The organism is Paenibacillus herberti, from assembly GCF_002233675.1.
In the GTDB taxonomy this organism is placed as follows: domain Bacteria; phylum Bacillota; class Bacilli; order Paenibacillales; family Paenibacillaceae; genus Paenibacillus_O; species Paenibacillus_O herberti.
Genome location: NZ_NMUQ01000001.1, coordinates 174,670 through 232,340, shown reverse-complemented (window position 1 = coordinate 232,340; position 57,671 = coordinate 174,670). Strand labels below are relative to the sequence as shown.

Genomic DNA, 57,671 nt, shown 5'->3' with positions numbered 1-57,671 from the left:
GCTACTGCAGCGGGTCACTATCAAGCCGGCGAGCAGTCCGTAACTACTGCAGACAGCAGACAGCCTGGCGAACACTCCACTGCTGCTGCGGCAGACAGCAGACTGCCTGGCGAACACTCCACTGCTGCTGCAGACAGCAGGCAGCCTAGCGAGCAGTCCGTAGCAGGAGCGGGCCTGTGCCGCTGCCCGGATGCCAGCTGGCTGCAGGGAGAGGTGGAGTTCGATACGGCAGACTATGCCGCCGGATTGATTCTTTCACTGGTTCCCGGCGCCATCGTGCTGGAGCCGCAAGAGCTGCGGCAGCGCGTCCGTGAGCTGGCGCTGGAAGCTGCCTTGCAACACGCGCCTTAAGAGCCGTCCCGCACAGGCAGCGGCAGCAATGCAATGAAAAAGAAGCCTGCAACCCCAAGATGGGGCGGCAGGCTTCTTAAAACGAAAGGAATGTATCGTGAAAGGCGTACCTTCCAGGAAACATTCCTTATCCTAAACAGTGATTAAAGTGTGCCTTCTGGCTCAACTTTGTCGCTTTTCTCTTCTTTTACAGAAGCGGCTTTAACCTCGCTCGGAGCTGGCGCACTATGAAGAATCGTGTTGATGGCGCTGCGCTCAAACGTAATGCGGGTCGTATCGTTGACACGCAGAACAGCCGTATCATCGGTCAGCTCTGTAATCGTGCCATGCATGCCGCCAATCGTGGAGATTCTGTCACCCTTCTTGAGAGAGCCTAGCAGAGCGTTGCGGGCTTTCTGTTTTTTCTGCTGTGGACGAATCAACAGGAAATAGAACACCACGAACATAAGCACGAATGGAAGAATCATCCCCCAAGGACTTCCACTTCCACCGCCAGTTGCTAAAAACATAACAATAACCCCTTTCGTATACTCTACGGATTAAAACCCTTTGTCATTGTCGTGCAGGCCGTACATCGTGAAGAACTCATCCCGGAAATCCAGAAGTCGATCCTCCATAATCGCCTGGCGTACGCCACGCATCATCTCCAGCAGGAAATGCAGGTTATGGTAGCTCGTCAGTCGGATGCCGAATGTCTCGTCCGCTTTAATAAGATGGCGGAGATAGGCTCGGGAATAGTTAACACATGTATAACAAGAGCACTTCGGATCAAGCGGACCAAAGTCCTCTGCATACTTGGCGTTGCGGATGTTCACGCGGCCCTCGCTCGTCATCGTCGTGCCGTTGCGCGCGATACGGGTAGGCAGCACGCAGTCGAACATGTCGATGCCGCGGATCGAGCCTTCCAAAAGAGCATCCGGCGAACCAACTCCCATTAAATAGCGGGGTTTATTATCCGGCAGCAACGGAACCGTCTCTTCTAGAACTTCGTACATCAGATGTTTAGGCTCTCCAACACTCAGACCACCAATAGCATACCCCGGAAAATCTAGGGAAGTCAAATCAGCCGCGCTCTGGCGGCGCAGATCAGCATGCATGCCGCCTTGCACGATCGCGAACAGCCCTTGGTCCTCTGGACGGGCATGCGCCTTCAAGCAACGCTCCGCCCAGCGGGTCGTGCGCTCCAGCGAATTCTTGATGTATTCGTACTCGGCCGGATACGGAGGGCACTCATCAAATGCCATCATAATGTCGGAGCCAAGTGCATTCTGAATCTCCATTGCTTTTTCAGGAGAAAGGAATAGCCGGTCGCCGTTCAGATGGGAGCGGAATTCCACTCCCTCCTCTTTGATTTTGCGCATATTGCTGAGCGAGAACACTTGGAAACCGCCGCTGTCCGTCAAAATCGGGCGATCCCAATTCATGAACTTGTGCAGGCCGCCGGCTTTTTGGATCAGCTCATGGCCGGGACGCAGCCACAGATGGTAGGTGTTGCTTAAAATAATATGGGCATCCATCCCCTTGAGCTCTTCCGGGCTCATCGTCTTAACGGTAGCCTGCGTACCAACTGGCATGAATGCCGGCGTCTCAATGACGCCATGCGGGGTATGAACACGGCCTAGCCGCGCTCCGGATTGCTTGCATACTTTAATTAGTTCGTAAGTTACAGCCACAGTTCACTCTTCCATTCCTCGAAAATAATTCTAATAGATAAACATTGCATCGCCAAAGCTGAAGAACCGGTATTCCTCCCGGACTGCATGCTTATAGGCGTTTAATACAGCATCGCGGCCGGCCAGCGCACTGACCAGCATGACGAGGGTTGACTTAGGTAGATGAAAATTGGTCAGCAACGCATCCACGGCTCGGAACTGGTATCCCGGATAGATGAAAATATCGGTCCAGCCGCTGCAAGCCTGCAGCCCGTCCGGGAAACGATTGGCCACGGTTTCGAGCGTACGAGCCGAGGTTGTGCCGACTGCCACGATGCGGCCGCCGCGCTCACGAGTCTGCTGCAGCTTTGCCGCTGTCGCCTCACTCAGCTCGTAATATTCGGAATGCATCACATGCTCCTCGATTGTATCCGCCGAAATCGGCCGGAACGTGCCGAGGCCGACATGCAGCGTGAGCGGCGCTACTTCGACGCCCATCTCTTGCAGCTCCTGCAAGAACTCTTCGGTAAAATGTAGTCCCGCAGTCGGAGCAGCAGCCGAACCGGACTGACGGGAGTAAACCGTTTGGTATCGCTCGCGGTCATCCAGGCGCTCTTTAATATAAGGGGGGAGCGGCATTTCGCCAAGACGATCGAGCAGCTCCTGGAAAATACCGTCGTATTGGAAGCGAATCGTGCGTCCGCCCATCTCTCCCTCGTCCTCGACAACTGCACGCAGCAATGGCTCGCCGTCCTCACCGCTGCCAAAAACGATAACTGCGCCGACTTTCAGCTTTTTGGCTGGCTTGGCCAGCGTCTCCCAGGTGTCGCCATGCAGCTGCTTCAACAGCAGCAGCTCGGCCTTAGCGCCGGTATCTTCCTTAAGTCCGAGCAGTCGGGCCGGGATGACACGTGTATCATTAACTACTAGCGTATCCCCTGCTTGCAAATACTGCTTGAGATCGCGGAAAGCATGATCGCGAATCTCACCTGTAGCCTTGTCCAGAGTCAGCAGGCGTGAAGCCGTGCGATCAGCAAGGGGAGTTTGGGCAATAAGCTTGTCTGGTAAATTGAAATCGTACTGTTCTACATTCATGGAATCAGTATCCGTCCTTAACGAGTTCTATCTCTTTGTAATAGTATTTCAGAATCTTTTGGTAATCATACCCTTGCTCCGCAAGAGCTTTGGCGCCGTACTGCGACAGGCCAAGACCATGGCCATTGCCCGTACCGCGAATCATCCATGATGCGGATGCAGCAACTGGCCGGATGACACCGCCGGCGCTCATGACGTTCAGCGATGCACCGCCAGAGGACGTGGACCGGGCGCCGTTCGCTCCTAACACTCCAACGGCTGCACCGGACTCTTTGGAACCGACGCTTCCGGACGCTCCGAGCAATGACATCCCCCCGGCTGGCTCAATCCAGAATCGCGTACTCGGCAAGCCGCCGAGCGCTCCGCGCAAGCTATCCGGTGTTTTGACCGGAAGTGCTTTGCCATTGACCAATACCTGCTTGACGCGTCCGGAAGGACCACGCTGCCCAACCTCCAGGCTAGTCACAGGGCCCGAAACGGCACTCGTTGTTTTGCCCTTCATCCCATCTAGCAGCTGTTGAGAGGTAAACGGTCCGCGCATCCAGTTCATCTCGTTGGACTGAATAACCGTATCGAGAACCGTCACCTTTGCTCCTGTGCCTAGCTTCTCTACCGAATTCACGCCGGATTGAACCAGCGGTAAGAGGCGAACATTCGTATCATCAGACTTTATGACTGCGAAAGCGGCTCCAGCCGCATTGTTCTCACCATTTAGCGTAACCGTATCCGATCGAACGAAGCCGGTTTTGCCGGATGAGGTCAGCACACGATGCCACTCCAGCAAACCTTTTTCCGATGATTCATCCGGGCTGCTGACGCTGGTCAAATAAGGTACAGCGTTACCCCACACCTCGGAAGGATCAGCCGTCTGTCCGCCTGAGCTGGAGGAAAATACCGCCTCGACCGGCTTGCCGCCTGACAGCATGACCATTCCCTCTGTTGCGTCCACGGCTTGAATCGTCGTCGCTTTTTCCGAACTTGTCCCATTATAGACTTGGCTCAGCGTTGTATCAACTACCTGTGCGATGCCAAAAGAGGTTCCCTGCGAAAGGGCGTACGAACGGGCCGCCACCGCCTGCGCCTTAAGCGCCTCCGCATGCCAGGAACCCGGCATTTCCCCACCGACGACCGAATAGAGATATTCCTCAAAGCTGACTTCATTAATGACGGACAGAGCGCCGTTATAACTGCCGATTTCAAAATAACCTCTATATGTACGTCCATACCTCTCGGCAAGTTTCACGGGTTCGCTGCCTGCAGGCTGAACGACAGCGAATGAGCTTGTAGGAGCCTGGTAGAGTGCCGAAGATGAGCCTTCTTTCTGGCTGACGGACAGCTCCTGGCGCTTTAAAAGATACCCTCCAGCAAGGGCTGGCTTCAGTGCAGCCGCTTCTGCCACTCCGGCCAGCTTAAGCCGGATTGCATCCAAAGCAGCGTTGTCCGCAGCGGCTCCTACCATAACGGAGTAGGAAGCTCCGCTGCCTCCCGGACGAAGCGCGAGAAACGTATCCACTCCCGCAGCACTGAACACGGTGGCAACTGCCAGCGCCTCCGGTTCGGACGCGTACGGGCCTGTTTCCAGATGAAGCGGTCCGCGCAATTGAAGTGCCGTTCCCCCGAACGCCATGACCGTTGCGTTCTGGGACCATTTGGTCAGTGCAGATGTTGCCGCGGAAGCCGTAGCATAAGCTCCCTCCGCCACTTGATAAACCTTGCCGGAGCTACGGTTCATGGGCTCTAGCACCGGATTGCCGCCAGCTGCCTTGACAGCCTTGAACACGGCCAGCGCAGATGCGAAGTCGGCGCTTTCGCCTAACAGCACCGAATAACCTTCCGCCATCGATCTAATCTCAGCGCCTGCGGTTACAGAATCAAGCAGGCCTGTTGACTCGTTCTGCTTGATGCCGACGCGCAATCCGCCGGCTGAGCTCAGCGTTGCCGCTGGCGTCGATAGGGTGTACTTGTTCGGGACCGTGATGAAAATACCAACCCGAATCTGCTGGTCCTTTGTACTGCCGTCTGCCGCCGCACTCGGCGGTAGATACAGACAACCCGCCAACATAGCCGTGCCAAGTCCTGCCGCCATCGCTGCCTTGAAACCTCTCGCTCTTGTCATCATCGTCTCCTTCCGTTTGGACAAAGGTGGCGTCGCGTCAATGCTGCATATTACAAAGCCTCTTCCGTGGCGGTCCGGCCTGTTCCAACCTGCACGGATCGGCCGTTCATCCCTTGCCGCCATTCGGTGGAGCTCCGCTGCCGGAACTGTCATCCGGCTTGGCGAAAGGTCCAGCGTCGCAATGATCCGGTTGGCATCCTTGACCGGCGGAACCGAACCAATCATAACGCCGCGCCGCTACATAACGGTACAGCGCGTCGGCCAGTCGGCTCATGCCCGGCAGTCGGTACAACAGCGCGGCAGGCCCGAATCCCCGCACGCTGCGCATCGCCCGGATAATGGCATCGCTGCCGCTATGAACACGGCCTTGACGATCTACAACATGAATAAGTTCCATTAACTTGAGCACATCCGGCGGCTCGCCGCGAAACAGCGAGTTCAGTTCTTCAGCTGTTGTCTGCTGTACAGCGGTGTAACGCAATTGTTCTCGCGGATTGAGCCGCTGCAAGCTGTCTACCGCAGCCAGACAGAGCCGGCATTGGCCGTCGTAGAGGACGGTCAGCTCCGGCTCGAGTTCCGGCTTGACCACTCCATGTTCCGCCTCGTCATCTCCATCTCGGTTAAATCGATCGCCGGAATCCCACTTGCGCCTGCCTACCATAACGGTTACTCCGGTATCGGCAGCCCGAGATGCCGATACGCTAGCGGCGTGGCCACTCGTCCACGTGACGTCCGCTGCAGGAAGCCGATCTGCATCAGATACGGCTCATACACATCCTCAATCGTCTGGCTTTCCTCGCCGATCGTCGCCGCGATCGTGTCCAGACCGACCGGTCCTCCGCGATAATTCGTGATCATCGTCTGCAGCATTTTGTGGTCGATCCGGTCGAGCCCGAGAGGATCAACTGCGATGAGCGAAAGAGCAAGCTCCGCGAGCTCACTCGTAATGATTCCGTCGCCGCGTACTTGGGCAAAGTCTCTTACCCTTTTCAGCAATCGGTTGGCAATACGCGGTGTTCCCCTGGACCGAAGCGCGATCTCTTGCGCCGCCTCGCCAACCATTTGCACATCCAAAATTTCGGACGAGCGCGAAATGATGAATGCCAGCTCATCCGTACCGTAATATTCCAAGCGACTGACAACGCCAAAGCGGTCGCGCAGCGGTGCGCTGAGCAGTCCCGCACGCGTCGTCGCTCCAATCAGCGTAAACGGCGGCAGATCCAGCCGCACCGAGCGGGCGCTCGGTCCCTTGCCGATCATTATATCCAGGCAAAAATCCTCCATCGCAGGATAAAGCACCTCTTCGACAGCGCGATTAAGCCGGTGAATCTCGTCAATGAACAGCACATCGCCCTCTTGCAAATTCGTCAGTAGAGCAGCGAGATCGCCTGGGCGCTCGATAGCCGGCCCCGACGTTACGCGCAGATTGACGCCAAGCTCATTGGCGATGATGTTCGATAATGTTGTCTTGCCGAGGCCCGGGGGCCCGTACAGCAGTACATGGTCAAGAGCTTCCTTGCGAAGCTTGGCTGCCTCGATAAATACTTTGAGGTTTTCCTTGACCTGCGACTGCCCGATATATTCCGATAAATAACGGGGACGCAAGCTGTACTCCGCTGCCTGGTCCTCCATCATCAAATTGGCGGATATGATGCGTTCGTCCTCCATAGGTGTCCTCCTTCTCCGCTCAGCCCTTGAATAGCTGCTGCAGCGCGCGCTTCATCAGCGCGTCCACGGTCTCGCCCGGCAGCTGGGCTCCGCCCAGGCCGGCCCAGGCGCGGTCAAGCTCCGCTGCCGTATATCCAAGCGCGGCAAGCGCCTCGCGCGCCTCGCTCCATTGCTCTGTGCCAGCACTCGGAACGGCTACGCCTCCGGCAGCCTCCGCTTCCCATTGCAGTTCTACCGCCGCCGCAGACAGCTGGAGCTTGTCTTTCAGATCCAGAATCATGCGCTGCGCGGTTTTTTTGCCGATGCCCGGCAGACGGATCAGGAAGCTCAGATCCTCGCGGTGAATCGCGGCGATGACCGCTTCTGGGCGGCCGCCGGCAAGAATGCCAACCGCCACGCGAGGCCCGATACCGGATACATCCAGCAGCTTACGGAACAGCGCCTGCTCCTCGCGCGTCTGAAATCCGAACAGTTGCACCGCATCCTCGCGCACATGATGATGACAGTACACCGTCACCATCTCGTCGCTGCGTGCGAATCCATACGGATTCGGCGTGAAAATCTGGTAGCCAATATCGCGAACGTCGATAATAACGCAATCTGCTTCAATATGGGCGACATAACCCTTTACATAGTCGATCATTTTCGGCGCACCTCGTTCAATTTGGTCTGCAACACAGAAAAATGCGCATGGCAGACCGCTACCGCAAGCGCATCGGCCACGTCATCGGGCTTAGGAATCTTAGCCAGCTTAAGGAACATGCGGACCATCTCCTGCACCTGCCGTTTCTCTGCCTTGCCGTATCCGACAACCGCCTGCTTCACTTGCATAGGCGTGTACTCGCTAACGGGCAGGTCGCGCTGCGCCGCTGCTAAAATAATAACGCCCCGTGCTTCGCCGACCGTAAAAGCCGTCGTCACGTTGCGGTTGAAAAAAAGCTTCTCTACCGCTACGCAATCCGGCTTGTACTTGTCCATGAGCGCCGAGGCGGAATCGTAGACCTGCTTGAGCCGCGTCTCATGAGGAGTGCCGGCCTTCGTCTCGATTGAGCCGTACTGGACGGGTGTCAAGCGACTGCCGTCCTTATCGATGAATCCGAACCCGACAATGGCAATGCCCGGGTCAATCCCTAAAATACGCACCCGCGCCACCCCTTGCAGTTTAAACTAGCATAAAAGCAAAATAACCCCAGTTGCCCGGGGTACAGACTCTAATAGTATAACAGGATAACCCCCGCATGAGAACAAGCGTTTCGGACAAGGTACGCCGAGCTTCCAGCGTCGGCTTGCCAATTCGGCCGCCTTTACCGCTTAAGCGGATAGCCTTATAAAGCCAAAAGCCCCCGCTCCGTAAGGAGACGAGGGGCTAAAAAGTTTTCGTATAGAGTTCAGTAAGTTCGCTGCATCGCGCCTTCACTGGTCCTTAGCGCATAATCGTCATAACTCGATAGGATGCTGTTGAATTCATCCTTGTCTTGTACGCGGATGCCGCTCATCAGGCGGTCCAGCTCCTCTTTGGGCAATGAGCTTTCCATATACCGTAGATCAAGCTGGTAGAACGTCTTCATTACCTTCTCTTCTTTGGGCGGGCCTTCAAAAAGAGTAAGGCTACCGCCGCTATCCACACCAAACGTCGCGCTGCGGCGGCAGGCGTCGGACAGATCATTGATCTGCTCCGATAAAACTACTGAATCTCCCTCGACGGATGCTGTCAAACGTGGCTGTTCTAGCAGCAAACGATGCACGTCCTCGGGAGAGAGTGTGCCAAGCGGCTGGGTTTCCTCTCCGCACAGATAGCTGCGCCTCAGAATAACCGGTGCAGCCTTGCCCTCGCGCAGAAACGCAGCAGCTCCTCCGCCATTGCTCGACGGATTGACAGTGGCGGACGTCAGAACCGGTGCGGCCTCGGTGGTTGCAGCATAAACCGGTAAACCGTAAGTCAGCAGCGCAACTGCTGCCGTAAGCGAGCAAGCGAGACGGAGCGGTTTCCGCAGCATCTTCCGCTTCAGTAGGTTCCACAGACTGAACAACAAGAGCATCCGGCTATCACCCTTCCCATCGCTTTTGTCGATAGTATGGCTGAGCACTGGATGAATTATGCATGCATAACGTTCTAAAAGGAAGATGGAGCAGTAAAGCCGCCCTGCGGCCCCGCTGCTCCATCTTGTATTCTTTATATCTTGACCGTTTAGTTCTGGTTAATCCAGGGATAGCTGCCTTTCGACTGACGTACGGTTGGCCTTGCGACGGAGCGGATAACCGCCTTTTTAGGTGGCTTCCGCTGCTTGGGAGCTTTGCCCGTTTTGGCTGACTTCGCTGGCCCTTGGACGGTCAGTCCAGCTATTGGAGCAGCCGCCTCATCGCCTGTTTGCGTATCTTTATCCCCCTTCTCGCGGTCCCCGCAGCCGCATGGCTGAGCCTGAACGGGACTCAGTTGTCCCGAATAACCGCCGCCCGCCTGATTGCCATAACCGTCCATTCCGGCGCCCGCAGCATGAAGCGTGGCGTTTTGTCCCGGCCAACCAGGCTGGCCATATGCTTGAGTAGCGGCCCCACCTACTGGAGCCCAGGCAGGATAGCCTTGTGCCTGCATTCCGCCAGGGTAACCCTGTGTCGGCATTCCGCCAGGATAACCTTGTGCCTGCATTCCGCCAGGATAACCTTGTGCCTGCATTCCGCCAGGATAACCTTGTGCCTGCATTCCGCCAGGATAACCTTGTGCCTGCATTGCAGCAGGGTAACCCTGTGTCGGCATTGCAGCAGGGTAGCCCATTGTCGGCATCGCGGTAGGATAACCCTGCATCGGCATTCCAGCCGGATTGGCCTGCATCGACATTCCGGCAACAGAAGATGGCAGCGCTGCTTCTGGCTGCCAAGTTCCCCCTCCTCCGTAACTGTAAGAGCCACTGAAGCCAGGGCTGATCTCAGCGGCTTGAACCGAGCCGTAAGACTGCTGTACCGGCAGCGTTTGTGCAAAGCTTGGAGCCTGAGCCGCGACCGGCGAACCATAAGCGCCGTACCCGCCTGCGTCGGCAACGTTTCCGGCCATGTAACCTCCGGAGGCGTATCCCATGCCGCCATAACCATCCTGCGCTCCGGCGTAAGGATTAGCCTGCGCACCTGCCTCCCAAGGGTAGCAGTCTGCCGCTGCGTTATTTGCCGGCCATGCTACCGGAGCCCCGTAATAATCGCCGACTCCTGCCACAGCTGGATTTACCATGCCGTACTGTTGCATTCCTCCATAACCCCCGCTGCCTCCGACACCTGAGCCGTAACCTCCGATTCCGCCAACATTCCCGGTGCCATAACCGCCTGCTGCGACTGGCATGGCATAATTGGAATAAACACCAGCCCCGCCTACTAAAGGCTGGCTGCCATAGCCGGCCGAAGCGGCACTTGGCGCAACCGAGCCATACATGTATGAACCTGCATTGGCTCCGCCAAGTCCGGGAATATCCTGCGAATATCCCGTGCTATAGCCATGTTGCGGCGGCCAAGCTGATGCGGTCTCGGGCATTTTCGGCAACTGGAACAATGGTGACAGTGCCTCAACAGCTGGAATCTTCTCCTGTTTGAACGGGTGCACAGCCTCACCGAGCGGCTTGCCATAGCTTTTTTTCATCATCGGCTGTGGTTGTTGAGCTCCATAAGACGGTTTGATAACCACCTTCGTTTCCTCGGGCAGCACCGGGGGCGGTGGAAGCACAGGCTCAGCTATCACTTCTGGTTTGACCACCACTTCGGGTTCAACTACCACTTCTACTTCCACTTCCACCTCAACTGGTGGCTCCGGCTTAATTTCCACTTTCGTCTCTGTGCTCGGTTTAGGCGCCGTATTCTTTTTGCCGCCTTGCAGCATATGCGGCTCCGCCTTGTGCTGAGCGGTCAACGGAGCGACCGTCGAAGGCTTCGGAATATGGACCGTATCCCCTTCCTTTAACACCGCAGGATCAGAAATTTGTGGATTAGCTTTGATGAGCTCTTGAAGCGATACACCCCAAGCCTTAGAAAGCTTCCAAAGCGTATCTCCAAGCTTGACCTTATACTTGTGGATCAGCTCCACTGCTCCTGGCTTGCTTACCGGAGAAGGAACTTTCACCTTCGTGCCGATAAGCAGGTTATGGGGATTTGTAAGGGTAGGATTGAGCTTCTGCAGCTCCTCCACCGTCATCCCATATTTCTGGCCAATCAGGTAAAGGGTATCTCCCTTTTTGACAATATGGATTTTCACTTGCCGACTCCCTCCTCTTCGCATGCTGCTAAAGCGGTGGAATCCCGCCTTCTGCCCGTTGTTAGATCGTATGCAGCGAATAGGCGTCTGTCTCCTTTTTCTGCAAAATAAACCAAGCTCCCGACTTGTACACCCGCGTCGATTAAGCCTCTGCAACCCTCCACTATTCAGCGAAATAATGCGGCTGAAAGCAAAAAAGGGCCGTCCCTAAGTCATCTAATGAGTGACTTTGGAACAGCCCCTTTGTGAAAGTTCCTATCGTTTCGCTTCCACACTAGGGAAAATCAAATCACCGCTGCTCAGCTTGTCCACTCACATCCTTACGGAACTGAGAAGCGTTATATGAGCCAAAATGATGATTTTTCCGAGAAGTACCCTCAATTAGCGTCTCTCAGTTCCGTTACGCCTCGAAAACCCGCCATTCTGTTGAAATAAGGCTTCTCAGTTCCGTTACGCATGAGGGGGTGTTTAAATCAATGGACGAGTGAAAAGTGAAACTCAGAGCGCGCTTAGCGCAAACGTCAGCGCCCCCTTTTTCCTATTTTCGAGAGGTTAAATGAAAAAGAGATTGCCCGGCGTCTTTCTCTCCGGTGCAATCTCTTGGTGAACGTTCTTATATAGATCCAGCCAAACTCAGGCTCACTCGCTCTCGCTTGTGCCCGTCAATTCCGGCGCCGTGCTGCCGAAGCTTGGGTACGATCCCAACACGCGAACCTGGCAGCCGATCGCTTCGATCTCTTGCAGGGCGGCTGGTAGCAGAACTGTATCAAGTGCCATCTCAATATCGATGACAAAATGATACGTCCCGAGCCGTTTCTTGGTCGGCCGCGACTCGATGCGGGCCAGGTTGATCCGCCGCCAAGCAAAAGCGGACAGCACCTGATGCAGCGCTCCAGGAAAGTCCTCTGGAAGCGTCACGAGAATCGAAGTTTTACGAACCGGGGATTCACGCAACGTGAACGGCTCCTTGCCAACGAGCAGGAAGCGAGTGTAGTTGTTGTCGTGATCCGTTACACCAGGGCGCAGCACGTCGAGGCCGTAATGACCTGCGGCCAAAGTGAGCCCGATGGCCGCCCAGCCGCGGCCAGGATTTTCGCTGACGATTTTGACCGCCTCAGCGGTGCTGCTCACATGCTCCCACTCGGCATGTTGCAAATGGGCGCGCAGAAAAGTATGGCATTGAGCCATCGCAACTGGATGGCTCAACACCCGGACAATCCGGCTGTAATCTGGACTGCCGTCCTCGCCGGCAAGCTCTGCCTTATGTCCGATCAGTTGTTGGCGAGACGGGTAGATCCATTCCGCCTGAATCGGAAGATCCACCTCGTGCAGCAGCCAGTCCATGTGCAAGTTAACGGAACCCTCAATCGTATTCTCGATCGGAATGACGCTGTAGTCCGTTTTACCATCCACCGTCGACAGAAATACATCCGATATCATCGGGTAATAAACTCTTTCGGCCCCATTCTCGCCGCATAAGCTGCGCGCAGCCTCATCAGATGTGGAAACAACGGGGAGCAATGCCACTTTCGTCATGCCTGCAGATCTCCTTTGCGATTGCCTTGCGGCGCCAGCCAAGGCGCCTCGTTCTCGTCAAGTATAACAGGGCCATACAGATCCGGCTTCAGCCGCAGCAGATCCGCATCTGTACCGGCAGCCCCCAGCGTCTCAGTCAAAAAGGCCTCAAGTTCCGCAAGCCGCGGGCTGTCCTTTTCCACCACTGCCAGTAGTGTCGGACCCGCCCCACTCAGCGCAGCCCCGAGCGCTCCATGATCCGCTGCTCCAGCCAGCACTTCGGCCATGCCGGGAATAAGCGGCGCCCGGTAAGGCTGATGCAGCCTATCCTGCATGGCGCGAGAGATAAGATCCAGCCTGCCGGATGCTAAAGCAGCCACTAACAAAGAAGTGCGCCCGATGTTGAACACAGCGTCCGCCATCGGCAGCTCGGTCGGCAACGCGTGACGCGCCTTCTCCGTTTCGAGCTGAAAACGAGGAATGGCCACAATCGCTTGCAGTTGCTCCGGTGGTTCCAGCCGGATGAGATCTGCGCGGCTGCCGTCCCAAGCGGCAACGATCAGGCCGCCGAACAGCGAGGCTCCAACATTGTCGGGATGCCCCTCAAGACGGGTCGCCAACTGCAGCAGGCCCTCCCGATCCAGAGGGCACCCTGCCAGCTCATTCGCGGCGACAAGTGCGCCGACGATAGCGCTAGCGCTGCTTCCCAGCCCACGGGCCAGCGGGATTTCACTGTACATATTGATCTCAAGCTCCGGCATATCCAGCCCAGCTTCCTCATAAAGGAGCCCAGCTACCTTGTAGAGCAAATTGCTCTTGTCGGTCGGGATACCATCTAGCCCGTCCCCGTGCAGACGAATGACCGTGCTGCTGCTGGGGCGCATATCCACCCATGCATATAGGGAGAGAGCCATGCCCAGGCTGTCGAAGCCCGGTCCAAGATTGGCCGTGCTGGCCGGGACTCTTACCAGCACGCTTGTCATGCCCATTAGCCTTCCACCCGGTAGACGCTCTTGACGTTCTGGATGACATCCAGCGTCTGGAACGCATCTACCACTTTGTTCATCGCCGCCTTGCTTGCATTATGCGTAACCACGATGATTTCGGCTTCCGGCAGCTCTGAATTCGGCTGTTGGATGACGGATTCGAGGCTTACCTCATACTCTGCAAAAACTTGCGTAATACGTGCAAGCACCCCGGCGCGATCGGCTACATGCAGGCGCAAGAAATATTTCGAGTTGATCTGCTCGTCAGTTTTCAGCACGCGCTCTTTATAAGCACCCGCTCCATGCAGACCATTGACGCCAATCTTGAGGTTTTTGACAACAGCGACAAGGTCCGCAACGATTGAGGTCGCCGTCGGCAGCTCACCGGCTCCAGCGCCATAGAACATCGTTTCGCCGACTGCTTCTCCGTGCACGTACACCGCGTTGAATACGCCGTTCACCGAGGCAATCGGATGAGTCGCCTTCACCATCGTCGGCTGCACGCTGACGCTGATGGATTCATCCTGGCGCTCGGCGATACCGAGCAGCTTCACCACGTAGCCGAGCCGCTTGGCATAGGCGATGTCCTCTTTGCTCACTCCGGAAATCCCCTTAACGGAGACATCCTCCAGTCCTACCTCGGAACGGAAACCGAGACGAGAGAGGATTGTCATTTTGCGAGCGGCGTCCAGTCCTTCCACATCGGAGGTTGGGTCAGCTTCAGCATAACCGAGCTGTTGTGCTTCCTTGAGCACATCGCCGTAGGATGCTCCCTCCTGACTCATCTTCGTCAAAATAAAGTTCGTCGTGCCGTTCACGATGCCCATGATCTTAGTGATGCGATCCGAGGAAAAACCCTCGATCAGCGTACGGATAATCGGAATTCCGCCCGCTACGCTCGCCTCATAAAAAACATCACAACGGTTCTCGGTCGCTTTGGCCAAAATCTCGCGTCCATGCAGCGCCATCAGATCCTTGTTAGCGGTAACGACATGTTTGCCGCGGGAGAGCGCCTCAAGTAAATATTCCTTCGTTGTCTCGATGCCGCCCATAACTTCAACGATAACGTCAATTTCCGGATGACGGATAATTTCCCATGGATCGGTCGTAAGCTTCGAAGAGTCGATATCAATATTCCGCAGCTTCTCAACGTTCTGTACCAGTATCTTCTCGATGACGATCGGCGATCCGACCTGACCCATCAGATCCTCCTGATGCCCCTCTACAATGCGCACAACACCTGTTCCTACCGTTCCAAGGCCAAGCAGGCCGACTTTCACTGGTTTCACTGTACTCTCATCCCCTATGTTCAACTATTTCTACTCAGCCCTGTCCAACAACAGCGGCGCGCTTTACACCTTGCTGCAACCGCAGCTCGTCAAGAAAAGCAAAGCGGTCACCCTTCATCGGAGCCGTATCAACCGATATAACCACATTAGCGTAGCCTTGCAGCGGGATACTCTGATGGATCGTCAGCACGTTGCCGCCTCTTGCCGCCACAAGTCCCAATACATGGGACAAGATGCCCGAGCGATGCTCCAGATCCATCGATATCGTAATAATCGAACCCCGCTCCAGCTCCCCTAGCGTCATAACACCATCCCTGTACTTATAAAAAGCGCTGCGAGAAAGCCCGACACGCTCTACCGCCTCGTGGATCGTCGCCGACTCGCCCCGGGTCAGCATCTCCTTAACCGCAATCGTTTTGACGATTGCCTCAGGCAACAGATCCTCGCGAACGACATAGTATCGCTCCGTCAAGGTTACGTCCTCCTACGGTAGACAATTGTATTCCTATAGTGGACATTATACCGGAAGGCGGCTTCGGCCAGCAAGCCTTTTTCTTTCTCTCATAACCTCACATCGCGCAGAACACGGTGAACTCTCGGAATTTATATACACAATCGGCATGGCTGAAGCCAGCTTCCCGCATCCACTTCAACTGCTCCGACGCCTTGGCATTAATGTCTTCCGCTCGTCGCCTGACGGATGCGTCGGCGGCCTCTTTGCTCACACGGCCATCGTAAATTTCCTTCAGCCACTGCTGCCGGTATAACTCGTCGAACAACGGCGATTCGGCAGCCGCCTGATCGGCATTGACGAACCTGCCCCCGGCAGCCAAGTTTTGCCGAATACGCCGGAACAGCTTCTTTTTATTCTCATGGGTTAAATGATGGATAGCCAGCGAAGAAACGATCAGATCGTACTCGCCTTCCGGCAGCATCTGCGTCATATCTCCCTCCACCAGTTGAACCTTTACGTCATCCAGGAAGCGTTGCTCCGCTTTCGCCAGCATGCTGCTGCTGAAGTCCATTAAGGTCAAGTTTGCCTGAAGATACTTCCGCCTAAACATCCCGGACAAAAGCCCCGTTCCAGCTCCCAACTCCAATATCCTAGGCTCGGAAGCATCCGTCCAGGCCGCGTACATCGCGCTTCCGTAAAAATCGTCATAACAAGGAATCAACCCTCGCCTCTGTTCATCATAACTAGCTGCCGCAAGCTCAAATTGCTCTTTGACTCTATCCCTCATCGTAAAAGCCCCTCTCCTTGACCTAGTGGGTTTATCTTACCGCTCCATTCTATAGAAGTTAAATATAATAATCTGATATCTCTATAGTTATTACCTATCATAAACTTACCGTTCCCATCTCTGTTCAAGAAAGAGTACAGATAACAAAAAAAACGGCCGTCGCCGGCCGTTTCTCCTAACAAAAGCTTGACTGCAGAAGAGCGGATATCACCCGTCTGCAGCCAAAAATCTCTACTCGTGGATATAATCGCTGCCCTCGAAGAATTCAAAGGTAAAATCTCCGATGTGCACCGTATCGCCATCTTTGGCTCCGATTTGGCGAAGGGCACTATCAACGCCCATCTTACGCAACATGCGCGCAAAGCGCATAACAGCATCGTACGAGGTAAGGTGAATCCGCTTGATTTGACGCTCGAAAGACTCGCTCTCCACAACGAAATAATCGTTCTCCTTGTACACACGGAAAGGAGTCTCTTCTTTCTCGGCGTGGCGATAAATCTTGCGTCCCTCAACCTCTTTGACTTCCTCAAGCTCTGGTGCATCCGGTATCGTATCCAGCGCAGCAGCCGCTTTGTACAGCAGCTCCTGGATTCCCTCTTTGGTGAGCGAGGAGATCGGCAAAACTTCATACTCGTGTTCGCTCTCATGCTCCGCCAGTTGCTGAAGGAAACTCTCCAGGTTGGCCGCGGACTCTGGCATATCCATCTTATTGGCAGCAATGATCTGAGGACGCTCAGCCAGCTTGGGGTTGTAGAGCACAAGCTCCTCGTTGATTTTCAGCCAATCTTGGAATGGATCGCGTTCTTCCGAGCCCGACATGTCCACAACATGGACGATGACCCGGGTACGCTCGACATGGCGCAGAAAATCATGGCCGAGACCAATGCCCTCATGCGCACCTTCGATCAATCCCGGAAGATCCGCCATCACGAAGCTGCGGCCCTCTTCCACATCTACGACGCCAAGATTCGGCGTAATCGTCGTAAAATGGTAGGCGCCGATCTTCGGCTTAGCCGCCGAAACGATGGACAGCAGCGTCGACTTGCCGACACTCGGGAAGCCGACCAGACCAACATCGGCCATGACCTTAAGCTCCATAACGAGCCAGCGTTCCTGTCCTTCTTCGCCCTTCTCGGCGATTTCTGGAGCCGGGTTGTTAATCGTAGCAAAACGAGGGTTGCCGCGTCCTCCGCGCCCGCCCTTGGCTACGATGATCTCCTGGCCATGGCGGGTCAAGTCGCCGACAATCTCACCGGTATCATCATCGATGATGACCGTACCTGGCGGAATGCGGACGATCATGTTTTCCGCACCTGCGCCGTGCATCGTCTTCGGACGTCCCTTTTCGCCGCGATCTCCCTTAAAGTGCTTCTGATAACGGAAGTCCATCAGCGTACGAAGACCTTCATCCACACGGAAAATGACGTTGCCGCCGCGTCCTCCGTCACCACCGGCAGGTCCACCCTCCGGGACATATTTCTCCCTGCGGAAGGAGACGATACCGTCTCCCCCGTCTCCGCCCTTAACAAATATTTTGGCTTTATCGACAAACATAATTCATTTCCTCCATCTATGCGCAGAGCGGGGCCTTCAGCAGAACATGGCGATGCTGCTGCAAGCTGTGAGCCTGTAGCGGGGTTCCGCGTAGGCGCTGCTCCAATTTGTCTATTAGTTCAGCCTCGTTCATCAGCTCGCCGGTAAATTCCAGCTCTACCAAAAGCTCTCCGCTGCCACGGGAAAGCCGAAGCTTCAGCAATGCGGGGTCTCCCCCGCTAGGCTTGATGCTGAAGCGATAGGCATTGATCACTTCTATTAATGCCTCTGCCGCGTCATCGCGATCTGCGCTCAGCTCTTCCATCGACAGATTGTCCTCGATGTCGACCTCAAGTACGATGGACTGAGTGAGCGTGCGGAAAGACTGCAAATAAGCGGTGAGCGCCGGGCAACCTAGCTTGGAAATTTTGCTCTCAAGCATCATTTTGTCGCGGATTCTCTCCACGCTGGCTACTGCCCGTTCTGGCTTGTTCATTCGGATATAACCGTAAAGCACCTGTAGGTCGTTCATCCAGTCATGCCGATGATGATTGAGCGTCTGGATGGAAGCCTGCTGCATCGAGGCCAGGCTCCTCTTCAGCTGCTGTCGATGCTGCTGTTGGTCCAAACGGACCCAGGCAGCAGCCGCGACCGCTACCCAAATTAGGAACAGCAGATGCGTCCACAGCAAGGAAGGCCGAATGATCACGACTGCTGCAGGCAGCAGAATAGAGCCCGCTGCATACAGCTTGGCCGATTGGATGCGATTCATACGTCAATCCCACTTTCTACCTTAAGGATGCCTGACGGCTTTTACGCTGCATTCAACTTCCAGCATACAAACAATATAGCTTCATCGACACTGGCGACGTCTGTATGCATTGGAAATACGAGAATAATATCCCCGCAAGGTAAAGATTTAATCAAAAAAACCCGGCCTGCTCGAATCAGGCCGGGTCGCATGTCTTTGGTCTTAAGCTTCTACTGCTGCAGCTACCGGAGCCAGATCAACTGGGTATACGCTGACTTTTTTACGGTCGCGTCCCCAACGTTCAAACTTAACAACGCCGTCGATCTTTGCAAACAACGTGTCATCTTTACCGATGCCTACGTTGTTGCCCGGGTGGATTTTCGTGCCGCGTTGACGGTAAAGAATGTTACCCGCCAATACGGTTTGTCCGTCCGCACGTTTAGCGCCAAGGCGCTTCGATTGGCTATCGCGTCCGTTCCTCGTGGAGCCTACACCCTTTTTGGATGCGAACAATTGAAGATTCAGTTTCAACATGTTGGAGTCCTCCCTTCCTTACTTGAATTGTTCCTTGAGGGTCACATTAGCGCTGTAGGATTCCGCAATCCCTTCCAGCATGACCTTCATGGATTCCAAAAGCAGCTGCAGCTTGGCGTTAACCTCGGAGCTAGTCTGCTCTGGAATATCCGACTGGAGCCATCCATTTTTCATACTTGCCGGAAGCTCGACTCCCGTCAGCACTTCAATAGCATTAACGGTGCCCACCGTAACGGCGGAAACACCCGCGCATACAATATCTTTGCCTGCCTTAGCATATCGTGCATGCCCCTCCACGGAGAAGCTCACGATGTGCCGGTCACCAGAGCGCCGGATGAAAGTAATGACAATCATGGGCTAATTCAAGCTTACGCTTGGATGCTTTCGATCGTTACTTTCGTGTACGGCTGACGGTGGCCTTGCTTGCGTTTGTAGTTCTTTTTCGGCTTGTATTTGTAAACGACGATCTTTTGGCCGCGGCCGTGTTTCTCGATTTTGCCGGAAACTGTAGCTCCAGCAACCATCGGGGAACCGGTCACGAGACCTCCGTCTTTAGATACGGCCAGGACGCGATCAAAAGTCACGCTCTCGCCTTCGCCGACGTTCAGCTTCTCAATGTAGAGAACATCGCCTTGCTGAACTTTGTATTGCTTGCCGCCTGTTTCAATAATTGCGAACATGGATGGTGCACCTCCTTGTAGTCGAAGACTCGCCGAGATTGGGTGACGGACAGCCGAAAAAGCATGTCCGATGCTTGGTAGAAACCCGTCCCGTGCGGTACCATGAATGTCTCTCGGGAGACATACACCAAGACATTGTAGCATAGGCAGTGAGTCCAATCAAGCTATTTTGGTTGCACCGGCTTGCCATCGCGGCCAAAGCCCATGTAACGCTGCCCACTGCCGCCGCAGCTGTCGCAGATGGCACTGAGCTGTGGACCAACGCTGCGCCTCGTCTTTTTGCGGGTAATTTCCAGCAGTCCAAGCCTCGTCCAGCCATGGATCTGACACTTGCTGCGATCGTCGCGAGAGGCCTGATCCAGCTCATGGCGCACCTTCTCGCGGTTGCCGCTGTCCTCCATATCAATGAAGTCCACGATGATGATGCCGCCAACGTCCCGTAACCGCAGCAACCGGGAAATTTCGCGCGCCGCTTCCATATTGGTACGAAAAACCGTGTCCTCCAACCCGCTCGTGCCGATAAACTTGCCCGTATTGACATCAATGATCGTGAGCGCCTCCGTCTTCTCCCAGACGAGATAACCGCCGCTTGGCAGCCACACTCTTGTCAGAAACGCTGCGTTCAGCTGCTCTGTGACGCCGTAACGCTCGAAGAGAGGTTTGCGCTCCACAGATAGATCATAAAACTTCAGCTGTTTCTCGCTGCCCGGAGCCAGCTCAAGCAACAGCTGCTGCGCTTCTGCGAAACGGGCCTTGTCATCAATTAACACTTCCATGCCTGCTGTATAGGTATCCCGGAATATACGCCTCATCAGAGCAGCTTCCAGCAAAACCGGTTCAGGCGGCCTTGCTGCGCGTCCTCTGCGATGTACCTCTTCCCATAATTCCCGCAGCTGCATCAGGTCGCCGCGCAGTGAATTGACACTCTCCCCTGCCGCTACCGTACGCATAATGATGCCTTCACTATGACGACGAAGCTCCTCGCCTACCGAGCGTAGCCGATTGCGCTCGCTCTCCGATGCGATCTTTTTGGATACGCCAACGTAGTCTGCACCCGGCATAAAGACCAGCCAGCGGCCCGGAAGCGAAAAATGAGTTGTCACCCTCGCTCCCTTGCCCCCGATCGGCTCCTTGATGACCTGAACGAGCAGCTCTTGTCCGGGGCGCACAAGCTCCGTAATAGAGGGCTTGTCCGCTTGCCGATCAGCCGCAGGATGAATAAGCTCATCGATATATAAAAAAGCATTTTTGCTCAGTCCGATATCGACAAATGCAGCCTGCATGCCGGGCAGCACATTAACGACGCGCCCTTTGTACATATTGCCTACCAAACCGCCCTGTTGGGCGGATTCCATAAAAAATTCCACGGCGCGGCCATCCTGCAGCACTGCGGTCTGCAGCAAGGCGCCATCGCCGTGAATCAGCATCGCTTTTTTCATTTGTACCGGCACCCGCCTTAAGGTCCCATGCCGGACCAAGATGAATCTTATTTTACCTCAAAAGGTCCGATACTGCACGATCTCCTGATAAATATCCTTCTACGACACGCTGTTCCGGCAGCACGCCGACGATGCGACCGCGATCCTCCATCACATAGACCAAATGGTAGTGGTCCCGAAGGAACAAACGAGCTGTCGTCCACACGGGATGGAGCCCAGTTACCACGATGGGCCTTGCCCTTGAACCGGCACGGATTTTACTTCTGCTGCCTCGCTCGCGAGTCATTAAAAAACGCATGAACAGAAACGGAATTTGTTTACGATACGTAAAATTGGCGGCAAACAGAAACAGGCCCACCGCAAGCAGATTGGCCTGAATGCCTCCGCTATGCTCCAGCTGAGGCAGCAGCGCAAAAACGATCATGAGCACACTGAAGATCATTCCGGTCCAGGCACTGAAACGTAGCGTCGCGTAGTAATTTAGCTGCATTCCACAGATATAACGAAGCAGCCTTCCTCCGTCAAGAGGGTAGATAGGCAGCATATTGAACGCCAACAGCAGTAGATTGGCATGGATCAGGTAATCAGACCACTGGGGATTCATTAAACCAGCGGCCCCAAGAGCCCATGCAGCTCCCGCCATCCATAAGTTCTGCAAAGGGCCAGCCAGCGCAATCACAGCCTCCTCGTAAGACGGTGCACCCGGTTTCTCCTCCAGCTCCGCCACACCGCCGAAAGGCAGAAGCTTGATCTCAAGCACCTTCCAGCCAAAACCATTCGCCGCTGCAGCATGTCCGAGCTCGTGGACGAATACGAGCACGAACAATGTCAACAGCTCGCCGATATAACCGGTCATAATAGACAGCAGCATCAGAACCGCTAGCAGTGGATGCAGGCTCCAGCGAATGCCCCCGATATTAATCAAGCGGAACCACTTCCGCCGGATCGATATATTGGTCCTGTTCCTTCACCGCGAAATACAATATCGCTATATCGCTCCCCTGAGCGGCGCCACCCAATCTGCCGATCGCCTCTCCTGCCTGAACCCAATCGTTCTGCGCCACACTAGCCTCTCCTAGCTGGGCGTAATAGGTTGTCCGTCCATTGGCATGCTGCAAGACAACGGTCGGTCCCTTCGCATCCTCAGCTGAAACGAGCAGCACTCGGCCTTCCTCTGCCGCCCGGACCTCGGCCCCCGGTTGACCGGATATCTCCACGCCACCTAACAGCTCCGCGAAGCTGCGGACAACGCTGCCACCCTCCACTGGAGCTGCTGCCGCCCGCTCCGTCTTCGCTGAGACGGGTTGTGTATCGTTGGAGTTGCCGAATCCCGGAATAAAGGAGGGCGGTGCGCCAAACAGCCCTTCGTACCAGCCTGCGATTGCAGCCATATTCATCGGCTTGGACAACGCCTCGCGCACAAGAGCTTGGCCATGGCGAGCGGCTGTACCGTCCATCTGGAACATGCCCCATACGGCTGCGAAAAGGGCGGTGGAAATGAGTAGTCTACGGGAGAATCCCTTGAAGATCCGATTTCCAAGACCGCCGCCTGGAATTCCACCTCCGCCGCCTCCAGAGCCTGCGGTTCCGTCCATTCTGGAATGGCCAGCGCCGCCAATTCTGCTGCCCCGACTTTTGTTACCTGTGGCCTCCTCCAACCTTCTCCAAGGATTTGGACTGTTTTTCCATTCCAGCTCCGGGTCCTTCTCTACAGGCTGTGGCCAAGCCTCGAGCCAAGTACCGTCCAGTGGCTGCTCCCATTCGGCCGGCGCGTTGGGACGGTATACTCTCGTCCCATAAGGCCCTTCTGCCTCATGCCCAGGGCTTTGTGCAGAATCGGCCGTGTTGCCCTTTCGGCCTGACTTGGAACCGGCGAGCCGATTCCGTTCAACATCTCCATTGGCGCTCGCTGGCGCCAGCCGGCTGCTCCGCTCTGCAGGAGCGACGGAAGCGGCGTCCCGGCGGCGCTGCTCCGTATTGCGAGCTTGCGGTAGCTGCTCCTGTGCGGCTTCGCTGAGCTGCTCGTTCAGCTTACGGATGCGCTCCTGTCTGCGCTCGCGATTGCTGCTGCCCCACTCTCGAGCCGCCTTGTCCTGCTTTTTTCCCCAGCCTGTCGACCAGGACGTCCGTCCTTGATCTCCTCTCATCCCGTTCCCTCCTTCTTTCCCCCGCTCCGCTAGCAGCGGAAAGGCTTGTTTTATCTTTATGAGAGGGCTTATCCAAGTATGCAGGCAGTTGAAGTTGTGTCGGACTCTAGCAGTTGCGACTCGCCCCCATTTCTATCATTCGACTCCCTTTTTTCGGGCAAAATAAAAAGAGCCCACCGTATACGGAGGCTCGGTCTTGTTGGAATAATTGTCCAGTACTGCTGGACTTGTGGTGGAAATCCCTCTGGGAAGGAGGGATGCCTATGGATACTTTCCAATTGATCATGTCACGGATCGCATTCGGTAGTTTTCTGCTGGCGACCCTGACTTAATCGATAAACAAAAGTAACCCGCCACAGGTTGACAGGCCTGACGGGTTACTCTCTGCCCTAATTAAGATGGAGGGCTCCACCTACAGTGAGACTGTGCAGGAGAGGGCGCTGGCCGGCGCTCTCTTCCTTGCTTCCCATCATAGGTTGACGAGAACTTTGCGCGTTCTCATTATATAGTACGCTTGTTGATATAACCTCTATACCCTTTTTTCGGTATTGACAATACTTAATGAGCCACTTAATCAATATTCTCGGTACAAAAATCCTCCTGGGCCCTGTTCCCGGCGCCCTCTGCTAATGCTCCAACTGATACCGCTCCTGATGCGCCTTGATGCTGAACACAAGTCCAATACACATCATATTCAGCAGCAGCGACGTGCCGCCATAACTGACGAACGGGAGCGTAATGCCAGTGATCGGCATGATCCCAATCATCATTCCGACGTTCTGGAACACTTGGAACACATACATGGATACGATCCCGATAATGATGAAGGCTCCTCGCAGATCAAAACATTGGAACGCAATCATGATCATCCGATAGATGAGCAGGAAGTATAACAGCAACAGCACGGCCGAGCCCTGGAAGCCGAATTCCTCACCGACTACGGTAAATATCGAGTCAGAATACGTATACGGCACAACACCGCGATTTTTGGAGTCTCCCTCAAGGAAGCCATCCCCGGTCAGACCGCCGCTGCCGACCGCAATACGCGCGTTACGCGACTGGTATTTCGCATCGGGATCGGCACTATCCGGGTCTACGAATGTATTGATGCGCTCATACCAATGATTTACATTCTTCTTCTCCGCGAAATCCTTGATTTCGGCATTGTAGGACGTAAACAGAGTAATAAAAAGCGTCAGTGCACCAATTACGACGGCAAGGCCAAGCAGGGCATGTGAATACTTCACATTGCCGATCCAGAGCATACCAAGCACAATGACCAAATAAATAATGGCGTTGCCAAGGTCCGGCTGGGTCAGCACGAGCAGGAAGGGCAAGCTCGCAACGGCCGCAATCGGGATTAGATCCTTCGTGAACAGCAGCTTTTCACCTTGCCGTTGCCCCATCATATAGGCTACCGCAATGATCAATACCATCTTGGCTGCCTCAGCGGGCTGGAAGGAAAGCGTTTCAGTAATTTTGAACCATCCCGTGGCACCGTTTACGGTAGAGCCGAACATCCTAACCGCAACGAGCAGGATGATGCCCACCGCATAGATATAAATCCAAAATTTGAGAATAATCCGGTAGTCGACCAATGTCATGAAGATGAGTACGACAAAGCCGAGTCCGTAAAATAGGATCGTTCTTTTGTAGGAGCTCGCGTAGTCAGGATCTGCGGTGCCTACGCTATACAACAAAATGGAACTGATCGCCATGAAACAAAACAGCAGGGTCAGGATGCCGATATCCATTTTTTTGAGTTTGTTGATCACTTCAGTCTCCTACCCTATCCCTAAAAACTTGCGCAGCATGCGGAAACGTCCCGGCTTGTCCTCCAATTGCATGAGCGGAACCATGTCTCCCAAAATACGACGCGCAATATTCCGATACGCAATTGCTGCCTTGGAGTTGGGATTCATCACCGTTGGCTCGCCGGCGTTGGCAGCCTTGATAACATGTTCGTCATCAGGAACGATGCCGAGCAAATCGATTGCCAGCACCTGACAGATGTCGTCGATGTCCAACATATCTCCGCTTTTGACCATGGAATGGCGAATCCGGTTGATGATTAACTTGGCTGGAATCTGAGAGCCCTCCAGCAAGCCGATTACCCTGTCCGCGTCTCTTACGGCCGCGTTTTCCGGTGTTGTGACGACAATCGCCCGGTCTGCGCCGGCTACCGCATTGCGGAACCCTTGCTCGATGCCCGCGGGGCAATCAATAATGACATAATCGAATTCTTTTTTGAGCTCTAGAATGATATCCCGTACCTGCTCCGGCGTAACCGCAGACTTATCTTTCGTCTGGGCAGCAGGCAACATGCTCAGATCCTCAAAGCGTTTATCCTTAACGAGCGCCTGCTGCAGCCGCACCCGTCCCTCCGCTACATCTACTAGATCATAAATGATCCGGTTTTCCAGCCCCATCACGACATCGAGATTGCGCAAGCCGATATCGGTATCCACCATCGCGACCTTCTTGCCTAGCAGAGCCAGGGCGGTGCCCAGATTGGCGGAGGTCGTCGTCTTGCCGACGCCGCCTTTGCCTGATGTGATGACGATTGCTTCTCCCATGCCCTCTACACCCCTTTGAACAGCATCGGTTCCTTGCGCATGCGCACGAGCTGGTTCATCTTGTCAATTTGCATCCGTCCGTCCTCCAAATACGCATACTCCATGGAGGCATCTGCGCTCATCCATTCCTCTGGAGGGCGACTGATGACTTCTGCAATCCGCAGCTGCGTCGGACGCAGCTGGGAAGCAGCTATAATGGCATCAATGCGTCCGGCAATGCCGGCATGAGCCATGCCGCGCAGCGCTCCCAGCACATAAATATCTCCCGTACAGCGCAAGGTACCGCCAGGATTCAGATCACCTAACAGCAGTAGACTGCCGTCATGCTCCACCGTCTGGCCTGAGCGGATCGTTCCGGTCATCATCTTGAACGCCTCCGAGGCGCCAGCCTCTTCCGGCTCCGGCGCCTCCGATTCAATCGTCTGAACGAGTAAATTCCCACGTTGACGGATGACGCTGCGGATCTGATCCTTGTCCTCATCCGTAGTCGGGCGGGCTCCTAACTTCACATGAACATGTACCAAAGGCCCGGACAGCAGTTGCTGGTGGGATTTCTCAAGCTTGTATTGAAGCTCATTCATGAGCTCAGCGAATTCGCATTTATCGTCAAAGAGGAAGATGAGACCGTCCCTGACTCCCTTAATCGTAATATGCTGTTTGTCGGTCACTCCCGTCCCTCCTTGACGATAAAGTTCGTTCCCGAGCAGCTCGAATCCTTCTCCCGCAAGCTATTCGCTGCTCGGCTTCGGCCTTGCCCTCGTCATGCCCTCGAACCATCGGCGCATCGGAATATAGACCGCTAGAGCGAACACAAGCTGCAGGAACAGGCTTGGGAATATCTGTTTTTGAAGCACGAAGGCAAGCGGATCGGAAGTAAAGCGGAACACTTCGTATACATAATAAATAGCCAAATCATACAGAAGGGACGCCATCGTCGTAATCGCCAATGCCGAAAGCATCGTCAACCTCCGACCCCCAAGCAGCAAGCCGGCAAAATAGGCAATCAACCCCATCGTATAGGCATGCAGTCCAAGCAGATGGCCGCGGAACACGACATCCTGCAACATACCGAACCCTACGCCGAGCAGCAAGGCGGAATGGCGGCTATGGTATAGCGCTGCGTACATAATAATGACAAAAGTAAAGTGAGGTATGAGCCGTTCCGAAAAAGCGGCCGGAACGAGCCAGGGAAATAAACTCGTCTGCAAGATAAAAACAAGATAAATGAGCAGAACCATCCCCGGCATTCTCATTGGGATGCTCCTGGGGTCTGCACGACGAATACTTCGTTCAGATGATCAAAATTAGCGGAAAGCTTGATATTCGCAGTCCTTGTCAAACCGATGTCGCTGTCCTGAATGCTGTCGACCTTGCCGATGACCATGCCTCTTGGATAGATGTTGCCTAGACCGGAAGTGATGACGATGTCATGCTTTTTAATGGGATCATTGGCAGCAATTTTCGTCATCAGCATATGTTCCGTCTCGGAGTTGTACCCGGACAGAATACCGAAGGATTGATTTTGCTTGCCAAGCACGGTAACCGATATGCCTGATTCCTCGTCATTCAAACTTGTAATGGGCATTACCGTTGAAGTCAGCTCCGACACCTCACTCACGAAGCCGATCATCCCATCCTCCGTAGTCACGGCCATCCGTTCACGCAGGCCTTCCCGCGTACCCAAATTAATCGTCATCGTACGGTTAAAAGCATCAGGGCTTACTGCTACGACTTGAGCGATTAAGTATTTATAATCGTACATCTTCTTTTGTTCCTCGGTGAAATTCAGTTTCGCCTGCAGCCGTTCATTCTGCTGCTGGATCAGGTTGTACTCCACCTTTTCGCGCGCGTAAGCGGCTGCCGTCATGCGCAGCTGCTCATTCTCCTCATATACGGAACGCAGGTTGCCGATATCCTGGAACAAGCCCGCTATATAGCCAGCGGGCTTGTAGAACCATTGTTGTACGTATGCGGTCGTATCCCTCAGGAACTTCTCCGGCACCGTCAGCCCCGCCCGGGAGCTGATGGAGTAACCGATAACCGCAATGAAGAGAATGAAGCTGATCATGAGGACGAAGAGCCGCCTGTTCCGCAATTGCTTAAACAAATGGTCCACCCGCCCGTCTTAATTCAGCTCATACGCCGTTATCTTCTCGACCTGGAGCTGCCTTTAGTTTTGAAAAGATGAATGTTCTCCAGAGCGCGGCCTGTTCCAATGGCCACACAGTCAAGCGGATTTTCCGCCACGATGACCGGCATGCCGGTCTCACGGGAAAGCAGCTTGTCCAAGTTGCGCAGCAAAGCTCCGCCACCAGTCAGCACGATGCCACGGTCCATAATATCTGCAGACAGCTCCGGCGGGCATTTTTCCAAGGTAATTTTGACTGCTTCGACAATTGCCGAGATCGTATCAGTCAGAGCCTCGGTAATTTCTTCCGATGTGATGGAAAGCGTCTTCGGCAAACCCGTTACCAGGTCGCGACCGCGAATCTCCATCGTAATCGGTTGCTCCAGCTGCATCGCGGAACCGATCTCCATCTTCAGCTGCTCGGACGTACGCTCACCGATCATCAAATTGTACAAACGCTTGATGTACTGGATGATCGCCTCATCCATCTCGTCACCGGCGATCCGCACGGAACGGCTCGTCACGATGCCGCCAAGCGAAATGACGGCAACCTCAGTCGTGCCGCCGCCGATGTCAACGACCATGCTGCCGGTCGGCTCCCATACAGGCAGATCAGCACCAATTGCAGCTGCAAAAGGCTCCTCGATCGTGTAAGCTTCGCGCGCTCCCGCTTGCTTGGTTGCATCCTCGACAGCCCGTTTTTCTACGGATGTGATACCGCAAGGAACGCAGACCATCACGTTAGGATGGCGCGGGAACAGCGAGCGCTGCTTCTGCGCCTGGCGGATGAAATATTTAATCATCGTTGCAGTTGTCTCAAAGTCAGCAATAACGCCGTCCTTCATTGGACGGACAGCGCGGATGTTGCCCGGCGTGCGGCCGATCATTCTTTTGGCCTGTTCCCCGACGGCTTCTATTGTTTTTGTATCTGTACGAAGGGCAACCACGGACGGCTCCCTGACGGCAATTCCTTTTCCTTTTACATAAACCAGCGTATTGGCTGTACCAAGGTCAATCCCCAAATCCTTTGAAACTCCGAACATCGTTAATACTCCCTTCTAAAATGCGGCAATCCTATTTATTATATTACATTAAGCCTTGTTCCTTCAAACTGATAAAGCGTCCTTCGCCAATGACAATATGATCCAGCACCTCAATGCCGACCAGTTCTCCCGCCTCCTGAAGCCTGCGCGTAAGCGCCTCGTCCTCGGGACTTGGCGTGGGATCACCGCTCGGATGGTTGTGAGCGCAAATAATCGAGGCACATCCGTGGCGTATGGCGGCTCGAAATACCTCACGAGGATGAACAAGTGAGGCGTTCAACGTACCGACGGACAGTGTTTCGCGAGCAACGATATGGTTCTTCGTATTAAGGAAAAGGCAGACAAAGTGCTCTACCTTCAAATAACGCAAATCCTCCATGAGATAATCAGCGGCATCTTGCGGACGGCGTACGATCACGGCCTCAGCCTGTCGGCTTCGTGCCAATCGTCGCCCAAGCTCAATGCCGGCACGAATTTGCAACGCTTTAGCAGGTCCGATGCCCTTGATGCGGATTAAATCGCTGTGGCCCATGTCGACCAGCCCACGCAGGCTACCGGATTGCTGCAGGATACGTGAAGCCAAATGCACAGCCGTCTCCTTCGGAGTACCGGTGCGCAGCAGTATGGCCAGCAGTTCAGCATGACTTAGCGCCTCGGCACCGTATTGCAGCATCCTTTCCCGGGGGCGCTCCTCCTCCGGCCACTTTTTAAGCGAAATGGGTTCCGACATCGATGGACAACCGCCTTTGCCTCAATATTCATTTAAGTTTACCATCAATCCCCGGTATAATCTCCTCCAATTTTCGAGCTTCCTCTTATTCTCTTCCTATGTGACGATTTAGAGATAAAAAAAGTCCATTCCAGAGAGGAATGGATGGAAAGAATTTTTTTGACAGAACAGCATAACTAAGCAATAAAGCTATTTTTAGCGTTCAATTCCTTGGCGCAGCGGGCTGACTCCGAACGGCAACAGCATCTGGTAGAGCAAGGCAAGCGGCAGTCCCATCACACTGTAAAAATCGCCCTCGATCTTCTCGATCAGCACGGAGCCCAAACCTTGCACACCGTAACTTCCTGCTTTATCCAGCGGATCGCCTGTTGCTACATAGGCAGAGATCTCCTCCTCGCTCAGCTCACGGAAGCGTACCTCACTGCGTGTATAACCCGTCGCTGCCAGCGGACTGCTGCCAGCCGCAGCGACGCGCCAGCGCCCAATGTCGCCAAGCAGCTCCTCTGCTCCCCAAACGGGTACGCGGTTGATAGCGGCGCCATCGAGGAGCCGGGCAGACTTGTCGGCTATATCGAGGAGTCCGGCAGGCACCTCGGTGCCATCACCAGCAGAAAATGCCGGTGTTGCCAACTGAGCAAGCTGCTCTTGAACACCTTGGTCGCTTTCGGGGACAAACAGCAAGCTCACGCCGCTGTAAACTTCGTGTGCACGACCGCTCAAGCGCCGCAGCGTCTGCCGCGCGTCCTCAGCATCCAGCGGTTTGCCAAGCACTTCGCCATCAAGTACAACGATCGTATCCCCGCCGAGTACAAGGGTCCCATGGCTCGGATGCGACTCTCTGGAGAGCTGCTGAGCCGCAGCAACAGCCTTGCGTAGACTGAGCTCCGCGACGATCATCCTCGGATTCAGCTCGGGGCACACCGTCTCATCTGTGTCCGTTGCCAAAACCTCAATCGGGATCGGCAGCCGCAGCGCACCGACGAGCTCCCTTCTTCTCGGGGAAGAAGAAGCCAGTACAAGGCAGTTAGGTAGTTGATCAACATTCATCTGCAAGTTAATTTATCTCCTCTTCTTGAATCCGTTCCAGCTCAAAGCTACAGCTTTCGGTACAGCCAAAAGGCCAGTACAAGACATACTAGACTGACGATGCTGAAGTTCAGCGTCAAATCCAGACTGTAGCTAAGCACGCCCAAATCGGCAGCCGGGCTCCATTGCAGCTCAGCCGAACGGGTCAGCGCCGACAACGACGGGACCTCCTTCAGCCATCGGTCTGCCAATGCGCCCGCGAGCAGCCCTAACACCGCGAACAAAAGGAGCGTCCATCCGTTTTTTTTCATCTGTCACGCCTCCGTCCAGGGTCCAAATCTTGTCCCATTATAAGGGAAGCGACCTCTTCAAGCAACGCGAAGACGATGGGGAGACGAGCGCCGCCATAATTCGGATTCAGCCCTTGGCGCCTGAAATCGCTGCCTGGCGCAGCTCTCGCTGAGCTAACATTGCCTCGATCAACTTACTCTGAACGGCCCACAATTTGTTCATGGAAGGCGCCTTGTTATAAGTGTTCATCGCCTTCGATGCACCCTCGAAAGCTTTCACCAGCGTACCGGCTGCTGCCTTCTCTGCCTTGCCGGAAACGCCGGCGCCGAAGCTTGAAGCCTCCTTGAGCCAAGCTTCAAGCTTGGTGTTCCAAGCCGACATCGCCTGAGCCCCGACCGGGGCTGGCTTATCCAACACAAGCTGCGCCGCCGAGAGACCTTCCAAAGAGCGGATCAGCTCGCTGCTGCGAGCGTCGAAGCTGCGGGCTGCCTCTGCACTTCCTGTGAAAATAAGCTGCGCTACACTTGGCAGCTTGACTTCCTTGATGTACACCTCAGCTCCAGTGAGCTTATCCTGCAAAGCTTTTGCGCCTTTTTGGTCGATTGCCAGCCCGGCATACACCCGGTAATCAGCTCCTGTATAACCGAGCGCCGAGGCGAACCCAGCTTCCTTCAGATCCGCAGCCGCTGTTTCCGCGCTGGGTTTGGAGGAGAACACGCCATATTGCAGCAGTTGATAAGACTGAGCCGGCCATGCTGCTGCAACCGGCTTAGCCTCTTGAACTGTACCCTGCTTGACAGGACCAGACGATGCAGGAGCTGTTGCTAACCCATTCTCCTCTACGGACTGTACACCACCTATATTGACGCTTGCTCCTGAATCGCTGCCAGAGATCAGACTGCCACCGGCGAACATTGTCAGCGTAAAGTAGCCGAACACCGCTCCTGTAACAATCGCGCCGACTACCGAAATCAGTACCATCAGCCAGGATGGACCCTGGCTACGCTCGCCTGATTTCCCTGTAATGGAAGCAAGAATCGCGCCCCTGCGACGGGCAGGACGAGCTGCTTCAAGCTCCAGAATTGGCCCATTATGAGAAATTCGGTCTGGCTCCCATAGCTCCGACTGGGAATGTTTCCGCGGGTTAAGCTCAACTTCTCCATGCTGGGCCTCGCTATAATTGTGAAGATACAATGCATCCTCGTTGTATTCTTCCGCATACATCAGCGCATCGTCATAGATTGCTTCTCCATACTTGCCGATCTGCCGCGCTTCCTCGTAAATCGCTTCCCCATACTTGCCGACGGACCGCGTTTCCTCGTCGCTGGCATCTCCGTACATGCCGTCCGGCCGCATTTCCTGTGGGGTGGCTTCCTTATGATCGGCCTCTGCGCTCCCCCCGTTTTCTTCGCGGATCAGCAGTTCCAGCTCATCTATCGAATCCTGAAACGGACTGCTCCAGGGCTTGTACTCCTCGGTAAACTGCAGCGCTGACAGCTCCGTTTCCGCATGCCGGTCGCCGCTGCCGGCGGCCGGACCAACCGACATAGATGCCTGGACAGCAGTCCTCACATTCAGAGAAGAGTTGGTACTTCCTTCCTGCACCAACTTGCCGTTTCCATCGGGACGGTACGTTACACGGGCTTTAGTCATCGTTATTCCTCTCCTTGTTTAACTGGGATCATAATCTACTCTATGAGACTAGCGAAGTATATATGACCTAGATAGGAAAAGAGAGTTGAGAGGCCAGCGGACAAACGAAAGAACCGCCGCTTGCGGGCCAGAAGCCCTCAAGCGGCGGTTCTTTTATTCTATAAAGCGGATCAGGAAGGCGTGCCTCCCTCATGACGCTCGCGCAGCAGACTCGCTAGACCGTCGCCCACTTTCCAAATGTCACCGGCTCCCATTGTGAGAACCAGGTCACCCGGAGCAATGCGTGTAGCCAGCTCCGTCTGAACTTCCTCCTTAGTTGGGATATAGGAGGTATTCGGATTGCTGTTTTTCAAGATCATCTCTACGAGGCGGCGGGAATTGACGCCTTCGATCTCTTTTTCACCAGCAGGGGAGAAGATGTCGGTAATGATGACCTCATCCGCCTCGCTGAAGGCGCGACTGAACTGCTCAAGCAGGAAAAAGGTGCGCGTATAGCGCTGAGGCTGGAACACAGCCACAATGCGCTTACCGGTCGCCTTAGCGGCGCTGATCGTCGCCTGAATCTCGGTGGGATGATGCGCATAATCGTCGATAACAAGAATTTCATTCACATCGCCAAGAACCTGGAAACGGCGCTTCGCTCCGATAAACTCTTTGATCGCAGCAGCCGCAGAGCCGAATGGAATGCCGGCCTCCATGCAGGTGATGAGCGTTGCTATCGCATTATAGACGTTATGGCGACCCGGTACAGACAGCTGCACGATGCCAAGTTCCTGGCCGGAGCGCGACAGGGTGAAGGTTACTTTGCGATCACCAAGTACGAGGTTGGAGGCACTGAATTCCGCAATGTCGTTGTCGATGCCATAGGTGAGAAGCCGCTCCGCAGGCAGTGCACTCGCCGCGCGCGGCAGCAACTCCTGAACGATCGGATCATCAATACATACTACAGCGCGACCGTCTTCTTTCACCTGGGAGAGGAACTGAACATAGGCGGACTTCAAGTTTTCAAAGTTGCCGTCGTAGTTCTCCAGATGATCCGGCTCGATATTCGTCACAACCGCGATGGCAGGATGATAATGCAAGAACGAACCGTCGCTCTCATCCGCCTCGGCTACCACATATTCGCCTTTTCCAGCCTTGGCGTTTGTGCCGACATTGACGATCTCTCCGCCGATAATATAAGTCGGGTCCGCACCGCAGCTTTCCATAACAAGCGCGATCATGGAGGAGGTCGTCGTTTTGCCGTGGGCGCCTGCAACGGCTACACCCTTGCCGGCATTCATCAAACGAGCCAGCATCTGGGAGCGATGCAACACCGGGATTTTCAATTCTTCCGCCGCACGGCGCTCAACGTTATCCCTAGGTAGAGCCGTGCTGTATACGACCAGATCGGCACCATTGACATATTTAGCGTCATGGCCAATATGGATTTCCGCGCCTTTTTTAACAAGCTTCTCTGTAAGCTCTGCTCGCGCAACGTCTGAGCCCGTCACTTTGTAACCGAGCTCAAGCATGACGCGCGCGATCGCGCTCATGCCGTAGCCGCCTATTCCGATAAAATGAACATGTTCTGCTGTCGTCGTCATGACGGTCACCAACCTTTTTCAGATTCCGGCAGCCCAAGCACATAAGCGCGGACATCGGCAATAAGATAAAGCGTGCCGGTTACAACCGGCAGGTCTCCGGGGGCGGCAGCCTGCTCCAAGCGGCGAAGCGCCTCTTTCCAATCAGGCTCCGTAATGATTTCGGGCGATACGCCCAGTTCCTCGGACATTTCTCGAGCCAGCTCAGCCAAGGCAGAAGCAGACTTCGCCTTGCGGAATGCTGGCTGTGTAACAACAAAAGTATCCACTATAGGGAGTATATGCCGAAGTACGTCACGGTGATTCTTATTCTCCAGCATTCCGATCATGACATGGAGCCGATCATGGGTATAAACCTCCCGCAGGGCAGTTGCCAGCGACTCGGCTCCTTCGGGATTATGCGCCCCGTCGAGCAGCAGCCGCGGCTCTTGCCGCACCATCTCCAGGCGTCCCGGCCACTGTGCCAACAGGAGTCCGTCCTGCAATTGCTCATCGTCGATGAGCAGCGCGTTGTACTGGCGCAGCACTTCCAGCGCCATGACGGCAGCTGCGGCGTTTTTGCGCTGATGCGCTCCGCCAAGACTCAAGGAAAGAGAGTTGATCTCACTGAACATTCCCTTGAAGGTAAAGCTTTGCTTGGACTCCGAAGCCTCAATCAGCGTTTCACTAAACTGCTCGCCGAGCTGATAAAGCGTAGACTTCGAGAGATGCGCCGCCTCGCGAATGATCTCAAGCGCCTCAGGATCTTCCACTGTACTGACAACTGGAACGCCGGGCTTAATGATGCCCGCTTTTTCGCGCGCGATTGCAGTGATGGAGTCACCCAGCATATCCATATGGTCATGCCCAACGTTTGTGATAATAGAGAGGACCGGCGTGACGATATTGGTCACATCCAGACGCCCGCCCATTCCCGTCTCCCAGACAACATAGTCGGGATAAGTCACTTTGGCAAAATACAAGATCGCCAGCGCCGTCGACACCTCGAACATCGTTGGAGAGCCAAGCTCCGTCGCGGCAATTTCATCCACGAGCGGTTTCAACTCGTTGGACAGCCGGAGCAGCGTATCCTCATCGATATCCTGTCCGTTATAACGGAAACGGTTCGTGAACTTGGTAATGAACGGGGACGTGAATGTCCCCGTGTCGTAGCCGCCGCGCACGAGCGTTTCGGTCAGATAAGCACAGACCGAGCCTTTGCCGTTCGTACCGGCAACATGGATGAAGCGCAGTCGCCGCTCTGGATGGCCGAGCCGTTCCATTAGCAGTTGGATGCGTTCCATGCCTGGACGGACGCCGAAGCTGATGAGGCTTTCGATCCAGTCCCTTGCTTCCCCGTAAGTTGCCAGTCCGCCTGGAACAGCGGACCGATTATCGTTATTGGCTGCTATATTCATTAGCCCCGCAACTCCTCAATCCGGGCCAGCACCTTGTCCAGCTTAGCCTGGTAGTCCGCCTGTTTAGCTTTTTCTTCTTCGATGACTTTGGCAGGAGCTTTGGCAACAAAGCCCTCGTTGGACAGCTTTTTGTCGACTCGTTCAACTTCGGAGCGCAGCACGCCGGCTTCTTTGTTCAAACGAGCAATTTCCTGCTCGATGTCGATCAGCCCTGCCAGCGGCAGGTACAGCTCCGCGCCGGTTACGATAGCCGTCATCGCCTTATCAGGAGCGGCCAGCGCCGGATCGATGACAAGCGAGGATGTGCCAGCAAAGCGGCGCAGCAGCTCTTCATTCGCCTGTAAAATCGCCAGCTGCTCCGAGCCGGACGGCTTGATTTGCAGCTCGATTTTTTTGCTCATCGGCACGTTAACCTCTGCGCGGATATTACGAACCGAACGGATCGTGCTCATCAGCAGCTCCATCTCACGTACTGCATCCGGAGCTTCCAGAGCGGCATCGAACTGCGGCCAGGCCGCGATCGAGATGCTCTCGCCTTCATGCGGCAGATGCTGCCAGATTTCTTCACTGATGAACGGCATGAACGGATGGATCAGGCGCTGTGTGCGGTCAAGCACATAGGCGAGCACCGATTGCGTCGCTTTTTTGGACTCGGCATCACCGCCGTACAGATTCAGCTTAGCAACCTCAATGTACCAATCGCATAGATCGTCCCAAATGAAGTTATAAAGCAGACGACCGGTTTCACCAAAATCGTAGGTGTCGATCAGACGCGTCACATCACGGGCCGTCTCATTGAGACGATGCAAAATCCAGCGATCGGCCGTGCCGAGCTTAACGGTAATGTCGATATCCTCATAGCTGAAGCCTTCCAAGTTCATGAGCGCGAAACGCGAAGCGTTCCAAATCTTGTTAGCAAAGTTACGTGCCTGTTCAACTTTTTCAAGACGGAAGCGCAAATCTTGCCCCGGCGTGCTGCCCGTGGAAAGCATGAAGCGCATCGCGTCCGCTCCGTACTGCTCGATGATGTCGAGCGGATCAACGCCGTTGCCGAGCGACTTAGACATCTTCAGGCCATTGGCGTCGCGGACCAAACCGTGCATGAGCACATCCTTGAACGGAATTTGGTCCGTAAACTCAAGTCCGGTAAAGATCATGCGCGCCACCCAGAAGTAGATGATGTCATATCCTGTGACGAGTAAGTCGTTCGGATAGTAGCGTTTGAAGTCTTCACTTTCCACATCCGGCCAGCCAAGCGTGGAAAATGGCCAGAGAGCAGAGCTGAACCAAGTGTCCAGTACGTCGTTGTCCTGACGCAGCTCGCCGCTGCAATCCGGGCAGGACTCCATATCCTCGCGGGCTACATGAATCGTGCCGCAAGCGTCACAGTACCAGGCCGGAATGCGATGACCCCACCACAGCTGGCGGGAAATACACCAGTCGCGTACGTTCTCGATCCAGTTGAGGTACGTTTTTTCGAAACGATCGGGCACAAAGTTTACGCCTTCTCCGGACTTCTGATCTTTGATCGCACGGTCGGCGAGCGGCTTCATCGCCACGAACCACTGTGTCGACAAGTACGGTTCTACAACAGCACCGCTGCGCTCGCTATGTCCGACTTGATGCACATGATCCTCGATGTTAACGAGTACACCGCTCTCATTGAGATCGGCAACGAGCTTTTTGCGCGCATCGGCACGATCCATTCCTTTATACGGGCCGGCTTCATCGTTCATGACGCCACTTTCGTCCATGACGATAATTTGCGGCAAATCGTGGCGCTGACCAACTTCGAAGTCGTTAGGATCATGCGCAGGAGTGATTTTGACCGCACCGGAGCCGAAGTCCTTCTCGACGTACTCGTCAGCGATGATTGGAATTTCGCGGCCGATAACCGGCAGCACGAGCATTTTGCCGATAAGGGCACTATAGCGCTCGTCTTCAGGATGAACGGCAACGGCGGTATCGCCGAGCATCGTTTCCGGACGGGTAGTCGCAACCGTCACATGGCCGCTGCCATCCGCAAGCGGATACTGGAGATGGTACAGATGGCCGTTAACTTCCTTATGTTCTACCTCGATATCCGAAAGCGCCGTGCGCGCCGCAGGGTCCCAGTTGATGATTTTCGCGCCGCGATAGATCAGACCTTTTTCGTACAGGCGGACGAATACTTCACGAACCGCTGTGGACAAACCCTCGTCGAGTGTAAAACGTTCACGGGAGTAATCCAGCGAGAGGCCTATTTTGCCCCATTGGCTGCGAATCGTATTGGCATACATGTCCTTCCATTCCCATACTTGCTCCAGGAACTTCTCGCGTCCAAGGTCATGACGGGTCACGCCGCTCTCGCGCAGCTTCTGTTCCACTCGTGTCTGAGTCGCGATGCCCGCATGATCGGTGCCAGGCAGCCACAGGGCGTCGAAGCCCTGCATGCGCTTCGTGCGAATCATAATATCCTGCAGCGTAAAGTCCAGCGCATGTCCGATATGGAGCATGCCCGTTACGTTCGGCGGCGGGATGACGATCGTGTAAGGCTTCGCTTCCGGAAGACGTCCGGCTTTGAAAAAGCCTCCTTTATTCCACAGATCCGTGCTTTTCTGCTCGGCGCTGCGGGGATCGTAGGTTGTTGGCATTTCGGTCGTCGTATGCTGCTGCTCTGACATTGGCATATTCACCCTCGTTTGTGAGATGGGATAGATCTAACATAGATCGATAATAGATAGATAATTAAGTTGAGAAATTTGCCCGCAAATCGACCCCTTTGCCTACAAAAAAGCCTTCCGTCCCTTGTATAGCAAAGGACGAAAGGCTAAAGCTTCCGCGGTACCACCTTTGTTCCGCACGCGGACGGAGTCCGGGGCGGCACTTTGGCGCATGATAACGGCTGCTGCCGGCAATGGCTGTCCCCATGCGTGATAAACGCAAAAGAGGAATGACCAGCGCAACTCCGGGGCGACCTGTGCGACTTATGCGGCCTGCAGACTTTCCAGCGAATACGGTCTGCTCTCTGTAGGCGCCAGAAGCACTCTTCCCCATCCTCGTTGTTTGAGAGAATGTTGGCAAATAATCAGTTCTAGTTTACCGTTGTTCCGCGTCTGAGTCAACTTAACCGGGCTTGTCCTACAACTTCTTATGGCATCACCATGAGGCATTGAAGCTTAAGAAACGGAGAAACCTACCCGGACCGTAAAGCAAGACACAAAAAAGGCGGGCTCTATGTCGCCACGTAAACCCGCCGGCATCCATCCAATGACGATTGACACTCGCCGTCAGTCGGGCGATTTGCGGCATGATGGTTCTGGCCGCTGATAGAGCCCTAACCAAAGATTCGTTTTTTATAAATCTTTATTAGCGATATATATAGCGGTTCCTGAGAAATTTTTCGAATAGGATATCGGTCCAATTAGCGTAGCAAAGATTCCGCCGGAAATAAGGTTATAGGATACGAACTCAATGTCAATTGTCCCTACTCGCCTGTTGTCTGCATGGACAGCATTGTAGCTGACGAAGGCTGAGTTTCTGGAAAAAGCTTCTCGTATTACTTCGAAATGATCCCTTCCTCCCGCAGGTATATTGACCAGAGGAGGAAAGGAAGATTGGAATCTTCCTGAAATGGATGTAGCAATTAAAGTTAAGTTGCTTGTTTCGTTGATAACGTCGAATCCCTTGGTTGATGCGATGGAAGTTGACTGCTGATCCGGTACACGATCAAAAGGCCCAAAGGTACAAATCACGATAACCAGCAAGATGAACAAAATCAGATAAATACTCATTGATAGCCGCCTCCTTTCATTCAGTAGATGAGATTCTATAAAGAAATGACACTAGCAATTGCCCTAGTCTCTTCATTTTCTAATAGAAAAAACGCCCCTCCGATGAACCGGGGGGCGTGTATAAAATCAGCCGGGCCTGGGACAGCAGGCGCCTGGGTGTGCCTTATGACATGTACTGCGGATTCAAGCTTCCGCATCCAACATAATTACGGCCTGCTGACGTCAAGGGATATAAAGCACTTGACCTTCAGAGATGCTCCCGTCGGCCAAACGGTTATGGAGAGCGATCTCCCTCGTTTGAAGCTGATAACGGTCCGCAATGAGCTCAAGCGTCTCCTCCCGCTGCACAATGCACATCCTGACCTTACGGAAAGAGTTCTCCTCGCTGGCCCTTCCAAGGAACATCGATTGCCATTCAACATCTTCCACCGGAGCGGCAGTTTGCGCTTCCTGCTGTTGGCGAGTACGTTCAGCAGCCTGGCGCTGCTCCCTTTCGCGGCGGCTCGTGCCGATGAGCGAGGTCAATCCGTCGCCGTTCTCCGTTACAGCCGGTGCCGGGCTGCGCTTGGAGCCAACGGCTATACGCAGCTCCTGCTTTTCCTGCTGTTCCGGCTCCTGCTGAGGCTCGGATGCTTCCTGCAGTGCTGCCGCGAAGGTGGCGCTGGAATCTGCCTCTCCTGATGTGGCCTCCGGCCGGTGCAGTGCCTCTGGCTGTCGAGCCCCCGCCTCGACAGCTTCTGGCCGCTGGACAGCTTCTGGCTGTTGGATGGTTTCTGGCTGCTGGACAGCTTCTGTCCTCTGGGTAGCTTTTATCCGCTGGATAGCTTCTGTCCTCTGGGTAGCTTCTATCCGCTGGATAGCTTCTGGCTGTTGGACAGCTTCTGGCCGCTGGGTAGCTTCTGGCTCCTGCGAGCCTTGCGGGCGTCCATAGAGTACTGCTGCCGCCTCCGCCTCTTCCTCCTGTGCCTCTATCGCCTCAACCGTAGAACTGCTGCCAGCCATACCGACGAGGGAGGAGAAGGCACGATCGCGATCTAACTGGGCTTCCCCCGTATTTTCAAGCGGCTGCAACGGCGCTAAATACGAAGGTACAGCAGCCGGAAAGCTATCCTGCCCGTCCTCATCCGCCTCCGCACGGACTGATCCTAGCTGCGTCCAACCCGCCGCATAATCATAGGGCTGATTCTGTGCCGCTTCCATCGGATCGATCTGCTCCTCAAAAGTCGAGGAAGGTGCAGCACGATATTCGTATGCTGTCTCGAACGTGGGAAACGAGGAGGGAGCCTCGGCGTTGACTTCAGTTTGAGTTTGAGTTTGAGTTTCAGTTTCAGTTTGAGTTTCAGCTTCGGTTTCAGCTTCTTCTACTCTGAATGCCGACTGCTCCTCCTCATCCTCCTGATCAAGCTCCAAGTAACGGAACGTGGAGATGTCACCGGTCGCTTGAGGCTGAGCCTCTTGGCGATGAACAACCGTATAAGGCTCCTCCTGCCACTGTGCCGTTTCCTCGTCTACAGCCTCGACACGGATGCCAGTCAGCGAAAGCACTCCTGTAATATTGAGTGTACGGGAGGATAGCAGATCAACATCAAAGTTGTCGATCTCAACCGAAATATCCTCCAGACTCTCAATGCGGTTCATTGGAAGCGTAATTTCGACCGGAATCTGATGCTCCATCGATTGCGCAGCCTCCGCACGATCCGCAGTCCGATACACGCCGCTGAGCAGCAGCTGGCCCCGCAGAATGGCCTGCTCCCCCTGCTGGATGACCTGGATGCGGGGGACAAGCTCAATCTCTTCCAGCTCCTCAATTCCAGCGACTTCTTCTGGCAAATGCACGCGCTCATAAACGTCAAAGCGCAGCCCTTGCGATTGTTCGCTCACGCTAAAGCCTCCCTTCCCTTGCTAATGCTTGGGCAAATAGGTTTACTCCCTACCATCTATATGGCTGGGATGCGGGGGACATGACTACTTTGCCATATAAGCCGCAAGAGACCGGGATGACAGTGTCACTGAAAACAAAAAAAGATGCCCAAAAGACAGGGTTAAACTGTCTTTTTGGGCATCATTGTTTCTCAAGGACATTCGGGCCAAGTGGGGCTATCCACGCGAGCCACTCAGGTGCTGGAGCAGTTGGGCCATATCAGTTGGTAGAGGGCAATCGACGGCTATCGCCAGCCCGCTCCACGGGTGGCGGAACTCCAGCCGCCTTCCATGCAGCGCCTGACGCTGCAACAGCTGCGTCGAGCCGCCGTAAAGAGCGTCGCCGATCAACGGGTGGCCGGCATGGCTCATATGAACGCGAATTTGATGCGTGCGCCCTGTTTCCAGTTCTAACTCGACCAGTGCCGCTTTTCCCCATGCATCCAGCACTTGGTAGCGGGTGACAGCGTGATCGCCACCCGGGGAAACGCGGCGGCGCGACGGGTGATGCCGGTCGCGGCCGATATCAGCGTTGATGACGCCTGAAGAGGGGCGTGGAACGCCTTGCACGGCCGCCCAGTAAATCCTACCGATCGTTTTGTCCCGCATCGCCGCATCGAGCACCTGCTGAGCCAGGTCGTTCTTCGTGTAAAGAACCGGCCCGGAGGTATCATCGTCGAGCCGATGCACATGCCGGACCAGCAACGGATCTCCTGCCGCCAAGCAAAGGCAAGCCGCGGCCTCGTCCAGCGTTGCCGGCGCGAGCGCCGCATCCCCAGCGCCAACCCGCCGCTTCCCAGCGGCGGCGGGGGCAAAACCTTCGCGCCGCGCTCCAGCCGGCGCACCGCTAATCCCTCCCGATCCATGCCCGGGAGGAGCTCCACTACCATGCACCGGCAAGCCGGCCGGCTTGCTCAGTACGAGGCACCAGTCGTCCTCGTACAGCACCTCCGGCCATGCCGTTGCATAGCTACCGCCGTTCCCCGCCAGCAGGGCGCGGGCGCGGCGCAACAAAGGATCGGCGGCCGCATCGGCCGCCGGAAAAATCCTTACCATCAGAGCCGGCTCTTCCCCCGGCTCCCCTCCCCACCGAATACCGCCGGTGGAGAGCAGAGCTCCGAGCCATTTTGCAGGCCATATACCGAGCTCCAGCAGCCGCAGCCTGACCTCATGCGCATGAAGTCCTGGTCTAAGCCCAATAGCCTCCGCATCCGGGAGAAGCGGAACATGCAGCCATTCACCCCGGCGGCACGCTCCCTCCATATTCAACACATTAACGGTCGCCATGCGGCTACAGTCGTCTCAGCGCTTCGCGGTTCGCCTCGATCGTACGGTCAATCAGCTCTGGCGTATGTGCCGCTGACACGAACATACCCTCATATTGCGAAGGAGCAATGCTCACTCCAAGCTGGAGCATGGAGCCAAAATAAGCGCGGAACCGACCGAGATCGCTAAGCTGAGCCGTATCAAAATTGATCACATGCGTCTCGCTGAAGAACGGACATACCATGGAACCAACACGGTTGATCGTAACCGGAATGCCAAGCTCACGTGCATTATCCTCAAAACCTGCCTGCAAGCGCACGGAGAGGCGCTCCAGCAGCTCATATGTCTCTGGAGTCAGCAGGCTGAGGGTTGTATAACCCGCCGTCATCGCCAGCGGATTGCCCGAAAGCGTACCCGCCTGATAAATCGGTCCCGCTGGAGCCATACGCTCCATAATATCGCGGCGTCCGCCGTAGGCTCCGACCGGAAGCCCACCGCCGATAACTTTACCGAGGCAGGTCAAATCCGGTGTAATGTCATACAACCCTTGCGCGCAGTTGTAGTGAACACGGAAGCCAGTCATCACTTCATCAAAAATCAAAAGGCTGCCATACTGCGTAGTCACGTCGCGCAGTCCTTGCAAGAAGCCAGGCAGCGGCGGCACGACACCCATATTGCCGGCGATTGGCTCAACGATGATGCAGGCAATTTGCTCGCCGAACTTCTCGAATGCCAGCTCCACCGACTCCAGATCATTATAAGGAACCGTAATCGTATGCGCAGCGACCGTCTCCGGCACGCCTGGGCTGTCCGGCAAGCCAAGCGTGGCTACGCCGGAGCCCGCTTTAATGAGCAGGCTGTCGGCATGGCCGTGATACGAGCCTTCGAATTTCAAAATCTTGCTGCGGCCCGTATACCCACGCGCAAGTCGCAGCGCGCTCATCGTCGCTTCCGTGCCGCTATTGACCATGCGCACGATGTCGCAGGAAGGCACACGCTCGCAGACGAGCTTGGCCATTTCAGTCTCGATCAGCGTCGGCGCGCCGAAGCTGGTTCCTTTTTCGGCTACGCGCTTGATCGCCTCGACCACTTCTGGATGAGCATGCCCGAGAATGAGCGGCCCCCAAGAGCCGATATAGTCGATATACTTATTGCCATCGATGTCGTATACAATCGGCCCCTCGCCGCGCTCCATATAGGCTGGTGTCAGCCCAACCGACTTGAACGCGCGCACCGGACTGTTCACACCGCCGGGAATGAAACGTTTGGCCTCCTCAAAAGCAGCCCTAGACCGCGTATCATCCTTCCGCCCAAAAACGGCTTCGTTCCTTGCTTGCTCCTGCTCGCTCATCCGTTCTGCACCTCCCGCAGCCACCGCGCCGCATCCTTGGCGTGGTACGTTATGATCAGATCCGCTCCAGCACGCTTCATGCCGAGCAGCGTTTCCAGCACAATTTTGCGCTCATCAACCCAGCCGTTCGCAGCAGCCGCCTTGACCATCGCGTATTCTCCGCTGACGTTATAGGCAACAAGCGGAAGATCGAAGTTTTCCTTCAAGGCACGCACGACGTCCAAATAAGCGAGCGCCGGCTTGACCATCAGCATGTCCGCACCTTCGGCCACATCAGATTCCGCTTCGCGCAGCGCCTCCCGGAAGTTAGCCGGGTCCATCTGGTATGACTTGCGGTCTCCATATTGAGGAGCGGAATTCGCCGCCTCGCGGAAAGGACCGTAATAGGCAGACGCATATTTGACCGAATAGGACAGAATCGGAATTTCACTGTAGCCCGCTTCATCCAGCCCGGCACGGATGCCAGTGACAAAACCGTCCATCATGTTGGAAGGAGCGATCACATCAGCGCCAGCCTGGGCCTGGGACACCGCAGTGCGGACAAGCAGCTCAAGCGATGGATCATTGTCCACCTGGGCTTCTCCTGTATGCTCGTTCTTTTTTACAACTCCGCAATGGCCATGGTCCGTGAATTGGCAAAGACAGGTGTCAGCCATAACGATCAACTCCGGCGCCCATTCCTTAATCCGGCGCGTCGCTTGCTGCACGATTCCGTTGCTGTCATAGGCCGACGTTCCAACCTCGTCCTTATGCTCCGGAATGCCGAACAGCATGATAGACGGAATACCGTGAGCGACGATGTCGCGGATTTCCGCCTCTAGATGGTCCAACGTATAACGGTATACACCTGGCATAGAGGAGATTTCCTCCACCTTGTTCTCGCCATGGGTAACATAGACCGGATAGATGAAGTCGCTTGCTGTCAGAATCGTTTCCCGCACCATGGAGCGCAGCACGGATGTGCGGCGCAGACGGCGGTGACGTACGAGAGGATAAGTCATGGGTACAGCCTCCTTGTCAAAATATCAGGCTAAGCGCCGATTGGCGCTTGCAGGAACGGAGTAGTGTTCGCTTCTCTTGTTCATCTTAGATAGCCTAATGAAAACGACGGCGGCAAGTGGCCGCCGCCGTTCACGCGGACTAAATCGTTAATGGCCGGTCGGTCTGCTGTTCCAACCGGCGAAGTGCCATCCGCTCCGCCAACGCGGCGGCGAGCGATTCCATCGTCGCCTCCTGTGAGAGCACGGTCGGCTCCAAGCCTGCCTCGCGGGCAGTCCGCGCGGTAATGGGTCCGATGCAGGCAATCTCGCAACCGATAAGCAATCGCAGAGGATCATGCTCGCCTGCGCGCCGCAACATCTCCAGCAGATTGGTCACCGTCGACGAACTCGTAAAGGTGATGGCTTGAACGCGCCCTTCGCGAATGCATTCCAGCGCGTACTCGTCCTGCTGCTCGGGGAGCAGCGTATCATACACCGTCAAAGTATCGGCTTCCATACCGCGCTGCTCGAAATCCTGCAGCAGCGTATCACGCGCCAGCGCGCCTCGTACAAACAGCGCGCGCTGTCCCGGCAAGAGCAGCGGCGCCAGATGCTCCAGCATGCCCTCCGCCTGGAATGAGCCGGGCAGCGTCTCGGCTTGAAGGCCGCGCGCCTGTAGCGCATCTCTCGTTTTGGGTCCGACTGCTGCAATCCGGGCCCGATGGAAACGACGAATATCATAGCCCGCTTCCGCTAACTGGTGGAAGAAATACTCCACTCCGTTAACGCTGGTGAAAAACATCCAGTCATAAGAAGGGGCAGCTTCCATTACGGCAGACAGGGAGTCATCGGGGCAAGCTCTCGTTTCAATCACCGGGTACTCGCAGGGCTCGCCGCCCATCTCTTCGATCAGATCCGAAAGCGTACTGGCCTGATCACGTGAGCGAGTAACTAACACTCTGCATCCAAAAAGCGGCTTGCGCTCATACCATTGCAGCATTTCCCGCTGTTTGACGACTTCGCCGACGATGATCACAGCCGGCGGCATGAAACCTGCCGCCTCCACCTTCTCTGCGATGTCACCGAGCGTCCCGGTCAACGTCTGCTGCTCCGGCCTCGTCCCCCAGCGTACTAGCGCCACCGGCGTCTCTTGAGGGCGGCCATGTTTGATGAGCTGACCGCTTATGTGGCCAATTTTGGCGACGCCCATCAAGAACAGCAGTGTTCCAGTCGCATTCGTCACCTTGTCCCAATCGATGACCTGGTCAAGCTTGTCAGGGCTCTCATGTCCCGTAATGACGGAAAAAGAAGAGGCATGGTCGCGATGAGTCACCGGCATGCCAGCATACGCCGGAACAGCGATCGCCGAAGTTATACCCGGTACGATCTCAAACGGAATGTCATGCTCGGCAAGCAAACCCGCTTCCTCACCAACACGGCCGAATATGGTGGGATCGCCACCTTTGAGGCGGGTGACCGTTTTGCCTTGCAGAGCAAGATCCACGAGCAGCTGATTGATCTCTTCTTGTTTCATGGTGTGGCGGTCCGGCAGCTTGCCCACATAGATTTTCTCCGCGCCTGGCTTCAGCTTGCGCAGCAATCTAGGGCTTGCTAACCGGTCATAAACGATTACATCGCTGCGGGAGAGCAGCTCCATGCCGCGTACAGTAATGAGCTTAGGGTCTCCCGGCCCCGCGCCCACTAAATAAACAATCCCCTTCGACATGTTAGCCTCCGATATCCGCTAAAATGCGGTCTGCTCCTTGGTCGCGCAGCGCTTGCGCTACTTCCAGGCCCAACTGCTGCGGATCCCGTCCGCTGCGGATCTCCTTAAGAATGGTACTACCATCCGGCGATCCTACCATGCCCGTCAGCATGAATGTCAGGCCGTTTGTATCTCGGTCGGTAATGACCGCATAAGCGCCGATCGGAATCTGGCAGCCTCCGTTGAGCGCTGCGAGAAACGTCCGCTCGGCCGCAACCGTTTGCTCCGTATCCGAATCGTTGAGCAACGCCAGCAGCGCACGAACTTCAGCATCACCCTCGCGACATTCGATACCGAGCGCTCCCTGCCCAACAGCAGGAATACAAATATCGACACCAACCGGAGAGCTGATCCGCTCCTCCCAGCCCATCCGCTTCAGGCCTGCAGTTGCCAAAACGATAGCATCCAGCCCTTCCGTCTCCAGCTTGCGTATGCGAGAATCGATATTGCCGCGAATCGAGCGGATTTCCAAGTCTGGCCGATAAGCCTTGAGCTGGCTCGCCCGCCGCAGACTGCTCGTCCCAACCGAAGCCCCTCTCGGCAAGTCTTCGATTCCGCCGCCGTTACGAGTAATAAGGCAGTCCCGTGGATCCTCGCGTTTTGGCACCGCGCCATTCAGCAGACCATCCGGTAGCTCGGAAGGCATGTCTTTCATGCTGTGCACAGCCAAATCGATCTCTCCGTCTAGCAGCGCCTGCTCAATTTCCTTGACGAACAGGCCTTTGCCGCCTACCTTGGACAAAGTCACATCGAGAATCCGATCTCCCTTGGTGACAATTTTGCGGATCTCGAACGTATGGCTGAAACCATGATGCTGGCATAGCTGCTTAAGCGCATCGATGACATGACCGGTCTGAGTAAGCGCAAGTGCGCTTTGGCGTGTGCCGACAACGATCACGCGCCCACCCGTCGAATTATGCCCCATGTTGTCGCTCCCTCCTAGTTATGAGAACTTCTATTCATCCAAGCCTTCCTTAGCCGGTTTAAAATAATCCCTCATAAGCGATCCGTCCGCTCTGCGGAACGCTGCCGATCAGCGGCAGCCCAGTGGGCCAGGCGCTGTGCCTCGAGGCGAAGCCTCTCTCGACGCTCGGCCGCCGGCCGTTCCTCGGCGGCGAGCAAACGGCGCAGCTCGCCCAGCAGGGCAGCCGCTTCCGCGTACCGCGAACTGCCGTAAAGCTGCGCCAGCTCCTCGCGCAGCACGGCCGAGAGCGCCGGAGCCTCGCCTCCTGTGTTAACCGACAGGAGCAGGTTGCCTTGTCGGACTGCAGCCGAGGTGGCAAAAGCACTGAGCTCTGCGTTCGAAGCATCGTTGAACAGCGCGCTTGCTTCCTCCGCCTCAAGCCCAATTTGCCCATTAATAGCCATATCTCCTGTAGCGGCAATGATCAGGAATTGGCCTCCAGCGTCTCCGGATTGGTACTCTCTCTGGATTAGCTCAAGCCGCCCCTCATTAGCCAGCTGCAATAGCTGCGGTGTGAAAGATGGACTGATAACGGTCAATTGATCCGCTCCTCCGTCCAGCAAGCCCAGCGCCTTGCGCTCGGCAATCGGCCCTCCACCCGCAATCAAGCAGCGCCTGCCCTTTAAGCGAAGCACCACGGGATAACCATTCATCAAGGCGACCTCCTAGCACAAGCATCAGGACCAGCGATGAAAATTCGAAGCCGGATTAATCAACGTATTCAAAACGAGAAGCGCGAAGCAGATCAGATTCCAGCGCGCTGCCTCCATGCCCGGCTTGTGCTGGACTACTCTTTTGAACAGATAAAATCCGTACATGATCAATGCTCCGAAAGAAGTGATTACTTTCCAGTCGAGCAGATAATTTAAGCGATCTTCCACAATGACTGAGGAAACAGCAACGGATAAGGACAGGGCTAGCAGCGGCACACCAATCAGCACCAGCCGATAGGAAAAGCGATCAAGCTGGTCTAGACTCGGCAGCCTGGCCATAGAGCGGCTCCATTTGCGAGACTTAAGCCTGCTGTGGAGAAACAGGTACATACCGGAAAATACGGCCGCGATCGCCAACACCGCGAAGGAACAAAGCACAAGGCTGATATGTAAAATAAGCAGCTCTTGGGCCAGCTTCCACGGCTCGAGCGGAATTTCAGAGTTCGGATTGCTGAACAGATTGAGCGCGAGAACGCTGAAACCGATCAGATTGACGAGGAAAACGATAAATTCGATCCGGAAAAAGCGGCTTATGACTAGAGATGCGGTAAGCAGCAGCCAAGACACACCTAGCCAATATTCAAATCGCGAAAATAGCGACATGTCCATATGTCCCCAGATCCGACTCAATACAAAGCCTGTCTGCAGCATCCATACGAACACAAGCAGCCCTGCACCCATCCGCTTCGCTCTCCGGTTCGCATCCACGAAGTCAGAGAAGTAAAACAGAAGGCCCAGGGCGTATATATACAAAATCATATCATATAACCAATATGTGGTATCCATGGCGCCCTCCTGTCCGATAAAGATGCAGGGCTGGACCTCGGGTGCGGTCGATAATACTTAAGGAGCTGCGACCGCCAGAGTAGACTTGGCTAGAGGTTGTACGCTGCCAGGTTTGGCAGATAGAGTCTCCCCTTTGGCTGCGCCTTTTGGCTCCGAGGGCTGCTCCTGCAGGTCAAACAGCTTAGCGAATAATTCCATTGCCTCGTCCGCTTTTTTCTCACCTGCAAGCTCTTTGATGCCGTGGATCGGATCTTGAACCATTTGATTCAGCATGCTCTTGGTCAGCTTTTGAATCACCTTGAGCTCCCGCTCATCCAAGCCAGGCAGCTTTTTGGATAAACTGTCCATCGTCTGGCGGTGAATATCATCCGCCTTCTCCTGGAGGGAACGGATAAGCGGTACGACACCAAGCGTGCGGTACCACTGGTGGAACTCGTCCAGCGTGGAAGCAATCATGGTTTCTATCTTCTCCGCCTCCTGGCGGCGATGCTCCAGATTCATTTCCACAATTCCCTCCAGGTCGTCAATATCATAAAGAAACACATTATCTACCGAAGCGATTGCCGGATCCAGATCGCGCGGAACTGCGATATCGATCATGAACATCGGCCGCGAGCGGCGGCGCTGCATAGCGGCAGCGACCTGATCGCGACGTAGTACATAACCAGAAGCCCCCGTAGAGCTGATAATAATATCAGCCTCATGCAGCTTACGCTCCGCCTCTTCCATCGAGCATGGAATGCCGTTGAACTTCTCAGCTAGTTCCGAAGCTCGCTCAAAGGTTCGATTGACGACGAGCACTCGGTCAGCACCGTTTGCATACAGATGCTTGGCGGTAAGTTCGCTCATCTTGCCCGCGCCGATAATCATAACCGTCTTGCGATTGAACTGGCCGAAAATACGCTTGCCAAGCTCAACTGCCGCATAACTCACCGACACGGCGGACTCGCCGATCGACGTTTCGGAGTGAGCTGTTTTGGCGAGCGTAACCGCCTGTTTGAACAGCATGTTGAAAATCGTACCGGTGGCCCGCTTCTGCTGGGAAAGCAGCCATGCACTGCGCACCTGCCCCAGAATCTGAGTCTCACCGATAACCATAGAGTCCAGACCGCTTGTAACGCGGAATAGATGCTCGATGGCCTGATCGTCTTCGTACATATATAAATGATTTGTAAATTCCTGCCGTGGCAAACGGAACCACTGCTCCATGAACGTGCGGATATGGTGGGCGCAAAGTTGATGCCGGTCAACGACCGCATAAATTTCCGTTCGGTTGCAGGTCGCGACGATGACACATTCAAGAATGCTTGGGGTCGCCTTGAGCGCTTCTACTGCGCGCGGCAGTTCCTCGTCCGAGATCGCGAAGTTTTCGCGCACCTCAACTGGAGATGTCCGATAATTGAGACCGACCACAACAATATGCATGTGACATCACCGCCTTCCACAAGAAAATTCCAAACAAAAAAACGCGTACAAAAGGTTCGTTCACTAGTATAGCATAGTTCGATAAGCCCGATTTAAGCGATTTATGACGGATTGTTGAAGGCCTTTTCCTTGCTGGACAGCCTTCATGTATGGTCTATGAAATAGTGTTGACCCCGTGTTGGCTTTCTATTCCACAGTTGGAATTTGTCACAGGCTAAAAAAAATAACCATGGAACGTTCCATGGTTATTTGTACAGAGTCCCGGCTATTAAACCAGTTCAGTTGCTTTCATTTCCGGTTCTACTACCTGAAGCTCTCCCATGCCGCGGATAAGCTTCTTGGCGTGAGTCGTTTTAGGTTTGAGAACAGCGAGCATATAGTCAATCGCCAGCTGCGGATCCACCGTCTCGCCGCAGGTGTAACAATCAAGTGCGGCAAAGCCTCTTTCTGGATACGTGTGAATCGAGAGATGACTCTCTGACAAGAGCACCAGTACCGTTGCGCCTTGTGGCTCGAATTGCTGGGCTTGAACTGAGAGTACAGATGCGCCGCATGCTTCTGCAGCCTCTACCATGTGGGCTTGCAGAAACTCTGCATTGTTAATGAGTTCGAAATCTACTCCCCAAGCATCAACCGCAACATGTCTTCCGAAAGTTGAGTATTCCATCTTCCGGTTCCCCCTTCCTAGGAATAAAATGAATTAGAAATTTCATCCGCTAGGACCTACGTCATTCACTTCCCGAGGGATAACTCTCTCTCGCAACATATCCATGTCCTGAGTGAATCCTGGTTCCTATATTGGGTTTTTTTCAACGAAATTAAAAATAACATCTATACCACTTAATTGCAACCTTTTTTTCGGTAAATTGGGCGGCGCCTCGGCCCAGTTGATCAGCATTTTTCACAAATCCCAGTTGCAGCGAGCACCACGCTCCTAATTATGAAAGAAACCGCCTCCGAAGAGGCGGTTCAATGATTAAATCAATTAGGCTAATTAAGTTTGCAGCGGGCTTAAGCTTCCAAGGCGAACAGTTGGTTGGATAACTCCGCTAGCTGTTGATCGACTTCCTGTTTAGCTTGCTCCGTAGAAGCAGCCAGTCGTTGATCCAACAGCCGGTTGACGGCTCTCTTCAACCACTCGATTTCGCCTTCCACCGATTTCATGCGGAAGGTCCGCTCCAGCTCGCCCAGAGTGTCCTTGAACTGGAACACAAGGCGGTCTCCATTGGCAGTCTGCTCCACGATGCGCTGCACGGCACCGGCCTGATAATGATAAATCATCGTATAATGGCTGTAGATTCTGTTGACAACCGCATCGCCCTTGAATACCGAAACAACTTTGCGCATGACGTTGGTTAGTGCTGGCTGCGTAATTCGGCAGGACCATTGGCATATAAAGCGATCATCCTCTTGTTGGAATACAAAGCGGACTTTTTCCCTCCCTGCGCTGTCTTCGAGAACCGCCTCTTGGCTGCCGTTATCAAGCACCATGACGCTAAAGCGCACTTGCTGCTCCTTGATAAAACGGTAAAAACGGGTCATCTCTTCACGGGTCAATTGCAGTTTGGCGTTTACATACTCTGTGGCTATCCGCTGAGCCATAAAAATCTCCTCAATTCTTTGTTTTGAAAACTTGCTTGCTTCCATTATACGTGATTTAGATCATTGTTTCCTGCCTGCCGACCCTTATAATCCGCCGTATTTCAGAATTTTCCGCTGCCAGCCGCGATTGGAAGGAGATAGGATGCAGTTTCCTTACGATTCCGGCCTCACTTGCGGCTCTTCTTTAGCTATTTCAGCAGATTCGGCAAGTATATTCCAAAGCTCTTCTCTTCCCATACCCGTATCGGAGGAGAACAAAACAAACAGGTCGCGCGCATCGGCTCCGAGTGTTGTTCGGACAGCCTTCTTGTGCTTGTCCCATTTGCTCCTTGGAATCTTGTCCGCTTTGGTACATACGATGCATAGTGGAATATCATAATGTTTGAGCCACTGGTACATCAAAATATCATCTTTAGATGGATCATGCCGGATATCGATAATAAGCAGCACCAGCTTAAGTTCATCCCGGTTCTGCAAGTAGCGCTCGATCATTTTGCCCCAGGCTTCGCGCTCGGTTTTGGATACTTTGGCGTAACCGTAACCAGGGAAGTCGACAAAATAGAGCGCTTCATTGACGCGGTAATAGTTGAGCTGCTGGGTTTTTCCGGGCTGGGAGCTTGTCCGCGCCAGATTTTTACGCAAAATAAGTTTGTTGATCAAAGAGGACTTGCCTACATTGGAACGCCCTGCCAGAGCAATCTCTGGCAAGGCGTCGCTAGGATATTGATGCGGCTCAACCGCACTGATGATGAATTCAGCATTCATAATTTTCATAAAATTGGTGTCCCTGCTTTCTCTTCGGTCGCTTCGGCGCCACTGGCCTCAGCTGGTGTTTCTTTCGGCAACAGCGCATGGCTGAGTACCTCATCCATATGAGCAACAGGCACGAACTCCATGTCACCCCGCACGCTGTCCGGAATGTCCCGCAGATCCCGCTCGTTGTCAGCCGGGAGCAAAACCTTGCGGATGCCAGCGCGATGCGCGGCCAGCGACTTCTCTTTGAGACCGCCGATTGGTAACACTCTACCGCGCAGCGTAATCTCTCCGGTCATTGCCACTATTTTGCTCACCTTACGGCCAGTCAGCGCCGAGATCAGTGCAGTGGCCATCGTGATGCCAGCAGAAGGGCCATCCTTCGGGATTGCCCCTTCCGGTATATGGATGTGAATATCGTTTTTCTCATGGAACTGGGGATCAAGACCAAGCTCCGCTGCGCGAGAACGGGTGTAGCTGAACGCCGCCTGTGCAGATTCCTTCATAACATCACCAAGCTTGCCGGTAAGCGTCAGCTTGCCGGTGCCAGGAAGCACGGTTACCTCGATAACGAGCGTATCTCCGCCAACCTCGGTCCACGCGAGACCGGTCACAGCGCCGATCTGATCCTCTGCTTCAGCAAGGCCGTAACGGAACTTGGCCGGGCCGAGCCATTCCTTGAGTTGCGGCAGATCTACCGTAAGCACTTCACTGTCCGGATTGGACACAAGTCGCTTGGCCGCCTTCCGACAAATCGAAGCTACCTGCTGCTCGAGGTTCCGCACACCAGACTCGCGGGTATACTCCCGGATAAGTGCGAGCAGCGCTTCTGGTTGCAGCTCCAGTTGATCTTCCCGCAGGCCATGCTCGCGCTTCTGCTTCGGCAGCAAGTAGCGACGGGCGATCTGTTCCTTCTCCAGCTCCGTATACCCAGGGATGTATAACACTTCCATCCGGTCGAGCAGCGGACGCGGAATATTGTGCAGCGCATTGGCCGTCGTGACGAACATAACGGAGCTGAGGTCAAACGGCGTCTCGATGAAATGGTCGCTGAAGCTATTGTTCTGCTCTGGATCCAGCACCTCCAAAAGCGCCGATGCGGGATCACCGCGGAAGTCTGAAGCCATCTTATCAATCTCATCAAGCAGGAAAACTGGGTTCATAGAACCGGCCGTTTTCATGCCTTGAATGATCCGCCCAGGCATCGCGCCTACATAGGTGCGCCGATGACCGCGAATTTCGGCTTCGTCACGAACGCCGCCGAGCGAGATGCGGACGAATTCACGGCCAAGCGATTTGCCGATGGAGCGAGCCAGCGATGTTTTACCGACACCTGGCGGTCCGACGAGACATAGAATCGGCCCCTTCAGCTTCTGGACGAGCTGCTGAACGGCCAAATATTCCAGCACCCGCTCTTTCGGTTTTTCCAGACCGTAATGATCCCCTTCCAGAACCTCTTCGGCTTTGGCGAGATCCAGATGGTCTTCTGTCTTTTTGCCCCATGGAAGCGATAACAACCAATCGATATAATTGCGAATGACGCCGCCCTCGGCTGAGGACGCCGGCATCTTTTCCAGACGGTCAATCTCCTTGAGAACTTTCTCGTTCACCTTCTCAGGCAACTGTGCGCTTTCAAGCTGGGAGCGAAGCTCCTCCACTTCTCCGGCGCGGCCTTCACGATCGCCAAGCTCCTTCTGGATGGCTTTCATCTGTTCGCGCAGATAGTATTCCTTCTGTGTTTTCTCCATCTGCTTCTTGACGCGTTGACTGATCTTGCGCTCAAGCTCCAGCACTTCGCGCTCGTTACCGAGCAGATCGAGCAGTTTTTCCAGTCGGGCGCGTACATCCACCGTCTCTAGAATTTCCTGTTTGTCCTTGATCTTGAGCGATAAATGACTGGTGATGACATCGGCGAGCCGACCCGGCTCATCGATGTCGGAGACAGCGGCATGCGTCTCTGGTGTAACCTTTTTGGAAAGTGTGATGTAATGCTCGAACTGATTGAGTACCGTACGCATCAGCGCATCGATCTCCGGATCGGTCGATTCTTCTTCCGGCAGCTCGCGAACGGATACCTCGTAGAAGTCTTCTTGCGGCAGGTAGTCCTGAATCTCCGCCCGAGTCACTCCCTCAACTAGTACGCGAATCGTGCCGTTGGGCAGCTTGAGCATCTGCCGCACCTTGGCAATCGTGCCGATGCGATAGATATCTTCCTCGTTCGGCTCCTCAATGTTGACTTCGGATTGGGAGCATAACAAAATCATATGATCATCGAGCATTGCCCGATCAAGCGCCTTGACGGATTTTTCCCTTCCCACGTCGAGATGAAGCACCATGCTGGGGTAAACCAGAAGTCCCCGCAGAGGGAGCAGCGGCAATCGACGGCCTCTTCCTTTGGCAGGTCCCATGCCAATACCTCCCACCTTAAGATAGTCTTCCTATTGTATCATTCTCGGGAATCCGCCTGCAAATAGGGTACTTGCGGGGTCAGGAACAGATCTGCAATAGGCGATAGCTCCTGCGCCTCGTCCCGCCGACTTTCTCCTGGAAAAAGATCGTTGAAGATCTCCTCAACTCGATCGACGGCGATGACTTTCAGCCCGTTCAGATCGGCAAAGATAACCTGCCAATTGTCTTTTGGAATGTACACGGTAAGTGCGCCAGCCTGAAAAGCTGCCTCTACCTTAGCAAGTACGCCCCCAACCGGCTTGACGTTGCCGTGAATGCCAACCTCGCCTGTCATAGCAATGGTATGCTCGACGGGGATGCCGCGGATAGCCGAGGTAATTGCTGTCGCCATTGCCACACCAGCGGATGGCCCGTCAATTGGCGTGCCTCCAGGGAAATTGATGTGGAGATCGTAGTCATGCGGACGTAGGCCGGCGCGGCGGAGCATGGTGATGACATTTTCGACCGAACCCTTGGCCATGCTCTTACGGCGCAGCGTGCGCTGACCACCTCCGAGCTCCTCCTCGTCCACAACACCGGTGATAGTGAAGTTGCCTTTGCCAGATGCGGTTGGAATAGCACTGACTTCAATCTCCAGCAGCGTACCCATGTTCGGGCCATACACAGCGAGACCGTTGACGAAACCAACCTGTGGCGCAGCTGGGACCTTGCGGTCTGGGCGCGGTGGAATCTGACTGCTGTTTACAACCCACTCAATGTCGGCGGCACTGATCGTTTCGCGTTTCTCAGACAAGGCAAGACCGGCTGCGAGTTGGATAATGTTGACGGCCTCGCGTCCATTCGTGGCATAACGCTTCACGACACCGACCGCCTCCGGGCAAGGGGAAAAGCCGATCTTTTTGACGGCATTGACGGCAATTTCCGAAACTTCTTCGGGCAGCAACGGCCGGAAGTAAATTTCCATACAACGCGACCGCAGAGCAGGCGGAAGCTCCTGTGGTGAACGCGTCGTCGCTCCAACAAGACGGAAATCTGCCGGGAGCCCGTTTTGGAAAATGTCATGAATATACATCGGAATGTTGGGGTCCTCGGAGTGATAGTAGGCACTCTCGAGAAATACTTTGCGATCCTCCAGCACTTTTAACAATTTATTCATCTGGATGGGGTGTAATTCCCCAATCTCGTCAATAAACAGCATGCCGCCATGAGCCTTGGTCACCGCTCCGGGCTTAGGCTGGGGAATACCTGCCACACCCATTGCTCCCGCACCTTGATAAATTGGATCATGAACCGAGCCGATCAGCGGATCGGCGATGCCACGCTCGTCAAAGCGGGCTGTCGTAGCGTCAATTTCTGTGAATTTGGCTTCGGCCAGAAATGGCGAAGTCGGATTTTTCTTAGCTTCCTCAAGCACAACGCGGGCCGCAGCGGTTTTGCCGACACCTGGAGGTCCATAAACGATAACATGCTGCGGATTGGCGCTGCATAGTGCAGCTTTCATCGCGCGCAGCCCATCACGCTGGCCGACGATGTCCTGCATCGACTGCGGGCGAGTTTTCTCCGCAAGCGGCTTAGTCAGGGAGATGGAACGGAGCTTACGCAGCTTGTCCATTTCCTTGCGGGATTCCTTGTCTACAGCCGACTTGTTCGTGCGCTGGCTGCGCAGCATATTCCAAAAGTAAACCCCGATTACGACCGCGAAAAATACCTGCACCAACATCAAAAATAAACTTAATGTCATGCTCAACCGCTCCTCTCAAGCTTGCCGGAATAAAAGACCCATACCGGATAGTATTGCCTGTACCGGCAGGTGTTAGTCGTTACGGCAGCAAATTGAACAATTTGAGGAGTAATTGCTAAAAAGCCGTCCAACCCAGATGGGCCGAACGGCTTGTTCATACGAATTAGGCAGGCAGATGTTCTTTGCGGCCCGGAATTTCTCCGGTCGCTTCATACACCCGAACGATCTCGTCGATTTCTTTTTTGAGCTCGGACAGCAGCTCAGTCTCCGGAACTTTGCGGATCATCTCCCCATAACGGAAGAGCATTCCCTCTCCGCGCGCACCAGCGATGCCGATATCAGCCTCGCGAGCTTCACCAGGTCCATTAACTGCGCAGCCAAGCACCGATACTTTGATCGGCACCTTGATTTTGGAAATGTACTCCTCTACCTCATTGGCAATGGAGAACAAATCGATATCAAGTCTGCCGCAAGTCGGGCATGAAATGAGCGTCGCTGCGTTCGTAATGAGACCAAACGTTTTGAGCAGTTCGCGGGCGACTTTAACTTCCTCAACTGGATCGGCGCT

At 54.8% G+C, this 57,671-nt stretch carries 53 protein-coding genes (2 of these 53 only partly in view); 1 reads left to right on the top strand and 52 read right to left on the bottom strand.

What is annotated here, in order from left to right:
• Window positions 1-351, top strand: the final stretch of a protein-coding gene (locus tag CGZ75_RS01140) for a helix-turn-helix transcriptional regulator (protein WP_089522377.1). The gene continues 942 nt to the left of window position 1, outside the view; 351 of the gene's 1,293 nt are visible here — the last part of the coding sequence; the start codon falls outside the window, past its left edge; the stop codon is at window positions 349-351.
• A 143-nt stretch (window positions 352-494) separates the two neighbouring features.
• On the opposite strand, the gene yajC is transcribed toward CGZ75_RS01140, so the two are convergent.
• The 52 genes from yajC to ispG form a co-directional block, all read right to left on the bottom strand.
• Complete coding sequence (yajC, locus tag CGZ75_RS01135; protein ID WP_089522375.1) at window positions 495-860, bottom strand: preprotein translocase subunit YajC; 366 nt, start codon at window positions 858-860, stop codon at window positions 495-497.
• A 30-nt stretch (window positions 861-890) separates the two neighbouring features.
• Window positions 891-2,024 (bottom strand): tRNA guanosine(34) transglycosylase Tgt, encoded by a 1,134-nt coding sequence (tgt, locus tag CGZ75_RS01130; RefSeq protein WP_089522373.1) that lies wholly within the window; start codon window positions 2,022-2,024, stop codon window positions 891-893.
• 30 nt (window positions 2,025-2,054) lie between these two features.
• A complete protein-coding gene (gene queA / locus CGZ75_RS01125; RefSeq protein ID WP_089522371.1) occupies window positions 2,055-3,098 on the bottom strand; it encodes a tRNA preQ1(34) S-adenosylmethionine ribosyltransferase-isomerase QueA in 1,044 nt (347 codons plus the stop codon).
• A gap of 4 nt (window positions 3,099-3,102) precedes the next feature.
• A complete protein-coding gene (locus CGZ75_RS01120; RefSeq protein ID WP_089522369.1) occupies window positions 3,103-5,439 on the bottom strand; it encodes a SpoIID/LytB domain-containing protein in 2,337 nt (778 codons plus the stop codon).
• The gene (locus CGZ75_RS01115; protein WP_089522367.1) at window positions 5,321-5,875 is read right to left on the bottom strand and encodes a thiol-disulfide oxidoreductase DCC family protein; all 555 of its coding nucleotides are present in this window, start codon (window positions 5,873-5,875) and stop codon (window positions 5,321-5,323) included. Before CGZ75_RS01115 ends, CGZ75_RS01120 begins: the two co-directional genes overlap by 119 nt.
• Window positions 5,876-5,880: 5 nt before the next feature.
• Window positions 5,881-6,882, bottom strand: coding sequence for a Holliday junction branch migration DNA helicase RuvB (ruvB, locus tag CGZ75_RS01110; protein WP_089522365.1), 1,002 nt, complete (start codon window positions 6,880-6,882; stop codon window positions 5,881-5,883).
• Window positions 6,883-6,901: 19 nt separating this feature from the next.
• Complete coding sequence (gene ruvA, locus CGZ75_RS01105; RefSeq protein WP_089522364.1) at window positions 6,902-7,525, bottom strand: Holliday junction branch migration protein RuvA; 624 nt, start codon at window positions 7,523-7,525, stop codon at window positions 6,902-6,904.
• On the bottom strand, window positions 7,522-8,025 hold the full coding sequence (gene ruvC / locus CGZ75_RS01100) for a crossover junction endodeoxyribonuclease RuvC (protein WP_089522362.1): 504 nt from the start codon (window positions 8,023-8,025) through the stop codon (window positions 7,522-7,524). The genes ruvA and ruvC overlap by 4 nt, the downstream gene beginning before the upstream one ends.
• A 245-nt stretch (window positions 8,026-8,270) precedes the next feature.
• A complete protein-coding gene (locus CGZ75_RS01095) occupies window positions 8,271-8,921 on the bottom strand; it encodes a BofC C-terminal domain-containing protein (protein WP_089522360.1) in 651 nt (216 codons plus the stop codon).
• Window positions 8,922-9,070: 149 nt separating this feature from the next.
• Window positions 9,071-11,113 (bottom strand): LysM peptidoglycan-binding domain-containing protein, encoded by a 2,043-nt coding sequence (locus CGZ75_RS01090; RefSeq protein ID WP_176444630.1) that lies wholly within the window; start codon window positions 11,111-11,113, stop codon window positions 9,071-9,073.
• A 639-nt stretch (window positions 11,114-11,752) separates the two neighbouring features.
• On the bottom strand, window positions 11,753-12,649 hold the full coding sequence (pheA, locus tag CGZ75_RS01085) for a prephenate dehydratase (protein ID WP_089522356.1): 897 nt from the start codon (window positions 12,647-12,649) through the stop codon (window positions 11,753-11,755).
• Window positions 12,646-13,617, bottom strand: coding sequence for a homoserine kinase (gene thrB, locus CGZ75_RS01080; RefSeq protein ID WP_089522354.1), 972 nt, complete (start codon window positions 13,615-13,617; stop codon window positions 12,646-12,648). The genes pheA and thrB overlap by 4 nt, the downstream gene beginning before the upstream one ends.
• Entirely contained in the window at window positions 13,617-14,903 is a 1,287-nt protein-coding gene (locus CGZ75_RS01075; protein ID WP_089522352.1) for a homoserine dehydrogenase, read from the bottom strand. Before CGZ75_RS01075 ends, thrB begins: the two co-directional genes overlap by 1 nt.
• 34 nt (window positions 14,904-14,937) lie before the next feature.
• Window positions 14,938-15,375, bottom strand: coding sequence for an ACT domain-containing protein (locus CGZ75_RS01070; RefSeq protein ID WP_089522350.1), 438 nt, complete (start codon window positions 15,373-15,375; stop codon window positions 14,938-14,940).
• A gap of 97 nt (window positions 15,376-15,472) precedes the next feature.
• On the bottom strand, window positions 15,473-16,144 hold the full coding sequence (locus CGZ75_RS01065; protein ID WP_089522348.1) for a class I SAM-dependent methyltransferase: 672 nt from the start codon (window positions 16,142-16,144) through the stop codon (window positions 15,473-15,475).
• A gap of 231 nt (window positions 16,145-16,375) precedes the next feature.
• Window positions 16,376-17,698, bottom strand: a complete 1,323-nt coding sequence (gene obgE / locus CGZ75_RS01060; RefSeq protein ID WP_089522346.1) for a GTPase ObgE — start codon at window positions 17,696-17,698, stop codon at window positions 16,376-16,378.
• 16 nt (window positions 17,699-17,714) lie between these two features.
• Window positions 17,715-18,449, bottom strand: coding sequence for a Spo0B domain-containing protein (locus tag CGZ75_RS01055; RefSeq protein ID WP_089522344.1), 735 nt, complete (start codon window positions 18,447-18,449; stop codon window positions 17,715-17,717).
• 201 nt (window positions 18,450-18,650) lie between these two features.
• Window positions 18,651-18,962 carry a 50S ribosomal protein L27 gene (gene rpmA, locus CGZ75_RS01050; RefSeq protein WP_089522342.1) on the bottom strand — a complete coding sequence of 104 codons (312 nt, stop codon included), beginning with the start codon at window positions 18,960-18,962 and terminating at the stop codon, window positions 18,651-18,653.
• Between the two features lie 18 nt (window positions 18,963-18,980).
• Window positions 18,981-19,316 (bottom strand): ribosomal-processing cysteine protease Prp, encoded by a 336-nt coding sequence (locus CGZ75_RS01045; RefSeq protein WP_089522340.1) that lies wholly within the window; start codon window positions 19,314-19,316, stop codon window positions 18,981-18,983.
• A 14-nt stretch (window positions 19,317-19,330) separates the two neighbouring features.
• Window positions 19,331-19,642, bottom strand: a complete 312-nt coding sequence (rplU, locus tag CGZ75_RS01040) for a 50S ribosomal protein L21 (RefSeq protein WP_089522338.1) — start codon at window positions 19,640-19,642, stop codon at window positions 19,331-19,333.
• Window positions 19,643-19,806: 164 nt separating this feature from the next.
• Window positions 19,807-21,081, bottom strand: coding sequence for an Rne/Rng family ribonuclease (locus tag CGZ75_RS01035; protein WP_089522336.1), 1,275 nt, complete (start codon window positions 21,079-21,081; stop codon window positions 19,807-19,809).
• A 52-nt stretch (window positions 21,082-21,133) separates the two neighbouring features.
• Window positions 21,134-22,006: a site-2 protease family protein gene (locus CGZ75_RS01030; protein WP_245850656.1), complete on the bottom strand. Its 873-nt coding sequence runs from the start codon at window positions 22,004-22,006 to the stop codon at window positions 21,134-21,136.
• On the bottom strand, window positions 21,999-23,228 hold the full coding sequence (locus CGZ75_RS01025) for a M23 family metallopeptidase (RefSeq protein WP_089522332.1): 1,230 nt from the start codon (window positions 23,226-23,228) through the stop codon (window positions 21,999-22,001). The genes CGZ75_RS01030 and CGZ75_RS01025 overlap by 8 nt, the downstream gene beginning before the upstream one ends.
• A gap of 626 nt (window positions 23,229-23,854) precedes the next feature.
• A complete protein-coding gene (locus tag CGZ75_RS01015; protein WP_089522327.1) occupies window positions 23,855-25,003 on the bottom strand; it encodes an FtsW/RodA/SpoVE family cell cycle protein in 1,149 nt (382 codons plus the stop codon).
• Window positions 25,004-25,012: 9 nt separating this feature from the next.
• Window positions 25,013-25,804 carry a septum site-determining protein MinD gene (gene minD, locus CGZ75_RS01010; RefSeq protein ID WP_089522326.1) on the bottom strand — a complete coding sequence of 264 codons (792 nt, stop codon included), beginning with the start codon at window positions 25,802-25,804 and terminating at the stop codon, window positions 25,013-25,015.
• A 5-nt stretch (window positions 25,805-25,809) separates the two neighbouring features.
• Entirely contained in the window at window positions 25,810-26,472 is a 663-nt protein-coding gene (locus tag CGZ75_RS01005) for a septum site-determining protein MinC (RefSeq protein ID WP_245850655.1), read from the bottom strand.
• Window positions 26,473-26,532: 60 nt separating this feature from the next.
• The gene (gene mreD / locus CGZ75_RS01000; RefSeq protein ID WP_089522324.1) at window positions 26,533-27,057 is read right to left on the bottom strand and encodes a rod shape-determining protein MreD; all 525 of its coding nucleotides are present in this window, start codon (window positions 27,055-27,057) and stop codon (window positions 26,533-26,535) included.
• On the bottom strand, window positions 27,054-27,872 hold the full coding sequence (gene mreC, locus CGZ75_RS00995) for a rod shape-determining protein MreC (RefSeq protein WP_089522322.1): 819 nt from the start codon (window positions 27,870-27,872) through the stop codon (window positions 27,054-27,056). Before mreC ends, mreD begins: the two co-directional genes overlap by 4 nt.
• A gap of 77 nt (window positions 27,873-27,949) precedes the next feature.
• Window positions 27,950-28,975: a rod shape-determining protein gene (locus CGZ75_RS00990; RefSeq protein WP_089522320.1), complete on the bottom strand. Its 1,026-nt coding sequence runs from the start codon at window positions 28,973-28,975 to the stop codon at window positions 27,950-27,952.
• Window positions 28,976-29,018: 43 nt separating this feature from the next.
• Window positions 29,019-29,705 (bottom strand): RadC family protein, encoded by a 687-nt coding sequence (radC, locus tag CGZ75_RS00985; RefSeq protein WP_089522318.1) that lies wholly within the window; start codon window positions 29,703-29,705, stop codon window positions 29,019-29,021.
• Between the two features lie 195 nt (window positions 29,706-29,900).
• A complete protein-coding gene (locus CGZ75_RS00980; RefSeq protein ID WP_089524487.1) occupies window positions 29,901-30,752 on the bottom strand; it encodes a Maf family protein in 852 nt (283 codons plus the stop codon).
• A gap of 47 nt (window positions 30,753-30,799) precedes the next feature.
• Entirely contained in the window at window positions 30,800-31,042 is a 243-nt protein-coding gene (locus tag CGZ75_RS00975; RefSeq protein WP_089522316.1) for a DUF4321 domain-containing protein, read from the bottom strand.
• 106 nt (window positions 31,043-31,148) lie between these two features.
• Window positions 31,149-32,675: an SPOR domain-containing protein gene (locus CGZ75_RS00970; RefSeq protein WP_089522315.1), complete on the bottom strand. Its 1,527-nt coding sequence runs from the start codon at window positions 32,673-32,675 to the stop codon at window positions 31,149-31,151.
• A 170-nt stretch (window positions 32,676-32,845) separates the two neighbouring features.
• On the bottom strand, window positions 32,846-34,261 hold the full coding sequence (murC, locus tag CGZ75_RS00965; protein WP_089522313.1) for a UDP-N-acetylmuramate--L-alanine ligase: 1,416 nt from the start codon (window positions 34,259-34,261) through the stop codon (window positions 32,846-32,848).
• Window positions 34,262-34,266: 5 nt separating this feature from the next.
• Complete coding sequence (locus tag CGZ75_RS00960) at window positions 34,267-35,655, bottom strand: bifunctional folylpolyglutamate synthase/dihydrofolate synthase (protein WP_089522311.1); 1,389 nt, start codon at window positions 35,653-35,655, stop codon at window positions 34,267-34,269.
• Window positions 35,655-38,318, bottom strand: a complete 2,664-nt coding sequence (locus CGZ75_RS00955) for a valine--tRNA ligase (RefSeq protein WP_089522309.1) — start codon at window positions 38,316-38,318, stop codon at window positions 35,655-35,657. Before CGZ75_RS00955 ends, CGZ75_RS00960 begins: the two co-directional genes overlap by 1 nt.
• 672 nt (window positions 38,319-38,990) lie before the next feature.
• Window positions 38,991-39,428 carry a hypothetical protein gene (locus CGZ75_RS00950; RefSeq protein WP_089522307.1) on the bottom strand — a complete coding sequence of 146 codons (438 nt, stop codon included), beginning with the start codon at window positions 39,426-39,428 and terminating at the stop codon, window positions 38,991-38,993.
• Between the two features lie 222 nt (window positions 39,429-39,650).
• Window positions 39,651-41,309 carry a LysM peptidoglycan-binding domain-containing protein gene (locus CGZ75_RS00945; protein ID WP_089522305.1) on the bottom strand — a complete coding sequence of 553 codons (1,659 nt, stop codon included), beginning with the start codon at window positions 41,307-41,309 and terminating at the stop codon, window positions 39,651-39,653.
• A 216-nt stretch (window positions 41,310-41,525) separates the two neighbouring features.
• The gene (locus CGZ75_RS00940; RefSeq protein ID WP_245850654.1) at window positions 41,526-42,635 is read right to left on the bottom strand and encodes an RluA family pseudouridine synthase; all 1,110 of its coding nucleotides are present in this window, start codon (window positions 42,633-42,635) and stop codon (window positions 41,526-41,528) included.
• A gap of 4 nt (window positions 42,636-42,639) precedes the next feature.
• Complete coding sequence (gene hemL, locus CGZ75_RS00935) at window positions 42,640-43,965, bottom strand: glutamate-1-semialdehyde 2,1-aminomutase (RefSeq protein WP_089522303.1); 1,326 nt, start codon at window positions 43,963-43,965, stop codon at window positions 42,640-42,642.
• A complete protein-coding gene (hemB, locus tag CGZ75_RS00930; RefSeq protein ID WP_089522301.1) occupies window positions 43,962-44,966 on the bottom strand; it encodes a porphobilinogen synthase in 1,005 nt (334 codons plus the stop codon). Before hemB ends, hemL begins: the two co-directional genes overlap by 4 nt.
• 139 nt (window positions 44,967-45,105) lie before the next feature.
• Complete coding sequence (gene cobA, locus CGZ75_RS00925) at window positions 45,106-46,671, bottom strand: uroporphyrinogen-III C-methyltransferase (protein ID WP_089522298.1); 1,566 nt, start codon at window positions 46,669-46,671, stop codon at window positions 45,106-45,108.
• A 1-nt stretch (window position 46,672) separates the two neighbouring features.
• Window positions 46,673-47,635 carry a hydroxymethylbilane synthase gene (gene hemC / locus CGZ75_RS00920; RefSeq protein WP_089522296.1) on the bottom strand — a complete coding sequence of 321 codons (963 nt, stop codon included), beginning with the start codon at window positions 47,633-47,635 and terminating at the stop codon, window positions 46,673-46,675.
• Between the two features lie 71 nt (window positions 47,636-47,706).
• Entirely contained in the window at window positions 47,707-48,327 is a 621-nt protein-coding gene (locus CGZ75_RS00915; protein ID WP_089522294.1) for a precorrin-2 dehydrogenase/sirohydrochlorin ferrochelatase family protein, read from the bottom strand.
• 24 nt (window positions 48,328-48,351) lie between these two features.
• The gene (locus CGZ75_RS00910; RefSeq protein ID WP_089522292.1) at window positions 48,352-49,173 is read right to left on the bottom strand and encodes a cytochrome C assembly family protein; all 822 of its coding nucleotides are present in this window, start codon (window positions 49,171-49,173) and stop codon (window positions 48,352-48,354) included.
• Window positions 49,174-49,230: 57 nt separating this feature from the next.
• Window positions 49,231-50,598, bottom strand: a complete 1,368-nt coding sequence (hemA, locus tag CGZ75_RS00905; RefSeq protein WP_089522291.1) for a glutamyl-tRNA reductase — start codon at window positions 50,596-50,598, stop codon at window positions 49,231-49,233.
• Window positions 50,599-50,866: 268 nt separating this feature from the next.
• Window positions 50,867-51,265, bottom strand: coding sequence for an adenosylmethionine decarboxylase (gene speD / locus CGZ75_RS00900; RefSeq protein WP_089522289.1), 399 nt, complete (start codon window positions 51,263-51,265; stop codon window positions 50,867-50,869).
• Between the two features lie 344 nt (window positions 51,266-51,609).
• Window positions 51,610-52,200: a non-ribosomal peptide synthetase module gene (locus CGZ75_RS00895; protein ID WP_089522286.1), complete on the bottom strand. Its 591-nt coding sequence runs from the start codon at window positions 52,198-52,200 to the stop codon at window positions 51,610-51,612.
• 153 nt (window positions 52,201-52,353) lie between these two features.
• Window positions 52,354-52,974 (bottom strand): ribosome biogenesis GTP-binding protein YihA/YsxC, encoded by a 621-nt coding sequence (yihA, locus tag CGZ75_RS00890; RefSeq protein ID WP_089522284.1) that lies wholly within the window; start codon window positions 52,972-52,974, stop codon window positions 52,354-52,356.
• Complete coding sequence (gene lon / locus CGZ75_RS00885) at window positions 52,971-55,361, bottom strand: endopeptidase La (protein ID WP_089522282.1); 2,391 nt, start codon at window positions 55,359-55,361, stop codon at window positions 52,971-52,973. Before lon ends, yihA begins: the two co-directional genes overlap by 4 nt.
• A gap of 38 nt (window positions 55,362-55,399) precedes the next feature.
• A complete protein-coding gene (gene lonB, locus CGZ75_RS00880; protein WP_089522280.1) occupies window positions 55,400-57,103 on the bottom strand; it encodes an ATP-dependent protease LonB in 1,704 nt (567 codons plus the stop codon).
• Between the two features lie 163 nt (window positions 57,104-57,266).
• On the bottom strand, window positions 57,267-57,671 hold the 3' end of the coding sequence (gene ispG, locus CGZ75_RS00875) for a flavodoxin-dependent (E)-4-hydroxy-3-methylbut-2-enyl-diphosphate synthase (RefSeq protein WP_089522278.1). 705 nt of this gene lie beyond the right edge of the window; 405 of the gene's 1,110 nt are visible here — the last part of the coding sequence; its start codon lies off the right edge, out of view — the gene reads right to left on this strand; its stop codon occupies window positions 57,267-57,269.

Coding starts and splice junctions, on each gene's coding strand:
- CGZ75_RS00915 (WP_089522294.1), bottom strand. CDS start 48,327: ATGAATGGTTATCCCGTGGTGCTTCGCTTAAAGGGCAGGCGCTGCTTG.
- lonB (WP_089522280.1), bottom strand. CDS start 57,103: ATGACATTAAGTTTATTTTTGATGTTGGTGCAGGTATTTTTCGCGGTC.
- CGZ75_RS01065 (WP_089522348.1), bottom strand. CDS start 16,144: ATGAGGGATAGAGTCAAAGAGCAATTTGAGCTTGCGGCAGCTAGTTAT.
- CGZ75_RS01055 (WP_089522344.1), bottom strand. CDS start 18,449: ATGAATCGCATCCAATCGGCCAAGCTGTATGCAGCGGGCTCTATTCTG.
- CGZ75_RS01095 (WP_089522360.1), bottom strand. CDS start 8,921: ATGCTCTTGTTGTTCAGTCTGTGGAACCTACTGAAGCGGAAGATGCTG.
- yajC (WP_089522375.1), bottom strand. CDS start 860: ATGTTTTTAGCAACTGGCGGTGGAAGTGGAAGTCCTTGGGGGATGATT.
- CGZ75_RS00970 (WP_089522315.1), bottom strand. CDS start 32,675: ATGACTAAAGCCCGTGTAACGTACCGTCCCGATGGAAACGGCAAGTTG.
- CGZ75_RS00975 (WP_089522316.1), bottom strand. CDS start 31,042: ATGAAAAAAAACGGATGGACGCTCCTTTTGTTCGCGGTGTTAGGGCTG.
- ruvA (WP_089522364.1), bottom strand. CDS start 7,525: ATGATCGACTATGTAAAGGGTTATGTCGCCCATATTGAAGCAGATTGC.
- mreD (WP_089522324.1), bottom strand. CDS start 27,057: ATGAGAATGCCGGGGATGGTTCTGCTCATTTATCTTGTTTTTATCTTG.
- thrB (WP_089522354.1), bottom strand. CDS start 13,617: ATGGGCATGACAAGCGTGCTGGTAAGAGTCCCGGCCAGCACGGCCAAT.
- mreC (WP_089522322.1), bottom strand. CDS start 27,872: ATGATCAGCTTCATTCTCTTCATTGCGGTTATCGGTTACTCCATCAGC.
- CGZ75_RS01035 (WP_089522336.1), bottom strand. CDS start 21,081: ATGAAAAAAGCGATGCTGATTCACGGCGATGGCGCCTTGCTGCAGACC.
- pheA (WP_089522356.1), bottom strand. CDS start 12,649: ATGACGAAAGTGGCATTGCTCCCCGTTGTTTCCACATCTGATGAGGCT.
- cobA (WP_089522298.1), bottom strand. CDS start 46,671: ATGTCGAAGGGGATTGTTTATTTAGTGGGCGCGGGGCCGGGAGACCCT.
- ruvB (WP_089522365.1), bottom strand. CDS start 6,882: ATGGAGGACGAACGCATCATATCCGCCAATTTGATGATGGAGGACCAG.
- CGZ75_RS00950 (WP_089522307.1), bottom strand. CDS start 39,428: ATGAGTATTTATCTGATTTTGTTCATCTTGCTGGTTATCGTGATTTGT.
- hemC (WP_089522296.1), bottom strand. CDS start 47,635: ATGGGGCATAATTCGACGGGTGGGCGCGTGATCGTTGTCGGCACACGC.
- rpmA (WP_089522342.1), bottom strand. CDS start 18,962: ATGTTGAAACTGAATCTTCAATTGTTCGCATCCAAAAAGGGTGTAGGC.
- CGZ75_RS00910 (WP_089522292.1), bottom strand. CDS start 49,173: ATGGATACCACATATTGGTTATATGATATGATTTTGTATATATACGCC.
- hemA (WP_089522291.1), bottom strand. CDS start 50,598: ATGCATATTGTTGTGGTCGGTCTCAATTATCGGACATCTCCAGTTGAG.
- queA (WP_089522371.1), bottom strand. CDS start 3,098: ATGAATGTAGAACAGTACGATTTCAATTTACCAGACAAGCTTATTGCC.
- hemB (WP_089522301.1), bottom strand. CDS start 44,966: ATGACTTATCCTCTCGTACGTCACCGCCGTCTGCGCCGCACATCCGTG.
- CGZ75_RS01045 (WP_089522340.1), bottom strand. CDS start 19,316: ATGATTGTCATTACTTTCATCCGGCGCTCTGGTGACCGGCACATCGTG.
- murC (WP_089522313.1), bottom strand. CDS start 34,261: ATGACGACGACAGCAGAACATGTTCATTTTATCGGAATAGGCGGCTAC.
- CGZ75_RS00940 (WP_245850654.1), bottom strand. CDS start 42,635: ATGGCGACCGTTAATGTGTTGAATATGGAGGGAGCGTGCCGCCGGGGT.
- CGZ75_RS01115 (WP_089522367.1), bottom strand. CDS start 5,875: ATGGTAGGCAGGCGCAAGTGGGATTCCGGCGATCGATTTAACCGAGAT.
- CGZ75_RS00980 (WP_089524487.1), bottom strand. CDS start 30,752: ATGAATGTTGATCAACTACCTAACTGCCTTGTACTGGCTTCTTCTTCC.
- lon (WP_089522282.1), bottom strand. CDS start 55,361: ATGGGACCTGCCAAAGGAAGAGGCCGTCGATTGCCGCTGCTCCCTCTG.
- CGZ75_RS00960 (WP_089522311.1), bottom strand. CDS start 35,655: ATGAATATAGCAGCCAATAACGATAATCGGTCCGCTGTTCCAGGCGGA.
- yihA (WP_089522284.1), bottom strand. CDS start 52,974: ATGAAAATTATGAATGCTGAATTCATCATCAGTGCGGTTGAGCCGCAT.
- hemL (WP_089522303.1), bottom strand. CDS start 43,965: ATGAGCGAGCAGGAGCAAGCAAGGAACGAAGCCGTTTTTGGGCGGAAG.
- obgE (WP_089522346.1), bottom strand. CDS start 17,698: ATGTTTGTCGATAAAGCCAAAATATTTGTTAAGGGCGGAGACGGGGGA.
- speD (WP_089522289.1), bottom strand. CDS start 51,265: ATGGAATACTCAACTTTCGGAAGACATGTTGCGGTTGATGCTTGGGGA.
- CGZ75_RS00990 (WP_089522320.1), bottom strand. CDS start 28,975: ATGTTCGGAGTTTCAAAGGATTTGGGGATTGACCTTGGTACAGCCAAT.
- CGZ75_RS00895 (WP_089522286.1), bottom strand. CDS start 52,200: ATGGCTCAGCGGATAGCCACAGAGTATGTAAACGCCAAACTGCAATTG.
- rplU (WP_089522338.1), bottom strand. CDS start 19,642: ATGTTCGCAATTATTGAAACAGGCGGCAAGCAATACAAAGTTCAGCAA.
- radC (WP_089522318.1), bottom strand. CDS start 29,705: ATGTCGGAACCCATTTCGCTTAAAAAGTGGCCGGAGGAGGAGCGCCCC.
- CGZ75_RS01025 (WP_089522332.1), bottom strand. CDS start 23,228: ATGAGAGGAGATCAAGGACGGACGTCCTGGTCGACAGGCTGGGGAAAA.
- CGZ75_RS00955 (WP_089522309.1), bottom strand. CDS start 38,318: ATGTCAGAGCAGCAGCATACGACGACCGAAATGCCAACAACCTACGAT.
- minD (WP_089522326.1), bottom strand. CDS start 25,804: ATGGGAGAAGCAATCGTCATCACATCAGGCAAAGGCGGCGTCGGCAAG.
- CGZ75_RS01120 (WP_089522369.1), bottom strand. CDS start 5,439: ATGATTGGTTCGGTTCCGCCGGTCAAGGATGCCAACCGGATCATTGCG.